This window comes from Brasilonema sp. UFV-L1, assembly GCF_012912105.1.
Lineage (GTDB): Bacteria > Cyanobacteriota > Cyanobacteriia > Cyanobacteriales > Nostocaceae > Brasilonema.
On record NZ_QMEA01000028.1, the window covers coordinates 1 to 55,218 of the forward strand.

The following is a 55,218-nucleotide window of genomic DNA, read 5'->3' on the forward strand; positions in this document are numbered from 1 at the left end:
CCAGAAATTAAGTTACAGCATCAAACCCCTCATAAAACGCCTCAAGCGGTACCAATAAGTAAGTAGCACACTTAATACAAACTACTTCATAGCCACTATGCCCAACAAGTTACATGCCAACCTTAACCCAATAGCAGTATAATTAATATCCTGTCTTTACAAAGTAATACCCCTAGACCAGACATATCTGCCTGAACTAACTTGAAAAATCGTAATATTTCTTACATAATTATCCCGATTTTTCGCTCTAGAACAAATCCATCCTGACCGCTACTATACGGAAACGAAGTTTTTACACTTGTATCTTCTGTAGAAATACAGCCCTTTGCTTTGAAACAAGAGGTCAGAATGTTTACCAGCATACCCAAACTGCCCAGCCGTCAAAATTCGATTGAGAAATTTTCTATGTATATGACTGTGGAGAATAATAAGGGTTACTCAACGATTAAATGGAAAACAGAACCTCAAATGCATTGCAATATTGAGTTATACAAAAGCAGACACTATAAGTTTGCTACAAGTTTGCATTGTTAGGAGCAACTCTCCAGGAATTTCAATCACGAACTTAAGATCACTTGATTCAACTGAAACGATTTACATGCCCAAAAATAAAAACATTCAAAATCCAAGTGACTATCGATAATTTCAGCATTACGGAAGATTTTGTGGTTTAACAACTTGCGCGATTAGAAAAATGAGTAAGTTAGTGATCTTAAATTTGGGAAGGGGTACTCTACAAGATGGCTTTCACTTTGTGACTGTTCAACTACAGTCAGAGAATAATTTCAAAATGAGTCAATTTCAGGGTTGTTTACCAGCAGCCCCAAATCTTCTTGACCTGTATCGTCGTTGGCAATTGCTGTATGATTTAATTTATTCGGCTCGCTCTATAAATATAGGTTTACGTCAACACAAGCTCATTGATGAAGATATTAAAATTGATGAATCTGACATAACTCATGTTTCCGATGCTGAATTTGATAAAGTCTGTCAAAAGTTACAAAAAAGCCTGAATAATTGGCTGGATTATCAGGGTTTTCGTTCCATTGAGTTCCAACTAAGAACAAAATTATCCAAGTCAGATGAAATTCGATTTGTGATTCAAACTGAAGACAGCTATGTCAGAAAACTACCCTGGCATGTTTGGCGCTTTTTTGAAGATTATCGTTTGGCAGAAGTCGCCTTAAGTCCAATTGAGTTTGAGTCAGAAAATCAGGTGATCAATTCGGCTCTTAAAGTCAGAATTTTGGCGATTCTGGGGAATAGCACCGGAATTGATACTGATGCTGACAAAAAGTTTTTGGAAAGCTTGTCATCAGATGCAGAAACGGTATTTTTGGTAGAGCCAACACGCTCAGAATTAAATGAGCAGCTTTGGGATAAGCAGGGATGGGACATTCTCTTTTTTGCAGGGCATAGTTATAGCAAAGATGATGGGGAAACAGGTTATATACATATAAATCCTAGCGAAAGATTAGCAATTTCGCAGTTAAAAAATGCTCTGAAGAAAGCTATAGAACGCGGGTTGCAGTTGGCAATTTTTAACTCTTGTGATGGGTTGGGATTAGCACAACAGCTAGATGATTTACATATTCCCCAAATGATTGTCATGCGAGAACCCGTACCAGATAAAGTGGCGCAAGAGTTTTTGAAGCGCTTTCTCAAGGGGTTTACTGATAATAAATCGTTTTATTTAGCAGTGCGGGAAGCGCGGGAACAGTTGCAGGGTTTAGAAAGTGAATTTCCTGGCGCAAGCTGGTTACCTGTGATTTGTCAGAATCCTGCTGTTGTGTCGCCGACTTGGAAAGAGTTGCAAAACAGAACTAAAGGCGATCGCCAACCCCGAACCCTACCTGTACGCCAACCCAAACTCAATTTCAAAACAGTTTTGATGATGAGTTTTCTAGTCACAAGCTTGTTGATGGGGGTGCGCTGGCTTGGGATACTACAAGCATGGGAGTTACAGGCTTTCGATCATTTCATGCGGCTACGATCTCCTGAAAAACAAGATAAGCGAATTTTGATAGTTACAATCACCGAAGATGATTTGAAATTACCAGAACAAAAGGAAAGAAGAGGATCACTCTCTGATCTCGCACTCGCCCGACTTTTGGAAAAACTTGCACCCCTCCAACCAAAAGCCATTGGCTTAGATATCTATCGTGATGAGTCATCACAACCCAAGCAAGCTTCTTTGGCGACTCAATTCAAAACAGATAACAGGTTGTTTGTGATTTGCAAAGTTAAAGAACGCACAAATAACCGTTCGGGGAATTCACCTCCAAAGGGAGTTCCACCAGAACGCCAAGGATTTAGTGATGTTGTTCAAGACGCAGACGGCGTTTTGCGTCGTCATTTATTAGCAATGCAACCAGCAGATCCAACATCTCCTTGTACCACGCCCTACGCCTTTAACACCCAACTGGCGTTCTACTACTTGGAAAAGGAGGGTATTAATCCCAAGTACACCAAAGCAGGGGATTTGCAGCTAGGTAACGTTGTTTTTAAGCGGTTGCGATCGCACATGGGCGGCTATCAACAAGTAGATACAGGAGGCTATCAAATCTTGCTCAATTACCGCTCTTACCACCATTCTCCTTTAGAAATTGCCCCAACAGTCACGCTAAAAGAAGTTCTCAAGGGTATGCTTAAGCCTGAACAAGTGAAAGACCGAATTGTCCTCATCGGTGTCACCGCTGAAAGTGTCCGTGATTATATTCCTACTCCCTACAGTGCTCAGCAAGAATTTTACCAAAAAATGCCAGGTGTTATTATGCAAGCGCAAATGATCAGTCAAATCATTAGTGCGGTTAAAGATGGGCGACTTTTGTTGTCAGTGTTACCTGTTTGGGGCGAAGTCTTGTGGATTTGCAGTTGGTCTTTTGTTGGAGGTTTTATCGTTTGGCGCTGTCGGTCAGGACGACTAATCATACTGGGGGGTGGAAGCGCAATAGGCATTTTATACTTTTTTTGCTTAATTTTGTTTTGCTCTGGGATTTGGGTTCCCCTCGTCCCGTCAGCCTCAGTTTTAGTCATGACTGGCGGTACTGTGGCGATTTACCTGACTTCACTACAAAGGCAGCGACAACTGATTTTTAAAACTTAAAGCATTATAAACATTATAAAAAAGATGAAATTATTTGTGCAAAAGATTCAACTTTCCTACGCCATCAGTTTTATATTCCTTAGCTGTATACAAGTGCGGGCACAACCTGTTAACTCTCTTCGTGTTGGGCAAAACCCAACATTAGAACCCAAGGGACAATTCAACCAATCATTGATTTTCGCTGCGCCGCCCCCACCACCAGACATCGGGGAACCAGGTAAGCGAACAGAAGCAGGTAGCCGTGGCTGTGGAGGAAACACGAATAAGCCCCTGGCTTCTGTTTCTCGAAAGCGTCTCACAGCTTTAGTACCTGTTTATTCAAAGTCAGAATTGGTGTATGCAGCAACGATTGCTGAGTATCCTAGTTTCTGGTTTTATGTTCCTTATTCGTCGTCGTTGGCTTATGGAGAATTTGTGCTAGAAGATGAAGCACAAAATCAGACTATTTACAAGACTTCTTTGACAGAGACACCAGGAGTCATTAGCCTGAATTTACCATCAAAAGCAGCACCTCTGAAAGTGGGTAAGCGATATCACTGGTATTTCAATATTTACTGTCAGAGGGATAAGCAAATTATTGCGAATGTTGAGGGACATGTAAAACGGGAGCAACTCAACTGGGCTTTGAAAACTCAATTGGAAAAAGCAACACCCAGCCAACGGGTAAACCTTTATGCTGCTAATGGTATTTGGTATGAAGCACTGAGTGCTGCTAATGAACTGCGTCGAAGAAATGGGCAAGAAACTTCTTGGGCTGCGCTGTTGCAAACTGTTGGTTTGAATGATGTTGCAACTGAACCAAAAGTGGAATGCTGCACTTTAGAAAATCAGCAGTGAAGTCCAACGCTAACTTGCTGTGCAATATGCGGAATTATACCAAGAGTTATGGGAAGTGCTAGGATAATTTGCTACGAGGAGGACTTCCCCTTTTGCGTTTACTATCCAACCAGTTGCTTCTACAATCCGTTCTGGTGTATCTGGTGTAGCGGTAATTGTTTTAATGGTAACAACTGGACTTTTGCGATGATCACTGCTGGGATTAAGAGTTATCAAATCTACTTGAACCGCATCAGTGTTCAGGGGTTCACTTGGGTTGGGCGGTAAGCCACCGCGTCCGGTGATCGTAAATTGGCTCTTCGCTAGAGGGCTACCTGCAGTACAGGTTTGGGCTACTTTGGTGTCAACTGGTACTGATGGTAAGTTGACTAAGCCACTGTTGGGATTAATATCAGGTGAATTGATAATCACCTCACCATTCAACTGAGGGTTCTGTAACGAAATAGCGGTGATATCACTCAGCGGAGTTGATTGTTCACGGCGCTCTATCCCGAAGACTCCCTGAGCTGTAATATCGATGAAACCACCTCTACCCTTAGAAGCATTGGCGGTAATGTCGCTATTTTCTACAGGAACAGAGACTAAAAATTTGGTGTTGATATTAATATTGCCACCATCCCCGTTACCGCCTGCTGAAGTGGATATCGTACTACCACGGCGCAACTGCAACAAGTCCGCTACCTCCAGCTTAATATCCCCGCCTTGACCTGATTCGGTTCGAGCTGAAATTTTCCCTTGGTTATCTAGCTTAATGGATCTCGCTTGTACCTCAAGCTTGCCTGCATCCCCTGATCCTTCAGACTGAACAAACAAGCCGCTGGAATTCTTACCATCTGTTCCACTCAGTTCTACGTCAGAAGCGTTAATTGTTAAACTTCCGGCTTTCCCTGTACTGACACTAGAAGCTGATATTACTCCCACATTGCTGGTACTCAATCGTCTGGTGATAATCGTCAAATCTCCGGCATTTCCAGCACCTTCAGTTTGAGTAAATAAGCCACTTCTATCAACCAGTTCCACAGCATCGGAAGCCTTCACAGATAAATTTCCCCCTTGTCCTACTCCATAGGTGGTAGTTGATATGAATGCATGTTGCTGGACACTTAAGCGTCTAGTATCAATTGCCAAATTTCCTGCATTTCCAGAACCTTCAGCTTGAGTAACCAAGGCACTGCTGTCAACCAATTTCACAAACTCTGAGGCACGGATGGTAAGATTTCCTCCCTGTCCCTTCCCTAAGGTACTCGTTCTTACCAATGAATTGTCGCTCTGGATACTTAATTGTCCAGTTTCAATCGTCACGTTTCCCCCACTTTCAGTCCCTGTTTGTGTAACATCGGCTGTTATCCGTGAGCCTTCACTGAGAGTGATCCCCTTAGTTGTATGGATAAGTATGTCTCCACCAGCCTCTGTACCTTGTGTGTCGGCATAAACGCGTGCTTCTTTTGTCATATCCAATTGATTGCCCCGGATTTGAATGTCACCACCACCAGGACCGCTAGCATTGACAAACGCCTTATCTTCAAGCCGGATATCTCTAAAAGTATTAACCTGGTCGTACCCAAGAACCCAACTGTTATTTCTGTAATTCAAGCTAACTTCCCCAACGCCTGCCACACTACCCAGCGCAATCTGTCCTCCAGGCGCTGTCATGACTCCCCCTGGAAGGTTGACCGAACCACCCACCAGTGCCAGGGTTTTGCCGGGAGCAACCTGCAAACCACCAGGCAACGGCACACCTTTATCATCCAAAACTGGATTACCCGTGGTGGGGTCTATTACGAGGACGCGGGATTCATTACGGATTTCTCCCGGAGTTTGCCCAAACTGCAAACCGATAGGAACACTTACCGTTAGCAGAGGTGTGTTTTGGGGAGCCTTTGTACTAAATTCTGTGCCATCAGCAAATTTCAGGCTACTCGCTGTACTTGCTAAGAAAGAACCACCAATGTTCAATTGAGCATTAGGACCAAAAATGATCCCATTCGGATTAATCAAAAACAGGTTAGCAATGCCATTGGCTTTAATCACACCATTGATGTTAGAAACTGACCCACCCGTGACGCGGCTGATGATGTTTTGAATATCTAAAGCGTTGTTGAAGAAAGCGGTAGAACCAGTAGGGACAGAAAACTCCCCAAAGCTATGGAATAAGTTGCTTCCTACTTGGGTTCCACCTTCAATCATAATTCTCGTGTTCCCCTCTAATCTGACGCTGGAATTATTGGGTAGAGTGCTATCGGGTGTTATCTGAGCAAAGGTGCAATCCCAAGAAAAAGCAAATGCACCACTAATTGCTAAAGAACTGGCTAGCCCTAATGATCGGCACCAACCGCCGCAGTTTTGAGCCATCTGGTGAAATTACCTCGATAGAAGAAACAGCGCTTGTCAGTAGTTGCAATCTCTTTCAAGTTAGCGGTGAGCCTTTAAGCTCTAGCATCAAGTAAATGCAACCTTAGTATAAAATAGCTAACTATAAAAGGTCACCGTTAGTTGTGATCTAAACCACTAAGAAGCAGTGTTTGGCTAAGAAGTAAGATGGTGATTTCAAGCAAGGGCAGGTTTGAAATCATGGGAAACGCTCCCTTTGTTATGCAAGATTTTGCGTCCTCTTGTGGATAACGTTAATTAGTTGACGATAGCTAACAAACTCAAATGTAAGTAAGTCGGCACAAATAAACGGAACTATCTAACAGAATGTAAAATGCACAAAATCCTTGCGATTGCTTCGTTTTACTTCGTTCCACTCGCTGCGGACATACCTTGAAATTTTTACGCCGACTTACTTACTTTATTTTCACGAAAGTGTCTAATTACTATTGATTTTTGGAAAGGTGGGCGTTCTAGAAGGATCATCAGAAGTAATAGAATCAGCAGCTACTTCATCAGTATGGAGACTAATAAAATGCGCAAAATTATGATGATCTCCACTCCCACCTACAATATTTTTAGCCTCCTCAAGTGCAAGTTCCTGCTCAACAGATGATATCAAATTTGGTAGCCTTTGAATCATTAAAAAACCGCTGCAAATGCTGAGGGCGCAGAGACAGAGGAAGGATAAATAACTGCGATACAAACAGATTTGAGATGATTCAGTAGGCTTTAAATCAGAAATTTGTACTTTAGAAGGAAGACGCATTGTAAAAACCTCATTGATAAAATTTACTGGCTGTGAACATCACAGGAGTGAAATTTAGTAGATTATCTCCCCCTTAGTAGTCCAAGCAACCTCTAATTATTTTTCTGTCCAAGTAACGAGTTTTACGCAAAACCTAATATTTATTTACAAAACTTCATTAATAGATAACTGCATAAATGCAAAATTCAGTACTAGTACTCACGCCGCTTCGATCTAGAGTGATTCAGACTCGTTCCCATGTAGAGTATCTGTCATTACCCAGATTTTTTCATTCACAGGCGTTAAGCGTAGCTCTCCGTAGGAATCGCCCTAAAAATCAGATGAAAAATCAGATTTTACAAAGATAGGACTTACGCACTCGCGACGAAAAATAAGGCTTTGCGATTGCTTCCCTTTGATCGCAATGACTCCAATTGCGTTATTTTTGCGTAAGTCCTGAAAGACTCATTTTTCCGTTGTCATTTTTAAGGTTGATACAAATAAAAAGCAGAGAGCACCTGAGCAGGGGATAAGTATCTTCTACAAACATATAAAAGACAACAACAGACAATAAATGTGCGGCATTTGATTGCATGCTCAGGCAAGCAATGTCTTGCGATAAGCTGTAGAAACGTCTATGCCTATGGCTTATCCTTAACTGATAGTTGCTTCAGTCCTGTTCAATTTATGTTTTGAATTTATATTTTTAATTGCTTATGCGTCCTCGCCAAGAAATTACGGATATGTTCTCAACCTTCGCGCAGTTGGAAGGAGACAGATTCAGCAAATGGTTGACTGATCATAAACTGTATAAAAACATCCAAAATCACTTGGATCATTCATCAGAAGCACTGAAATCAGAAAACTTTTGGGCGCTTTACTGGCATAAGCACTGGCGCTCTGGCTCAAATAACCTTGCAAAAATGCATTTGTTAGCTTATTTACAAGAGTCATGTTATTGGACGGCTTCAAAAACAGTTGCCAAATTTACTCTTAGGCAACATAGTCTAGCTGATTACTTCCAAATGGCGATCGCTGAAGTCGAAACAATTCTTAAAGACTTCAATCCGGAAAAATGCTCTAGTTTCAAAGCCTACGCCATTATGGCAATTCCCAGTCGGCTGAAAGATATTTTACGCCAACGCAAGGAAGCTGATCTTTGCACCAATTGGGCATTGTTACGTAAAGTGAGCAAAAAGCTGCTTAGTGAAGCTTTGAGTGAAGCTGGTTTATCACAAAGCGCAATTGCTCAATATCGCTTAGCTTGGACTTGTTTCAAACAACTGTACGTCCAAAACCAACCAGGAGGTACCAGTAAGTTACCAGAACCGAATCGTCAACTTTGGGAAGCGATCGCCAACCTCTACAACCACCAACGCCAAAGCCAACTCACTCAACCAACTCTCGCATGCAACGCACAGACAATTGAACAGTGGTTAACCCAGACAGCTCTCTACGTGCGAGCTTATCTGTTTCCACCAGTAAAATCTCTAAATGCTTTCAAGCAAAATGATGACACGACAGTAACGTTTGATTTGCCAGACCCATCCTCATCATCACCAATGGCTGATATCATAGCCCAAGAGGATGTCCAAAATCGACAAAACCAAATATCTCAGATGTCTGCTGTATTGTTAAAAGCTTTACAGAACATGGATGTAAAAACCCAAGAAGTACTGAAACTTTACTACCAACAGGGACTCACTCAGCAGCAGATAATGCAACAGTTGCAGATGAGTCAGCCTACGGTGTCTCGCAGACTGGTTAAAGGTAGAGAATCAATGCTTGCAGCATTAATTAAGTGGAGCCAGGATTTGAATATTTCTGTGAACTCCAACCAAATTAAAGATATGAGTCTTGCTTTGGAAGAATGGTTGAGAAACCAGTATGGTGAGTACAACATGAATCCATAGTTTTCACAAGGTAGTAAAAATGACTTGCGCGTTTGCAGATCCAAGAGAATGGTTGTTAGAAATATCACCAACACTTCAGGCGCAATCCTGGCAGCAAAGTCAGGTTTATGCCACGCCTAGCAGTCGCTGGTGCGCTTACATGAATCAAATTTGTCTTTATGCCTTCTTGGATTGGATTTCAACTGAAGATTTTCCCCAAGCAAGTGTTTGGTACACTTTCCCTGGTACGCCAGCTTTTTGGGAATTTGTCAATGGCACAGCAATTTTGTTAGACAACAGACGAGTCGTATTGATCCCCAGTGAGGCAATTGATGATAGCGAGTTAGAAGTCCCTCAGGAATGGGTGGACATTCCCAATTGGGCAGCAGACTACTATTTAGCAGTCCAAGTCAAACCAGATGACGAGTGGGTACGAATTTGGGCTTACACAACCCATGAAGAACTGAAATCTCTGGCTCACTATGACTCAGTGGATAAAACTTATTGTATAGATGCACGGCATTTGACAAAAGACCTCAATGCTTTCTCTTTGAGCTATAAATTTTGTGGAGAAGAGCAGATGAAAACTGCTATAGCTCCTTTACCACAATTATCCACCCAGCAAGCAGAAAATCTTGTGCAACGGTTAGGCAATTTCTCAGTGACTTTCTCTAGGCTTGCAGTGCCATTTACAACTTGGGGAGCACTACTAGAGAATGAACAGTGGCGGCAACGCTTGTACCAACAACGACAGCAGTCACAATCTTCCCAAGTGCAAGTGAATCTCAGTCGTTGGCTAGAAGGTATATATGATAATGCTTGGGAAGCAATAGAAACATTTTTGCTTTTCGATTCCAGCAGTCTATCTTTTAATTTTAGGAGTAGCTCTGGGTTCGGTGTTGGTAGTATCAAACGAGCCAAGCTGATTGACTTGGGCATGGAAATAGAGTCTCAAAAAGTGGTGCTATTAGTTGCCTTCATACCAGAGGATAGCCAACAAGTTAGTATTCGCGTGCAACTACATCCTGTTAATGGAGAATCTTACTTACCTGTTAATATTAAGTTAGGTTTGCTTTTAGAGTCAGGGGAAATTATTCAACAAGTGCAAGCAAGAGAACAAGATAACTACATACAATTGAAACGCTTTGATGGAGAAGTAGGAGAATGTTTTAGCATCCAAGTTGCTTTTGATAGTTACCAGATAACAGAAAATTTCGTTATTTAGTCATTAGTCATTAGTCATTATATTATATTCGGATGAACACTTATAAAAAACGAAAAACCTCACCCCGCCCTCCGGGCACCCCTCTCCTTAATAAGGAGAGGGGATGGGGGTGAGGTCTTTTTATTGTAAGTAATCAAACGAACTTGATATTAGTTATTGATCAGATCGTTAATGACAAATGGTTGCTGGACAAATGAGCGCTAACAACTCACAATTACCAAACAACAAATGAGTAAGCTAGTCATCTTCAGCTTGTTGGGAGGAGACTTAAATCAAGGATTTCCTGTTGTCACAGTTCAACTTTGGCACAATAACCAATTTTTCAAAATAACAGGGAGTCTGCCAGCAGTACCAGAACTTAGCGAACTCTACAGAAGGTGGCAGTTACTCTACTGTGCTGTCCATCAACGTTTGGGCAGCAATCAACGTATAAAAGTGCATTCACAAGATATTACTAATATTTCTGTGAATGACTTTGATGAAGTGTGTCATCAGCTACAAGCACATATCAATGCTTGGTTAAAATCTGAATCCTTCCAGAATATTGAACGACAGTTAAGAACTCTACTCAGTCGGGATGATGAAATTAGAGTTATTTTTGAAACAAATATAGCTTTACTACATCGGTTACCTTGGCATCTATGGAATTTTTTTGAGGATTACCCGAAAGCTGAATTAGCTTTGAGCAATCATGAGTATGCATCTGTTCAGGTAGTGCGAAATTCTTCCACAGGTAAAGTCAAGATTTTAGCAATTCTAGGTAACAGTTTTGGTATTGATATTGAGAAAGACCGCTGTTTGTTGCAAGGTTTAACAGATGCCCAAACCACGTTTCTTGTTGAACCAACACGCAGAGAACTTGATGAGCAACTGTGGAATCAGGATTGGGATATTCTGTTTTTTGCAGGACATAGCGCTAGTATTGCAGATGGAGAGTTCGGCGAAATTTACATTAATCAAAGCGAGAGTTTAACAATTTCCCAATTTAAGAATGCACTAAAAACAGCAATTGCACGCGGTTTAAAACTGGCAATTTTCAACTCCTGTGATGGAATTGGTTTGGCACGAAATTTAGCTGATTTGAATATTCCCCAAATGATTATGATGCGGGAACCAGTACCAGATTTAGTCGCACAGGAGTTTTTAAAAAACTTTCTTGTCGCTTTTGCGGGTGGGAAGCCATTTTATCTGGCTGTACGAGAAGCGCGGGAAAGACTTCAGGGATTGGAGAATAACTTTCCTTGTGCTAGTTGGTTACCACTCATCTGCCAGAATCCTACTTTTGAGCCGCTGACTTGGCAAGAAATGAAGAATTTTCCCAGTAGACTACCGACTCGACGATGGCGACTTCTCCGAACAGTACCTCTGGGTGTATTAACAACTGCATTGGTGATAATTCTACAGCTGCTAATTCCATCAATATTACCATTTCAGAAAAAATTACCAACAAAACAAGGAATTCCCCCTACCACTCACACAGTACAAGCTGGTGAAATATTATTCGACATCGCTAAAGTATACTATGGTGATGGCAATAAGTGGCAAAAAATTACTGCTGCTAATGGCAATATTAAACCTGAAAGTTTACAAGTAGGTCAAAAACTTACAATTCCTGCTGATACCAATTCTCTATGAAGATACATAGAATCAAGCTTTATGGAATAGAGCTTCGAGGATGAAATCATAAGAGGATGAAATCATAACAAGTCAAAGAGGAGATTAACGAGAGAAGATATTTGAGCTAACTCGTGTTGAAGCCGTTGGCGCAGTTCGTGTAAATTAGAGAAATTCTCACCCTTGAACTAGTTGTGTAAGTCCTAAACAAATGAGTAAGCTAGTCATCTTCAGCTTGTTGGGAGGAGATTTAAATCAAGGATTTCCTGTTGTCACAGCTCAACTTTGGCATCATAACCAATTATTTAAAATAACAGGGAGTCTGCCAGCAGTACCAAAACTCAGCGAACTCTACAGAAGGTGGCATTTACTGTATGAAGCTGTCCATCAACGTTTGGGCAGCGATCAACGTATAAAAGTACATTCACAAGATATTACTAATATTTCTGTGAATGACTTCGATGAAGTGTGTCATCAGTTACAAGCACATATCAATGCTTGGTTGAAATCTGAGTCCTTCCAAAATATTGAGCGACAGTTAAGAACTCTACTCAGTCGAGATGATGAAATTAGAGTTATTTTTGAAACAAATATAGCTTTACTACATCGGTTACCTTGGCATCTATGGAATTTTTTTGAGGATTACCCGAAAGCTGAATTAGCTTTGAGCAATCATGAGTATGCATCTGTTCAGGTAGTGCGAAATTCTTCCACAGGTAAAGTCAAGATTTTAGCAATTCTAGGTAACAGTTTTGGTATTGATATTGAGAAAGACCGCTGTTTGTTGCAAGGTTTAACAGATGCCCAAACCACGTTTCTTGTTGAACCAACACGCAGAGAACTTGATGAGCAACTGTGGAATCAGGATTGGGATATTCTGTTTTTTGCAGGACATAGCGCTAGTATTGCAGATGGAGAGTTCGGCGAAATTTACATTAATCAAAGCGAGAGTTTAACAATTTCCCAATTTAAGAATGCACTAAAAACAGCAATTGCACGCGGTTTAAAACTGGCAATTTTCAACTCCTGTGATGGAATTGGTTTGGCACGAAATTTAGCTGATTTGAATATTCCCCAAATGATTATGATGCGGGAACCAGTACCAGATTTAGTCGCACAGGAGTTTTTAAAAAACTTTCTTGTCGCTTTTGCGGGTGGGAAGCCATTTTATCTGGCTGTACGAGAAGCGCGGGAAAGACTTCAGGGGTTGGAGAATGACTTCCCTTGTGCTAGTTGGTTACCACTCATCTGCCAAAATCCTACAACTGTTTCGATAACTTGGCAAGAACTGCGCGGTGGTTGGAGTGACACCGAGACTCGCGGCGAAGTTTCGACGAAAAGCACAATTTCGACCCCTAAGACGAAAAGCACAATTGCGACTCGAAAGACCAAACTTTGGACTGTACTATTTAGTAGTGTTATTGTGACTCTTTCAACGATAGGTCTAAGGTACTTAGGGGTTTTTGAGAAACTCGAACTGCAAATCTTTGACCAAATGCTACTCCTGCGACCAAAGGAAGAGTTAGATCCAAGGTTGCTCGTTGTTGAAATCACAGAAAAAGATATTCAATCCCGACAAGAGATGACTCAAGGACTGAAATCGATTTCTGATAGTACGTTAGCTAAACTACTCAACAAATTACAAAAGCATCAACCGCGAGTCATTGGATTAGATATTTACAGAGATTTTGCTGACCCCCCAAATAAATCAAAGCCGATACAACTTGCAACTGAACTGAGCAAAGAAAATGTTGTTGTTGTCTGCAAAGGCAGAGATCGTAAACACGATCCTCAAGGTGTTAAACCACCTCTTGGAGTCCCTGTAGAACGTCAGGGTTTTACTGATGCAATCCAAGATCCAGATGGTATCGTCCGTCGTCAAATTTTGATGATGGCACAAGAGCCTTCGTCTGTTTGTACAACGCCTTACTCACTTTCGTTGCAATTGGCTGCTCGTTATTTATCTTACAAAAATATTCAACCTGATTTAAATGAAGATTATGTAAAGTTTGGCTCTAAAGTCTTTAAACGCTTAAAGCCTGGTCGTAGTGGTGGCTATCAACAAGGAGTTAATTTAGGCGGAATTCAAATACTTGTTAATTACCGTAATGCAGATTACCAAAGAGTTTCTTTGGAAGATGTATTGAGTGATAAAGTTAACTCTGATTTGCTCAAAGATAAGGTAGTTCTCATTGGAGTGACAGCTAACACTATCAGCGATACTTGGTCAACTCCCTACTCTGCTGCACAGCAACCTTACGAGGAAACGCCAGGCGTATTTATACAAGCGCAAATGGTCAGCCAAATTCTGAGTGCTGTTTTAGACGAACGTCCAATTCTTCGGGTTTTGCCTTTTTGGTGCGATATTCTCTGGATATGGGGATGGTCGAGTGTGTCTGGTTTGATTGTTTGGCGTGTGCGATCGCACTCAGATAAGGGATGCGCCATATTTGCGATAGTTATCATTTTATATGGAGTTTGTGCGATCGCTCTCTGCGCAGTGCCTTTAGGGGCGATCGCACTTTTAAAACAAGGAGTATGGTTACCATTTATTCCCTCAACTTTTGCTGTGGTTGCAAGCGGCGTTGTTGTGTTGTTTATTCAAAGTCGTCGGGAATTTCCCACTATTTCCCACCCATCAGTTGAATAAAACGACAAGAGCAAACCAATTCATCAGTAGAGAGGTTTACGAGCGGACAAGCAAGGTTGGTAAATTCACATCTTGCATTTGACGGTTAACTTAATATATTTTTACCTAATTCCAACCGCATTATACTTGACAAAAATGCCTACTTTGGATTTATTTGATTGGTTTTTTACAAGTCATACCAGTAGCTAGAAATTTATTGATATCCAAAGCTTGTGCATAAGTTGATTTTGCTAATACCTATATTCTTAATTGAGGATTCAGTCGCTAAATTTCCTTTTTTATAGGAGAGTGCAATGTCTGGGGTATCTAAATATTTGTACTGGTGGCATTTAGGAATTGTGATTGGGAGTGCGATACGCGTTTGCGATAGGCTACGCCTATCGGGGCTAGCGTCAAGCCAGAGGCTTATCGGCGCAGCCGTGTTGCAGACACTCGCCTTATATACAAATAGCGCTATCGCCCAAATTACGCCAGATGGCACTCTGCCAAATAATTCCAATGTGCAATTAGAGGGTAACACCAGAATTATTTCGGGTGGAACGCAAGCCGGAAGAAATCTTTTCCACAGTTTTTCCGAATTTTCTGTCCCTACTAACAGCACGGCTTTGTTTAACAATGCCGCAGATATTCAAAATATTATTAGTCGGGTAACGGGTAATTCTATTTCTAATATTGATGGGTTAATTCGCAGCTTAGGTACGGCGAATCTGTTTTTGATGAATCCTAACGGCATTATATTTGGTCAGAATGCTCGGTTAGATATTGGCGGTTCTTTTTTTGCCACATCTGCTAATAGTATGAAATTTGCCGATGGGTTTGAGTTTAGTGCTACAGCTCCCCAAGCTACACCACTGCTGACTATCAGTGTGCCGACTGGATTGCAATACGGAAATAATGCGGTCTTTCATGGCAGCAAGTATTCTGGGAAAGGGAAATGCGGGCACTATTACGATTAACGCTACAGATTCTATTTCCTTGGATGGACTGAATCGAAAAGGATTTCCGGGTGGAATTTACAGCGAAGTGGCTAGGGGGGGTGTGGGCAAAGGGGGCAACATTAATATTAATACGCGATCGCTTTCCGTTACTAATGGCAATGGGGGTAACATCAATATCTTTACGCGATCGCTCTCTTTAACAAACGGTGCTGCGGTGAGCACCAATACCCTTGGACAGGGAAATGCCGGAAACGTGAAGATTACTGCTACTGATAACATCTTGATTGATGGAGCGAGCAGTAATAGTTTGCCTAGTGCAGTCAAGAGCGTTGTGGAAACTGGATCTGTGGGTAATGGGGGCGAAATAGATATCACATCTAGGTTGCTCCAAGTCACTAACTTTGGTGAAATATCCAGCAGTAGTGAAGGAAATGGAGCCGCAGGCAACATGACATTAAATGCTCGCTCTATCCGTTTAAACAACTTAGGCTTACTCAACGCCAGTACACGCAGCTCCAAAGTTGACCCTACTAGGGAACAGGCGACAATTAACATTAACTCAAAAGATTTGATCATGACTGGCAATAGCAACATCAGAACCGATGCCACAGGAGCAAACGTTATCGGCGGCAACATCAATATTAATGCCGATATCCTGGCTGGCTTTGAAAATAGCGACATCACTGCCAACTCTGCTAACTTTCGTGGTGGTAATGTCACTCGCTAGCCCCTAAGAGGGGCGCTACGCAAACGCTCAAATTCGCTCATTCGCTCATTCAAAATTAAGAACCACCAAAATAAATTTAGGGGCTTGAAACAAGGACGCCGTTTTCCGCACTTCGTGCCGCTCCGCTAACGCGCTATGCGTCTTTTGAAAACATTTTTTACATTCTCCATACCATAAGTTGGGGGCTTGTATCCTTTTCTTTTTCGGTCATAATTAATACCAAAGGTATCTTTGGCATTCAGTTTCGGGATATACCTTCCCCAAACACAAGCGACATTACCGCCACTGGAGCAACTCGCCAGTTGAGCGGTAATGTGCAAATCACTACACCTGATGTTGACCCGACTAGCGGTTTAATCGAACTCCCAATTAATCTCGTTGATGCCTCGCAACAAATTTCCACCGCCTGCACTCCCGGAAGTCCGCAATTCCAGAGTTCCTTTGTGTCAACAGGACGTGGTGGACTACCGATGAGTCCCACTGAACCATTACAAGATACAAGTACTTTATCAGCCTGGGTGAGATTAAAACCAAAACCAGCAAACTCTGCTAAAACAACAATTTCGCCACAACCAACAGCAGTCTCAAATACGACTAAAGTTGCTGCTGCACCTCAAATTGTAGAAGCTACTGGTTGGATAGTTGATAGCAATGGAAATATAGAACTCGTGGCGCAATCTCCTCAAGTCACTTCTCACAGTTCTTGGCAAACACCTGCTTCTTGTCAAAATTCAAAATGATTCATTGCTGTAAAAGCGATTATCAAGGTTACTTGTATAGCAGTCGTAAATCATTCCTAACGACAGCTTGTTGTGATCTAACGACAATTTGTGCGTTAGGAACGCACAAATTGTTGTGGAATAGCGATCTGCCGAAGGCAGCAGCGTTTGCGCAGCGCCCCCTAAGGGGCTAGCTATCGCATCCAAATGCGAGTCCTCTGAAAAATACCTCTTTGTACGAAGTCTTTCTGAGTGCAGCGTCTGTTGCGCACCCATTGGGTAGAGTAGCATTTGTAACATCTGGCACTATTCTTAATAAGCTCAAAGAAACCGGGTTTCTGTACGAAAAATCAAGGTTTTGACTCTAAGCCGTTCTCAAGAAACCCGGTTTCTGACAAGAGTGCAAGATCTAAGATCTCCAAGATTCTGATAGCAAATCTAGACGCCTGCGGTGTATCGCAATCACAAAATGTTTTTGCTACCCCTATAAATGGATGAAAGTGCATAAGTCGATCGCCCTAACATCTATATTCTTAATTGAGGCTTCACTCGCTGAATTTCCTTTTCTACAGGAGAGTCCAATGTCTGGGGTATCTATACGTTTTTACTGGTGGCAAGGTCTAGGAATTGCGATTGGGAGTGCGATAGTCTTATTATATGCAAATAGCTCAGTTGCTCAAATCACTCCAGATGGCACTCTGCCAAATAATTCCAACGTGAAATTAGAGGGTAATACCAGGATTATTTCGGGTGGAACGACAAGAGGCGCTAATCTGTTCCACAGTTTCTCTGAGTTTTCTGTTCCCAGTGGCGAGACAGCTTTCTTCAATAATGCACTCGATATTCAGAACATTCTGACACGGGTAACGGGTAAGTCTATCTCTAATATCGATGGTTTAATCAAATCTAACGGCACAGCCAATCTGTTTCTGATTAATCCAAATGGCATTGTCTTTGGTCAAAATGCACGGTTGGATATTGGTGGTTCGTTTGTTGCTAGTACCGCTAGTAGCTTGAAATTTGGAGATGGCTTTGAGTTTAGTACGACCACTCAATCTACACCCCTGCTGACTATCAATGTACCTATTGGTTTGCAATTTGGATCAAATCCAGGAAAGATTGAGGTAATTGGCGATAGTGAACAGATAAGGGACTTTCAAGACCCTATTACTGATACCATATCTGAGTTACGGGTGCAACCGAATCAAACCTTAGCATTGGTAGGGGGTGATGTTTCCTTAGGCTCTGCAACCCTAAAGACGGCAAACGGAAGGATAGAATTGGGGAGTGTAACAGGGAATAGTCTAGTCAGCCTCACATCTACAAATCCCGGCTGGTTATTGGGTTATCAAGGCATTACCAATTTTCAGAACATTCGTCTGACTGATGGTGCCAATATCGCAGTCAATGGTGACGGCAAAGGAAGTATCGCCATTAACGCTAACAATATTGATATTCACTCTGGTAGCAATATTAAGGCTGGTATCGATACAGGTTTGCAATTTTTGGGTACTCAAGCAGCAGATATTACGCTGAATGCCAGTGGTATTATTTCAGTTGATAACGGGATAATTGCCAATGAGGTAGGAGGAATTGGCAATGGTGGCAATATCAACATTACAGGGCGATCGCTATTTTTAAGCAATGGCGCTGTACTTTCTACAAATAGCTATGCACAAGGAAACGCTGGCAATATCATAATTAATGCAGACAACGCCGTTTCTCTAGATGATGCAGGCAGTACTAGAGGATCCGCTATTTCCGCAAACTTAGTAGGAACAGGCAACGGGGGCAAAATCGCCATCAATGCACCAAAACTATCTTTATCAAATGGTGCTACTGTGGTTGCTCACACTGAGGGGCAAGGAAATGCTGGTAGTATCCAAATGACTGCCACTGAGGACATCTCAATAAATGGGGTAGGCACTGGTGTGGGTAGCCAAGTATTTCCTGGTGCAGTTGGTAATGGTGGCGCAATTACTATGAATGCACCAAAAATATCTTTATCAAATGGTGCTACCATAGTTGCTCACACTACTGGGCAGGGAAATGCTGGCAATATCGAAATGACTGCTGTTGATCGCATCTCAATAAGTGGGATAAACTCTGGCGTGGGAAGTCAAACGTTTGCTGGTGGTGTTGGCAACGGCGGCAAGATCGCCATTAATGCACCAAATGTGTCTGTATTAGACGGTGCTGCCATCATAGCTCACACTCATACCCGAGGAAATGCTGGCAGCATAACGATTAATGCAAATAAAGTTATCTTAGATGGAGTAGCAAGCAATAATGGGGACGCTAGTGGTGTAGGCAGTGCAACCTTTGAGTTTGCGCGTGGGAACGGCGGAGAGATTATCATCAATACTGGCTCGCTAGCTGTTACAAATGGTGCATCAATATTGGTCAGTAGTGTTGGAGAAGGAAATGCAGGAAGCGTGACGATTAATGCTACTGGTGCAGTCTCCTTTGATAGTAGTGCAAATGAACGTTACAGTAATGCTTTCAGCAGCATAGAACAAGGATCTACGGGCAACGGGGGAGAAATCAAGATTACAGCGAATTCATTAAATGTAAATAATGGAGCTATTATCGGTGCTAACACGAGTGGGCAAGGAAATGGTGGGAATATCAAAATAAACGTCAGCACTTTGGAAGTCCGAGATGGCGGACAAATCGTCACAACGAGTAGCGATCGCGGCAATGCAGGTGAAATTTCAGTAAATGCAACTGACAGCATTACCATTAGTGGTAGCGATCCGACTTTTCCTGAGAGATTGGCACTAATTGGTAGACGATTTGTGCGGGGTCAAGGTGCTGTCAGTGGTATATTCGCTAACACAAATGTCAACTCTACAGGTTCTGGCGGTAATATCAATGTCACGACGCAACGCTTGTCTATCAACGAGGGTGCTCTCATAAATGCCACCAGTCAAGGAACTGGAGTGGCGGGCAACATAAACGCTAAAGCTCGCTCTATCCGCTTAGACAACAACGCCACCATCAGTGCTGACACCCGAAGCATCAACACTGACCCCAACAAACCACAAGCAACTATCAACATCCGCTCTAGAGACTTGATATTACTTCACAGCAGCAACATCACCACCGACGCCAAAGGCGAAAATGTCATCGGTGGGGATATCAACATTAACACCAACATCCTTGCAGGATTTGAAGACAGCAATATCACTGCCAACTCTACTAACTCGAGAGGCGGTAATGTCGAAATTAACGCTAAAGGTATCTTTGGCATCCAGTTCCGGGATGTACCTTCTCCGAACACAAGTGACATCACCGCCACAGGGGTAAATCGCCAGTTGAGAGGCAATGTAGAAATCACTACACCTGATATTGACCCCACTAACGGTTTAATCGAACTCCCTACTAATCTCGTTGATGTTTCGCAACAAATTTCCACCGCTTGCACTCCTGGAAGTCGGCAATTCCAGAGTACATTTGTGTCAACAGGACGCGGCGGATTACCCATGAGTCCCACTGAACCATTACAAGATACAAGTACTCTATCAGCCTGGGTGAGATTAAAACCAAAACCAGCAAACTCAGCTAAAACAACAATTTCCCCACAACCAACAGCAGTCTCAAATACGACCAAAGTTGCTGCAGCGACAACTCAAATTGTGGAAGCCACTGGCTGGGTAGTTGATGGTAATGGGAATATAGAACTCGTGGCGCAATCTCCTCAAGTCAACCCTCACAGTTCTTGGCAAACACCTGCTTCTTGTCAAAATTCAAAATGATTCATTGCTGTAAAAGCGATCGCGCCTTGCATCTCGAACTGACTGGGCAGGACATTAAGCGTGTGGTTGAAGGCGATAAACCTCTGGCTTTAGCTTTTGCGTATCGCATCCGAATGCGAGTTCTCTGAAAAATAGTAATCTTATGAGAGCAACTCATACTAGTAGCTAGAAATTTTCTAATATCCAAAGCTTGTGCATAAGTCGATCGCCCTGACATCTATATTCTTAATTGAAGCTTCACTCGCTGAATTTCCTTTTCTACAGGAGAGTGCAATGTCTGGGGTATCTATATGTTTGTACTGGTGGCGAGGCCTAGGAATTGTGATGGGGAGTGTGATAGTCTTGTCTGCAAATAGCTCTGTTGCCCAAATCACGACAGATGGCACTCTCCCAAATAATTCCAATGTGAGATTAGAAGACAACACTAGAATCATTGAGGGTGGAACCGCAAGAGGTGCTAATCTGTTCCACAGCTTCTCTGAGTTCTCTGTCCCTACTAACAGCACAGCTTTCTTCAATAATGCAGCAAATATTCAAAATATCTTGACACGAGTCACAGGTGGGTCGATTTCTAATATTGATGGCATCATCAAAGCTAATGGTACAGCCAACCTTTTTCTGATTAATCCAAATGGCATTATCTTTGGGCAGAATGCAAGGTTAGATATTGGTGGTTCTTTTGTTGCGAGTACCGCTAGTGCAATAAAATTTAAAGATAACTTTGAGTTTAGTGCAAAAAATCCTCAGTCAGCACCCTTGTTGACGATAACCGCGCCTGTGGGATTGGGTTTGGGCAATAATCCAGGAGAAATCAAGGTTAATGGATTGGGGCACGACATTGTATATAACGATATCAAAGAGGAACAACCTCGTCCCCGTGTGACAAGCGGCGTTTCAGGATTGGAGGTTCAAGAGGGTAAAACGTTAGCACTGGTGGGAGGTAAGGTATCCCTTGAAGGTGGTATTCTCAAGTCACCAGAAGGACGTATTGAAATCGGCAGTGTTGGTAGCAATGCGAATGTAAGTCTCGTTTCAGTATCAGAAGGTTGGAAGCTGAGTTATCAAGGCATGACTAATTTTGAAGATATCCAGTTTTCTGGTAAAACGTTTGTCGATACCACAGGAGATGGTGGTGGTTTTATTGCGATCGCTGGCAAAGACATCAATATCACTGGACAATCGATTGTTCTATCTGATACCTATGGTGACCGTAATAGCGGTGAAATCAGCGTTCTCAGTGACAACAATATAACAGTCAATGAGTCAGATCTGAGCACGAACACCTTCGCTTCCGGTAATGCTGGACCAATTCAGCTAGTTGCCAAGAAATCGATTTTTCTAGAAAATAACGGTAGTGCAGGCAATCATACAGAAGGAACGGGAGATGCTGGAGAAATCACCCTCAAAGCAGGTTCTATTGTTGTCAAAAATGACAGTGGACTAGGCAGTAATACTTATAGTGAAGGAAATGCCGGACGTATAAAGGTTGAAGCGAATTCTCTACGGATTACTGAACAATCTGGTTTTAGTACTTTCTCTCAAGGAAAAGGTAATGCTGGGGAAATCAACATTACTGTAGATGGCGAGTTGGTACTGAGTAATGGAGGAGGGTTCGGGAGTCAAGCCTATAAAGCAGGTGATGGTGGAAAAATTAACATCACTGCAAATTCTTTCTTGATTGAAAAGAATTCAGGGTTTAGTACCGACACGGAACCAGGTAGCTCAGGTAACGCTGGAGAAATCAGCGTTAACACAAATTCTTTTGTCATCCGCGAAAGCTCTGGTGTAAGTAGCAACACTTCAGGCACAGGGAACGCTGGAAAAATCAGCGTTAACACAAATTCTTTACTACTAGAAGAAAATGTGGGACTCGATAGCTTTGTAAAAAAAGATAGCAGTGGTAATGGTGGAGAGATAGATATTAAGGCAGGTTCTTTGACCGTTCAAAAAGAATCTCGCATAACAACAAACTCTGAAGAAGGTGGAGGTAATGCTGGAAAAATCAGCATCACAGCACAGTCTTTGCTAGTTCAAGACTTTGCGGGAATCAGTAGTAATACGGAGCAAAGTAGTAAAGGTAATGGCGGAGAAATTAAGGTTGATACAGGCTCCTTAACGATTCAAAGGAACGCAGGTATAAACACTAGCTCTTCAAATACGGGTAACGCAGGAAAAATTAGCATCACAGCACAGTCTTTGCAGATCCAAGACTCTGCAGGAATTGGTAGCAATACACAAAAAAGTAGCACAGGTAATGGTGGAGAAATCACGGTTAATGCAGGCTCCTTATTGATGCGTAATAATGCGACTATAAATAGTGGTACAGAGGCAACGGGAAGTGCAGGAAACTTGACTGTAAGAGCAAATAACTTAGTTCTTGAGAATAATGGCAGATTGCAAGTTGAAAGTACTGGTACTGGGAATGCTGGTACTTTAAATATTACAGCAGATAACATTCGGCTTGATAAACAGAGTCGAATCAGTGGAAGTACTACCTCTGGGAATGGGGGCGACCTCATACTAAACGTTACTGACTTATTGCTACTTCGCCGCAACAGTCAAATATCTGCTACCGCAGGAACTGAAAATCAAGGAGGTGATGGTGGTAACATTACTATCAATGCCCCGAATGGTTTTATTGTTGCTCCTCCCAAAGAAAATAGCGACATTACTGCTAATGCCTTCACAGGCAAAGGTGGTCGAGTTCAGATTAACGCTAAGAGTATCTTCGGAATTCAGCCTCGTTCTCGGTTGACACCGCAAAACGACATTACTGCCAGTTCTGAACGTGGAATTAGTGGTACGGTGGAAATCAACACACCTGATATAGACGCCACTCGCGGCTTCATCGAACTCCCAACAAATCTTGTTGATGTCTCAGGGCAAATTTCCACCGCCTGCACTCCCGGAAGTCGGCAAAGCCAAAGTTCTTTTGTGTCAACAGGGCGCGGCGGGTTACCCATGAGTCCTACTGAACCATTACAAGATACAAGCACTCTATCAGCCTGGGTGAGATTAAGACCAAAACCAGCAAACTCAGCTAAAACAACAATTTCCCCACAACCAACAGCAGTCTCAAATACGACTAAAGTTGCAGCGGCGACTCCAATTGTGGAAGCTACTGGTTGGATAGTTGATAGCAATGGGAATATAGAACTCGTGGCGCAAACTCCTCAAGTCAGCCCTCGCAGCCCTTGGCAAACACCTGCTTCTTGTCCTGTTAAGGACTATCAAAAATTGTAAGGAACTGTTAATGTCTGCCAAAGATATATGATCCCGTTGAAAAGGTAATTGTGCAATGGCAAAAATAGAACAGTATCGGCAATTTATTCAAAGTCTACTTACAAAATATGCTGACAATACATCTAATAGTGATGTTAGTGATGTGGAAGTTCAACTAATATTCGATACAGAGCGAGATCATTATCAATGGATGAATGTAGGCTGGCGTCAGCTTGACCGGATTTATCGCTGCATCATCCATTTTGACATCAAAGATGGCAAGATTTGGATTCAACAGAACTTGACTGAAGTAGATCTCGCTGAGGAACTCGTCCTTATGGGGGTTCCAACAGAAGACATTGTTCTGGGTCTCATCGCTCCCTATAAGCGGCAATATACTGGATTCAGCGTAGCTTGAATGACGAGTGCTTATTCGAGATTCAAGATGACATTGACGAACTATATGCCCCAGTCCTGTTTTTGACTGAGGCTATTTTTTCAAATACCCAAAAATCAGCCCCACAGCCTTTAGCAAACACCTGCTTCTTGTCCTGCATCTCGCTAAGGTATGAAATATGCATCCATTTGCGCTGACCAAGCGACTCGTTAGATTTGCGGTGACTCATGTAGTCCTATTTACCCTTGCTTTTTCCCTAACTATTATCCCCAGCACATTCGCCAAACAACCCCAGATAAATTCAGGAGACAATTTTCACACCCAAACCACCAAACCCTCAACCACTACACCACAGCAACTTGTCTCTCAAGGAGAAGCGCTTTATCAAGCAGGACGCTTTGCTGAAGCTGTAACTGTTTTACAACAAGCTGTCCGCATCTATCAGAAAGAAGGCGAGATCCTCGCACAAGCCGCAGCACAAACAAATCTCTCTCTAGCCTTCCTTGCACTCGGCTCATGGAAAGAAGCGTCAAAAGCCATCAACACCAGCTTAAATCTACTTGGCTGGGATGAGAACAATCAAAAGTTAAATGTCAACAATCCAAAGTCTGAATTATTGGAAGTTCTGGCACAAACTCTAGAGATTCAAGGCGGACTGCAACTGTCACAGGGACAAGCAGATGTATCTCTAAAAACATCACAACAAGCAGAGGAAATTTGGAAGCGCTTAGGTAAACAACACAGTGCTGGAGTGACGCGCAGCCGCATCAACCAAGCACAAGCGTTGCGAGTTTCTGGTTTTTACCGTCGTAGCTTAGACATATTGAATACAGTCTCCCGACAGTTACAAACCCAACCTGACTCACTTGAAAAAGTAACTGCTTTACGCACGCTTGGTAATGCCCAACAACAATTAGGTGATTTAGAACAATCAAAAGAAAATTTACAACAAAGCTTAGAAATTGCTCAACGTCTGCAACTGCCCCAAGAAATTAGTCTGACAGAATTTTCTCTAGGTAATACTGCTAGAGCTAATGGTAACAGAGAAAATGCGATCGCTCATTATGAAAATGCAGCTTTAATTGCACCAAACCCACTCACCAAAGTTCAAGCCCAAATCAATCAACTCAGCTTGCTTGTCGAGAATAAGAATACAACAGATGTAGAACGACGGGATGCAACATCTCAACTAATCTCCACAATCCAATCTCAATTAGCAACTCTACCGACAAATCAAGCTGGTATTTATGCACGTATCAATTTTGCTCGCACCATAACCAAAATTGGTGACAAACGAAACATCGCAGAAATTCTAGCAAGCAGCGTTCAACAAGCCAAAACCATAGGTGACGAGCGTGCCCAATCCTATGCACTAGGTAGTTTAGCAGAAGTCTATGAGCAAAACAAGCAATGGCAAGAAGCGCAGAATTTGATGCAGCAAGCGTTGTTTATCGCACAAAAAATCAATGCTTCAGATATAGCTTATCGTTGGGAGTGGCAGTTGGGACGCTTGCTCAAAGTACAGGGAAATATTTCGGGAGCGATCGCCGCTTATGATAGCGCAGTCGCAACTCTTCAGTCTCTCCGCAGTGACTTAGTAGCAGTTAACCGAGAGGTGCAGTTTAATTTTCGTGATAGTGTAGAACCAATTTATCGCCAGTCAGTAGAACTGCTTTTACAACAGAAAGGACAAGGAAAACCTGATTTAGATAAAGTCCGCAAGCGAATTGAAGCCTTGCAACTAGCAGAACTAGATAATTTTTTCCGAGAAGCTTGCTTGAGTAACCAATTTGTGGTATTGGACAAAGTGGTAGACCGTGATCATCCTAATACTGCTATTTTTTACCCCATTATTCTAGATAACCAGTTAGAAGTTATTTTCAAACTTCCCAACCAACCGTTAATGCGTAAAACTTCTGTGGTGAATCGTCAGGAAGTAGAGCAAGTCATTACACAAATGCGAGAGACGATAGTCGAACCCGATGCTAGTAAGAAATTTCAGGAAGTTTCCCAAAAGCTTTATGATTGGTTAATTAAACCAGTTGAAGGTGACCTCAAAAATAGTAAAGTGAATACTCTAGTTTTTATTCCAGACGGGTCACTACAAAACATCCCAGTATCTGCATTGTATGATGGCGCATTGTATTTAGTCCAGAAGTACGCTGTAGCCATTAGCCCAGGATTGCAACTCTTTACCCCCAAACCTCTAGCACAGGCAAAGTTAAATGCCCTTGCTGGTGGACTATCGCAACCACCCAAGAACGAAAAGTTTCCACCGCTTCCCAACGTTAAAGTTGAACTGAAATCAATTCAGCAATCGGGCGTCTCGACAACGACATTATTGGATGAAAATTTCAAAAGTACAACTTTAGGAAAAAGCATCAACTCCCAACCTTTTAGAGTCGTTCACCTGGCAACTCACGGGAAATTTAGCTCTAAAGCCAAAGACACTTTCATCTTAGCAGCCGATGGACGTATCAATGTGAGTGAATTAGATAGCTTGCTCAAAAGTAGAGAGCAAAAACGAACAGAACCAGTTGAATTACTTGTTCTGAGTGCTTGCGAAACAGCAGCAGGAGATAACCGTGCTGCATTAGGATTAGCAGGAGTTGCTATTCGAGCTGGGGCGCGGAGTACTTTAGCGTCCTTATGGCAAATTGGTGATGACTCTACTGCTTTGTTTATTAGTGAATTCTACCGTCAGTTAACAACTGGTAAAACTACAGCAGAAGCTTTACGCTCTGCTCAATTAAAGCTGCTGTCTGGTACTGAATACACTCGTCCTCTTTACTGGGCACCTTATGTATTAGTTGGCAACTGGTTGTAGAGAAACAGTTATCAGTTATCAGTTATCAGTTATCAAGGAAGCGCAGTATCAGTTTGAAGAAGAATTCAGCAATTGGTGCAATTCTTGATTCACCAAGGAAGAAATAAAAAATTGCGACTTCTGGCTCCTGACTCGGTGACTCCTTCACTGTGTACTGTGTACTGTGTACTGTGTACTGTTTACTGTTATTTCACCAGAGGAGCCGTAGCAATATTATCTAAATTGACCGATCGCAATAAACTTTGCCAATCTTCAGCAACAGATGCATCATTAAAATTCTTCTGGCGCATTTGTGCCAGCATAGTCAGAGAATCAAACCAAATACCATTAGCTGCATAAATTGTAGCCTTTTGCCTTGGATCAACTGCTGCTTCTAACTGCTGCACGACACGAGAATCCAAGTTGACTCTTTGAATGTCTCCTTCTACATAAATAGGAACACTGGCTGTTTGTTGTTGATTGCAACGGACTTTTAAATACCAGCGATATGTTTTCCCGACTTGCAAGGATGCATTGGATGAGAGAGAAACACCTATGATGCCAGGTTTTGGAGGAAGTGCGATCGCATTTCTATAGATATCGTTTCCCGCACTATCCTGTAAAATAAATTCAGCACTAGCTGTTAAATCATTGGTGTAGGGAACATAAAACCAAAACGTTGGTTGTTCAGAGGTGGTTAACCCCTCCACAATCCCCAAAATTGGTTTGTCTGTCTGTTTGCTAACCTTTTGTTCCTCTCGTAACGGTACTAAAGCCGTGAGTGCGGTTGGAACTGTAGGACAATTATCCCGGCTACCCATTCCTGCTCTACGCCCAGATACAGGACTTAACCGAGTGGGTGTCTTTGGGAAAACAAAAACTGGTCGAGAAGTACGTTGTTGAGGTGAAGTCTTATCTTTAGTTGGTTGTACAGGCTGCTTGGTTGTTGCTGGTTGTTGAGTTTGGGCTGTTACCTTTGCTGGACAATAGATGACGCTGCTCAAAATCAGAGCGATTGTTAGCATCCATTTCATAGGGTACGTACGCTTACAGCTATCGTTAGCATAGCATGGTGCGGATTTAACAGTACACAGTACACAGTGACCAGTACACAGTACACAGTAAACAGTACACAGTGAAGAATTCAGGAGCGGAGCCACCAGCCCTATGCCTACGGCACGGCTACGCAAGAGCGGGTTCACAGTCGCCTGTTGTCGGGAAACCCTACCAAGAGCGCTGCTTCACCGCAGAGCCTCCGGTCAGCAATTCTTGATTCAGAATAAAGAAATAAAGAATCCAGCATTTCCTCCTGACTCCTGATTCCTGACTTCTGAGTTCTTTCTGATAACTGATAACTGATAACTGATTCGGTCAAAGCCAATTACCTAGAAGAACATAAGGTGACCAATACATAGGACGTCTATACTTAGGATTATGTAAAAGAGCTAACTGGGCGCGACGAAGTGCCTCGGCTTTCGTGAGTTTTTTGTTTGCTAACTCTTGGTAAAATTTACTCATCAACACGGCGGTAGACTCATCATCCAAGTTCCACAGAGAAGCAATAGTACTACGTGCTCCCGCTCCAAAAGCGATACCAGCAATTCCCAATCCTGCTCGCTCATCTCCAGCAGCTGTTTGACAAGCACTCAGGATAAGTAATTCAATAGCTTCAGGTCTGTTTAATTCTACAGTTTGCACTAGCTTATTCAACTGCTTGACATAAATACGTTCATCCCAAGCAACAATAAATGTCTCTTCAGCTTTGGAGCTAAATTGACCATGAGTTGCAAGATGAACAACTGGGAAAGGTAGAGAATTAAGTTTTTTTTGCAAAGCCGATCTTGTAAATTCTTGATTGAGAAGTATGCTACTGGGTACCTGAGAGCGGATTTCGTTTAATTCACGCTTCACGTTGTCTAGTGCAGAAAATCCGGAACGTGGTTCAGACAATCCTGCAGCTATTGTCTTTAATTCTTTCCGTAATGGTTTAGGTGAAATCAGTTGCAAACTGGGGGTCAGTGCAATGCTATACTTCTCAATCAAATACTGTTTGCCGTCGTAGAGAGCCGCCATTGGGATATTCCGCAACGAACCATCTGGCACAAATGCCAAAGTCGAAATTTTACTATCAGCCAAGACAGCTTTAGCAGGTTTAATCAGCCAGTCATAGACCTTTTGGGATAAGAACTGAACCTGTCGCAGTGTGTGGGGCTTTGTTAAATTTTCCCGTAATTGTTTTAAAGTACTTTGCACTTCTTTTTCACCTACAGCAGTGGTGTAGTGCTGCCAGCCTCTTTGTGGTAACTGGAGGATAACCTCTAATCGGTCTGGCAAAATAAATGGATAGAGAACTGCTGCTGCTGTGATTTTGTCTTCTTTTTGACTTTGAATCTGAGCATTTAAACAGGTGTTGCGAAAAAAGTTGTCAAGTTCTGCGACTTGCAGCTGTTCTATTGTTTCACGAGCTTTTTCGATATTTTTTTGACTTGGTGGAGAATTACCCTCAGGTTGCAAAAGCAACTCTACTAACTCCCGATATACAGGTTCAACTTCATACCGAAAGGAAAATTTCACTTCAGGATTGACAGCAACTAAATCGTTACGTAAGGCTTGGAGGTTGTTAACTGCTTCTGTGTAAGCGGCGGTAGCCCCTTTGATATCTCCCTTAGCTTTCAGCAAACGTCCCAACTGCCATTGCCATTGATAGATAATATCTTTAGCATCAATCGCTTGAGCAATTAGCAAGGCTTGCTGGGTGAGGTTTTGAGCATCAGATTTTTGTTGGGTTTGTTCGTACACTCCTGCTAGAACACCAACAGCATAAGATTCTGTTCGTTTGTCTTGCAAGCTTCTTGCTTCCTGGATAGCAGTTGATAGTAGTTGGGCAATATCCAACCATTCGGGAGTCTGTGCAGTAGTTTTTTTTCTAAATTGCGTTAGACTCTGAGCAAAGTTGATGCGAGCAGAAATTGCTGTGCGACTGGGGGGTAAGTCGTTAAGTTGAGTTAGAATTTGGGATGATAATGTTGGGAAAGTTTGGAATTGATTGGTTTCCAGCAATAGTCTTAGTTGATTGACTTGAGCTTGGATACGCGTAGTAGGTAAAATGCCAGTTTTGGCAGCTTTTTGATAGAAATCTATTGCTTGTTGGGTATGTTGTAGGGCGCGAGCTGTGTTGCCTAGACTTATTAAAATATCACCTATTGCTTGCGTATCTGACAATGAGTCAGCAACTTCTAAACTTTGCTGCAATATCTGCTGAGATGTTTCTAAATCTCCCGTGACTTGCAAGACATTACCGAGACTACGCAGTGCTGTAACTTTAACAGGTGAGTTGGGTTCGCTTTCTAGAGTCTTGATACTTTGAGTTAACGTCTTCTCAGCTTGACGATAAAACCCTAAAGCTTGTAATGCTTGAGCTTGGTTGATGCGGTTACGAATAACTGCGTTTTTGTCTTTGATTTTTTCGTAAATCTCAGCACAGAGTCGCCAAGTCTTTAAGGCATCTTCAGCTTGAGAAAGAGCCAATTGCAGACGACCTTTGATATCTAGGACTTGAGCTAAAATTTGAGAGTGCTCTAAAGTCTTTCTATTTTGTGAGGTTTTTATCAGATGAAGACTTTGGGCGTCAAGCGAAGCGATCGCCTTGCTAATCGCACTTTCTGCATCAGTCCACTGTCCAAGTTGCTGATAAGCTAATGATAGATTCCCCAGTGTTATGGCAAGTCTGAGTTCATCTCCATTCGCTTTGAATGCAGAAGTAGCTTGTTGCCAAATTGCAATTGCTTGGGCAAACCGTTCAGCTTCATAAAGTTTTTTCCCTTGTTCAAGCAGGTTTTGGGCATTGGGCAAGGCTTGAACAGCTGAGATTTGTGCAGTCATATGTGCAAAAGTGGGGGGCAATAATCCCGCGCCCAAGAACATAGCCAATAGCAGCAGTACACTTAAAAAGCGTTTGATTCTGCGGAATCTGGATTTTTTTTTGACCATGTGATTGCAGTTCCTTGCCCTCATTTGCACCACGTCTTTGCTAACTGGAGTTTAGGCGATAGCTAGCCCCTTAGGGGGCCTGCGCTAACGCTGCTGCCAAAGGCAGATCGCTACTTAATAACCTATTGTCCATTTATCCTTGCTTAACGCGCAAAAGCTAAGTCGCGAATGAGTGGGACTCTCGAACCAATATAAGCACTCATGATACTGATTTCTTCATCGTTAAGTCGTTTCCTGTTTTTCAGCAGTCTGATTAACTGCTGGACTAGTTCTGCATCGCTGAAGTTTAGAAGAGTACTGGTTTGAGTTTCTTCAATCACAGACCAGATGTAACGTAACATTGATGAGTTCATAGGATATACCTCTTTTGTAGATACTCGCTCTTAGTGTGAGCACACATTAGTTTTTTTAAGAATCTAAAGAAAATCTTAAAACTAAAATCTTAAGAAAAGATTAAAATTTACATAAATTAATTAGATGAAAATCTAATTACAAATGCATGAACCCCCTTAAGATAAACCAAAAGGGGGCTATTTCGTTCCCAAAGGCAATCTCTTCAAAAGTGCCAGGGCAGTTTTAGGGTTAGTTGCTGTGCTCATCCCCAGAAAGAGTGAGGAAAGATATTTTTCCACACTCTCATACACTCTCTGACTTTCTCACTTCTGTTTTTGGTCAGAGTAGCTTTATAAGAAAGTTAGCACTGTACAAAATCCATTCAGCCTTATCGACGCAAGTTTAATAGTTCTTCAGGAGAAGCCAGCATGTCGATCGCCAAGAAGAAAATTTTGCCTTCGGGATTGATTAAGAAGCGCCATCCGATGTTCATACCAATTTGAACACCGAACCAAGGCGTTTGGACTTTACCTGTAACTTTGAGCTGCTTAGAGCCATCTGGTAGAACCTCAGATATACCTCCAGAAGGCATAATATTGAGTCCCTGTGCTTCTGCACGCATATAAGCACCAATGGCTTCACGACCAACAATCGGCTTTTGGAATGGTGGTTGCAGGGCACCATCAGGAGTAAATAGAGCCAAAGCAGCGTCAAAGTCGTCTTTGTTCAGGGCTTCAATATATTTCAATACTGCAGGTTCTGTGACGCCTTCGATAGTGATCGCAGTAGGAGCAGGCTGCTCGCGTGCGAACAAAGGTTCTGCTTCTGTTGGATACTTACTAGGAGCAACCTCCTCCTCAAATCCCATGTCTACGACAGTGTTACGAAGTACTGTGATTTGCTGACCTGGATCGAGTTTCTGGATTGCTTCTAGCACTACTCTGACGCCACCACTCATTTGATATCCAGGGGGAATAGGAGCGACTAAGCCCTGTTTCATCAACTCTCCTAGCTCGTACCAGAAAGCTAGCTTGGTGTTCACACTGAAGTTTGCATAGGAACGACCGATAGGAGTGTCAACACGGTTAGCAAGATCCCTCATGACTTGCGTTTGCTCGTCATTAGACATCTGCTTAATTTGATTTAGCATTCCTTCTGCAAACTGTAGGCGTGCAGCACCAGGAGCAGCGGGGGTGATGGTACGACCTAGTTCAGCGTAGGCGTACCAGAGTAATGCCAGTTTATCGTCAACGTTGAGTTGATCGAACAGCGCTATGGTGGCTGGAATCGGACTAGGAACTCGAGTGCTAGAAAAAATGGTTTGAGCGGACTCGATAGAATAAGCCATCGTCTGAATCTCCAGGTCTATTTGTATTTAATTGCTCAAAATGTACTTTTTCGGATCTCCACACTAAGACAGGCTTGCAGTCCTTCCCATCAAGCTGTATTCAGTAAGAATGCAGCTTAACTAGAAGTGATGCAATTCTGGTCTTGGCGCTTGTAAAGGTTGAATTTTTTTGTGTTGCAGTGAAGCCAGCCCGTGGGTTTTCTAGCTACTACATCAGTTAATGGTAGTTGGCAGTGATGACCACCTTAGTCATTAATGACGTAACTGTGTGTATTGATGAAAACTTTTTCCACATGGTTAAGCTATCACGTTAAATAATGTAACAAATACTGCGATTTTTGTAAAGTTTTTTAAACAAATATGATAAATTTGTCTATTAACAGAGTCCTATAAGGAACTTTTATATATCCAGTTCAATTGCCTGCTGTCTTTAGAGCCACTCCAAACGCCGACGGGTGATTTCTGAGAGAATATTGTAAAGCTTAACAATACTTGGATATACTTAGTCAAGCTATTGAGTACAGAAAAAATGCTTCTATCCTTTTTGCCTCTTGCACTAATAAGACATCGGGGTTAACTTCTTCAACTACCTCTTTTTGAGCCAAGAAGCGGCAGTCACTCGCTCCGCTCAAATTCAAAGTATGCCTACGGCACGCTGCGCTAACAAAATTCACGCATTCACGCATTAAAGACAATCGGTGGGGGCGGTGAGTACCCACCACCGATTTCAGACCGCTCTCCACTTCGTTTTCAGCGGGAGCCTGTACTCAGAATTATGAAATTTAAACCCCGTCCTTAAGGACGGGGACTTCAATTCAAAAATTTTTCTCTTCTTCATTTTGAACTTTGAATGAGCGAATTTTGAATTCAAAAAAGGTCATCCGTCCCATCAAATCCACCAAACAAGGTGTTGTAACTCAGCACTTTCATACCGATATTCTCCCATACATCAATAGAATGGAGCTGTTCGTAATTTGTGCAAGCCATCTAAGCTTGATTTATCGCTTGAAAAATCTCCTCAGCCAGAGCACAATTAAAACTCCCAACAATAGCCAGAGAACACCAATCGCCCCAGCAGCAATCCAATTTTTTGGTTTACCCTGAGACTTCATTGCTTCTGCTTTCTCCCGACACTCAGCCAAAACATGGGTCGGAATCAGCTTAACCACTATCCAAATTCCCACCGGCACTAGAATCAGATCATCAAGGTACCCCAGGATGGGAATGAAGTCTGGAATTAAATCAATTGGACTAAAAGCATAGGCAACAATCACAACGGCTAGTAGCCTTGCATACCAGGGAGTTCTGCTATCTTTACTCGCTAGATAGACTGCATAACCCTCATTTTTCAGTTTCCTGGCTAGTTGTTTAAGTGAGTGCATTGTTTAGAGTTAAGTTAGAGTAGTGTTTGATTATCCTAAACACTACTCTACAGGTGTCCGCTTTCGACCCAAGCATGCCAACCCTCTTTGAAGCCATAGAAAACAATCACCAATCCAGCAACAGCGTCAGCCCACCACCAGCCCAAGAAGGTCACCACTGACTACATCACAGTTCGTTGCTACCGTAAGTGGAGTTGATTTTACCTTCAATAGAAAATGCGATTGGCAATGTGAAGTGAAACTCACTGCCCTGATTTTTCCCTGCAGATACAGCCCAAATCTCTCCCCCTAGTCTTTGAATGATTTGACGACAAATTGCTAAACCCAATCCAGTACCGCCAATTGTGCGTCGTAGAAAACCTTCTGCTTGATAAAAGCGTTCAAAGATAGCTTCTAGCTGATTTGGCTCAATTCCTCGACCTGTATCTGCAATGATCACTTCTAACATCTTTTTAAGCTGAGGCTGACTCTCGGAAACAAAAGAAGTCACTGAAGTCACTGGCTCAGTTTCAGGATTAAGAGCTTGGGTACGAATTGTCACTGTACCATCTGGATTGGTGAATTTAAAAGCATTATCCAGTAATTTTGTCAAGACTTCTATAAGTCCTTCCCCATCAGCTTGTACCAAAGGTAACTCAGGTGGTAACTCCAGAACAATTTGGGGTGAAGACTGCGCCAAAGAGCGTTCTTTGAGGCTGCCCAGAACTAAATCCAGGCAAGTTTTGAGGGAAATTGACTCCACATGCCAGCGCGTTGAACCTCCTTCTAAACGAGAAAGGGTGATAAAATCCTGTATCAACCGGCGCATCCGCTCAGAATCACCTAATGCCGTTTCTAGCATTGACTGCTGAAACTCTAATGGCATTTCAGGTTCGCTTGCTAAACTCTCCAAACAAACTTGGATGGTAGATAGAGGAGTCCGCAACTCATGTCCCACAATCGCAATCAGGTTGCTTTGTGTACGCTCTAAAGCTGCCAGTTGCTGATTAAGAGTTTCCAGGTTGTGGTAAGCTTGAGCTTGGATGAGGGTAGCTCCGACTTGAGTGGCGATCGCCTCTACCAATGCTCTGTCAGACTGACTCCAAACATAAGCAGAGTCACCACAGTGGTGCAGTTCCAATATTCCTAACCAAGTTTGATGATAGCGGATTGGTACCAGAAGACACGAGCGAATAGAAGCTTGTTGGAATTGAGCACTTAAATCGGGATATGCTTGTATACCCAAATCTTGTGTGGTGTCGGCGATGGCGATACTTCCAGAGAAAGTTACTCCTTGGGCTAAAGCCCGTTCACCAGTCAAAGCAGCTTCAAACAGTGGGTGATTTGCCAAAGACCAAGTTTTTCCCAATAGAGTTGGAAGTCCCAAAGCAACCCATTCATACTCAATAGGTGCTGACACTTCAGAAGGATGATAGCGGTAAAGAAGACAGCGACAAGGGCTAAACAGTTGTCCTAATTCTTTAACTGTAATCTGAAAAATCTCTTCCGGTTTTAAAGAACTACGGATAGCAGCAGTGATCACATTAATAAGGCGCTCGTTGCGCTCCTTTTTAGTTATAGTACGATAGGCTTTGAGCTGCTTGTATTGGCTAGCTTGCAAATATGTTACCAGACAGTCTGTAAACAGTCTGACATCAACTTCTGGTACTCGCTCAGTTTTCACATCAGACAAAGTTTTGCTTTTGAAACCGTAGCGTTTTCGTGCTTGTTTCAGGCTTGCCGCTAGTTCCGGTCGATAAACTAAAATCTTATCCAGTAAAAGTTGGGCTGCAATCATGCTAACCTGACGGTCAAAAGTCCAAATTCCTTTAAACTGTCTGGCTTGGTCTGATGATACCATGTCTACCGGGGAAGCAAATTCAAGAGCAACTATGCAGGCAGCATACTTCTGACCAATGATAATAAGATGCCACTCCTGCGCCAAACTGTCATCAGGGTCAAAAGAAATAGTCGTATAAGGAGTTGAAGCCGCCATAAAATCAGATTCTGGTGCAGCCAAGACATAAACCTGATCTGTGTGTTGGGCAATTCGCTGATAGCGACGACTCTCCTGCCGATAAAAGCGCTCTTGCTGAAAATTTGCTAGAACCAGTGGTTTATCTGTCCCTGCGAGTACAAGGTCTTCCATTGCGTGAGAAAGAGCTGTTAGGGAAGTCTTGAAATAGACTTTAGGATGGAGATGTGGTATTATTTTGAGTAAATCCTGCAATATAGAATCTGAAGTCTTCATAACCGATAAACACTGGATTTCCCTTCATCCGCTCATTTCCAGTCAAAATTGGAGGAGTTCTAAACAGCGTTAGCTCCCCTAAACATAATGTCCTATAATTATAGTTATCATCGCTGTTTATTAACGACTGTTAACTAATGGCTGTAAACAAGCATGTTCTATTTGGGCATCATGTAAATCAACTCCATCCAAGTTGATGTTGCTAAGATCAGCGTCGCGCAGGATGGTTCTAGACAAAATGGCTTTAGCTAAATTGGCGTTGTACAAATCTGCCTGACTCAAGTTTGCACCTGTCAAGTTTGCCTTGCTCAGATTCGCACCTGCTAAGTTGACACCAGTAAGGTCAGCATAACGCAGATCCGCACCCTCCAAATTTGTATAGCTCAGATCAGCGTCGCGCAGATTGGCTAACCGCAAGTCTGCTTTAGTAAGGACAGCCTTGTGTAAATCCACTTGAATGAGGTTTGCCCGAATCAAAGAAGCTTTGGTGAAATTCGCCCAAATCAAAATCGCTTCAGTAAAATTGACTCTCCACAAAGTTGCTTCCATTACAAAAGCTTCACTTAAATTGGCTCCACGCAAAGAAGCACCTGATAGATTTGCCCCACTCAGATCTGCCTGACTTAGGTTGATTCCTGGTAAAGCAAATTCGCTGAGGTTAGATTGCCGCAAGTTCGCTCGCAAAAAATCCCTGTTACCTGCAGCATAGTTTATGAGAAGTTCATCAGTATCCATGATCATATTATTGATTTCACAACCAGAACAGAAGCGGTATGATTGGGAGATAGTGATATCCATCTGCTTCCGCAGGAGACAGCGTTTCCTAGTACCTTCTCAAGAACCTTCTACATCAAAAGCATGTTGTGTTAAAGCCTTCGATTTTCAAATCGTTGAAATTCTACAAAGAACTCAACATTCACTGTTGGGAGTCCAATACTTTCTATGTTAAGCGGAAAGCACAGTTCGGATTGACTCTCAGTATGACTAGAAAAGTTAGGTGAGGCTCAAGCCTCAGAATCTCTCATGACTGAGAAATATGATATCAGACCAGTAATAGAGTAACCGTTTCACCACGGGTTTACCCGCGTAGGTGTTGAGAACGCCTCTGTCATCAGTCGTGTAAAGCATGGTTATGTTTTGATTTGTAAGTTTATATCAACAATTGTAACAAAATGTGACAAAAAAGCAATAATCTAGAAATTATCTGCTAAAAACTTTGGTTTTATCACTCATGAGGATTGCTGAACACCGCATCAGCAAGGGATTCGGTTGAATGAAGTAGCCATCATGAACTGCGTACACTCGTGAGCATGAAAATCCAATACTGTTGCTGTTACTCCCTTTGGTGCGGGGAAGAATACCTATTTTTTAACCCTACCAGGCGCACCAGAACACTAAAGAGTAAATTACTGTAGGTAATTTTAGACCACCGAAGGGGTAAGACATGAGACAGCAGGGGAGAACGAAAGTGTAAACTCCCCTGTGTTGCGAAACTCAATTCATATTCTCAATCAGCAACGCTCGTGTACCCACAGGTTGAACGTCTTTTGCCAAACCAATATGCGCCAACAACAGTGAGGTATTATTGTACTTCATTCCACAATAAGCCCACTGAAGCTCAAGTGTCCCCACCCAAAAGCGTGCCCGGTTGATGACATCTGGTAACATAGGATAGTCACTTTGCATACGCTGTACAATATTTTCTCCGTAATTACCGAGTAGCACGGCAATGTCACAAGCTGGGTCGCCCAAACCAGCAGTGCCAAAATCGATCAATCCACTGATGCTCTCTGAAAAAGGGTCAAAGAGAATGTGATACACTGACAGGTCGCCATCGATAAGTACGGGTGTGTAGCTGAGGTTAAGTTTACCTGTCACCACAGGCGCAAAGAGTTCGTGTATGAAAGTTTGCTGATGACGCCACAGGTGAGGAAAGAGAGTTTCCTGAACTTGCTCGTACAATTCCAACCAATCTTCACGGGAACGCGCAGCACCAGAAGAAGACACCCCAGCATTGACTAAAACTTCGTTTGGAATGCTGTGCAATTGTTGGTGAAATCTAGCTAGTTGGGAGATGATACGGGTTTGTGATGCTTCACTTAGCTTCACCAGGGTGTTACGCGAAAGTGGTTCACCTTTTATAAATCTGTAGCTAACAAAGCCTTCTTCTAGGTGTTCAAAGTATGGAAGCTGTAACTCAACATAATTTCGTACCACTTCCAACACCTTAGCTTCATGGGAAAGAACCTCTTTTCCCCAGTCATCTTTGGCAAAGCGACATACAATCTGATGATTAACAACTACTACATCGTTCACCATGCCATCTTGATTAAAGTCGAGATGCTCAAACGAGATATTAGGGTAAACAGCACGAATTTTTTCGAGATACTCAGAAGGAATATTCACAGTAAGTCTTAACGGTATTACAACAGATAATCAAAATTAGTCGGACATTTAGCCCGATTGCAGCGACTTAACTGATTTGCGTGTTTGTTGTATTAACGTATCACTGTGATTTAATTTTCCAGAGCATCGTCATAGATAAGTGTACCATCATTTTACGGTTGGCAAATATCAATCCCAGCGTCCACTCTCTCCCTATCAAAGATGTCAATTCCTACCCATGACTGAAGACAATGTGACATATGACAAACAAACTGAAGGTGTAGACGTAACTGTAAATTCAACAGAAATAGATGAAATATAATCTCAAAGAAATTTTTCGTGTCATCCTTGCAGTATCTATGCTTGTTGCTGGGATAACACACTTTACATCTGCTGACCAGTATGTCAAAATTGTGCCGCCGCAACTCCCTTACCCTCTGGAAATTGTTTATTTGAGTGGGTTTTATGAAATATTGGGCGGTATCGGGTTATTAGTTCCGCCTGTTAGTCAAGCGACAGCTTGGGGGCTGATTGCTCTTTTTATTGCTGTTTTTCCGGCAAATATCAATATGGCGGTTAATCTGATTCCAATTGACAATATACCTAATTCACCTTGGGTACATGTGATCAGACTTCCTTTTCAACCGGTTTTAATTGCTTGGGCTTGGTTGTACACACAACCTTCAGATTTAGAAAAACAAGCTTCTATTATTCCTAAGTCACTGATTCCCAAGAAACTGCTGAGATTGGAGTAAGCCACTTTTACCAGAGGGAACAGGTTAAAATAACAAGGGCGCAAACGGATTAAATATGACGACATCAAAGACAGTGCAACAACTGCAGGCCCAATGGGTAACGTCAGAAAACTTTCGTCGATACGGACAAGTGATTTTTCCCGATAAAGACGGCAAATCCTTTGATGCAGAAGATGCTCAATTAGTACTTGACAGAGGTACTCCCCGCTTTTATATTATGAGGCTGCACCGCAGAGGGCGCAGATTTCACACCATCACTCGCCATGTGCAATGTACTCAGTGTTTGGGTTCATTGGAAGGGAAGGATTGGTTAATTGCAGTTTGTCCTCCTGAGAATAATATTGATCAACCATCTCTAGAAGACATCGCAGCTTTTCGCATTCCCGGAAATTGCTTCATCAAGTTAGAGGTAGGAACTTGGCACGCTGGACCTTATTTTGAACATGAAGTTGTAGATTTTTACAATTTGGAATTAAATGATACAAATGTGGTAGACCATTTCACTCACAATTTTCTTAACAGTCACAATTTAGAGTTTGAGATTTTGTCATGACTCCTACTACGGGCGCTTTGCCCTTACAAAGGGGCACTCGCGTTCACCAACGCAGTGCCTCCCGTCTTGGCTCTTTAAACACAACTTCCCTTTACACTAGTGCAGGTACTAAATCAATACGATATTGATACAATATTGCAGGTCAGTTTTTCCTTGCTTATAATTAAAGAAAAAGGTGTAAGACAAAAGCACCAAAATCTAAAGAAAACGACAAACAACTAGCTTAAAATTTTTAAAAATTATCGGGTCTCAAAAAACCAAAATTTAACTATGCTTGATGATGCTCAATAATTTGAGCCTTATAACTGTCATGAAAAATTGAGTATCGTTCAAGGATGTTTTTCGTGTAGAAATTTTTGATTTCCAGTTTAAGAGTGCATAAATTGACTGATTTTTTTCATATTGGGTTCGACTATATAGCCAACCCAAACTTTGTCATTTTCAATATGGCTAGTAATGGTCAATATGGGGAGAATAGGAAAATGTTGGAATTACAAATAAAAGATTTTAACTGTCTTAGTAGCTATGCTTTAGAAAATATTTCTTCTATAGATGTCGATAAGCTTAAGCCATTCTTTATCAATCTTCCCGCAGATCCATACCTAGTAGGTGGCTATCGTTTCAGGCGCTTATCTCATTTTACAGTTTCTGGTAGCAGTATAGTCAAGTTGGCACATCGTCTTTTTTATCAACCCAAACAGCATAATCCTTTGTTGGGTGATGTCGTCAGAGAGTATGCAGAACTAGATGATAAACTCATAGAATTGCCAGATTTTCAGAGAATGATTTTAGAATTTTTCGAGTTTTGTAAACTCTGCTCAACTTCTAAAGAAGTTGCAGTTCATCAAATTAGAATCACCGCTTCCCCAAAGCAAATTGGTAAACCTGCTCCTGAAGGAATCCATAGAGATGGAGTAGATGTGATTGCGATCTTCTCTGTGAATAGAGAAAGAATTGAAGGGGGAGAAACTCATTTATACAAATCTAAGAAGGACAGCCCAATTTTCAACAAAATTCTCAACCCTGGAGAAATGTTAGTCTTTGGTGACCGAGAATTTCTCCACTTTACATCTGTTATTAATGCAACTTCTTTAGAATGTGGAGTCAGAGATGTGTTTGTATTAACTTGTCCAGGATTAAGTCCGTCGAACGATAAGTAAAGAACCAAATTTAGTATTCAGATCGCAGCATCACAAATAAAGGAGTTTTTTATGGTTGATCTTGACTTAGGGTGGATACGTAATCAGTTTCCAGCACTTTCACAACAAATCAATGGTCAACCTGTGATATTCTTTGATGGACCTGGTGGAACTCAGGTACCAAACTCAGTTAAGATAGCGATCGCCCAATACCTAGTCACCTCAAACGCCAATGCACACGGGGCTTTCGCCACAAGTCAGCGCACAGATGCGCTCATCACTTCAGCTCGTGCAGCTATGGCTGATTTATTGGGGTGTGCTTGTGATGAAGTGGTTTTTGGTGCCAATATGACTACGCTGACTTATATGTTGAGTCAGGCGATGCTCCAGCAGGGAGCCGCCCAAAGGGCGAACGCTCGCGAACTTCAATCAGGTGATGAAATTATTGTCACCAAGCTAGACCACTATGCTAACGTTTCCCCTTGGTTTGCGCTTTCTGAACGCGGTGTAGTCATTCGTGAAGTCGAGATTAATCTAGAAGACTGCACGCTAGACATGAACCATTTCAAACAGCAGATAAATGAACGGACGCGGTTAGTAGCGGTAGGGTATGCATCCAACGCTGTGGGTACAATTAACGATATTGCAACAATTGTGCAATTAGCTCATGCTGTTGGGGCAATGGTTTTTGTGGATGCGGTTCACTACGTTCCTCACGCTCCCATCGACGTACGTGTCCTTGACTGCGACTTTCTCGCTTGCTCTGCTTATAAATTTTTTGGACCCCATGTTGGGATATTATATGCAAAACGCGAGCATCTTGCTCGATTGCGTCCTTATAAAGTGCAACCAGCCCCAGATGAAATTCCGTCACGTTGGGAAAATGGAACCCAGAACTATGAAGGGCTAGCCGGGGTAGTAGCGACAATTAACTACCTCGCTGAACTAGGTCGCAAAGTCTTACCAGGTGTTCACAACCGCCGAGAAGCCCTACTCGCAGCGATGATAGCAATTAAGCAATATGAAAAAGATTTGTGCCAAAAGTTAGTGAGACAATTGCTAAAAATTCCTGATATAACTTTATATGGCATCACTGATTTAACCCGCTTTGACTGGCGAACACCAACTGTTAGCTTACGGCTTGCGGGGCAGACACCTCACGCTGTTGCTAAAGCGTTAGGTGAGCAGGGTATTTTTACCTGGAACGGTAACTTTTATGCGCTCAGTCTTACCAAAGAATTAGGAGTTGAGTCAAGCGGAGGACTTTTGCGAATTGGGCTGGTACATTACAATACTGTTGAAGAGATTCACCAATTGTTGAAAGCACTTATCAAGATAGTGCAGAGTCATGAGTCCTGAGATAGAGTTATTCTCAGTTGTATCCACCCCCTGGGGCATAGCAATGCTGTGCCCCTCTGTTCCTTGCGCTTACCTTCAAGAGCAAATTTCTTATCTGAACTGTATTGACTGATAACTGATAATTGAATTTCAGGCAGTAGTCCCGGAAATTGATAATTGACAAGGAAATTGGTCAGAGCGTATGTGTCAACAAATAATCCATACGCTTGTCTGTGCAGTTGTTTAACGCTTTTAAAGGTGTAAACATTTATATTCTCGCCATCAATTAGCCTCTCACACAAAAGTGTTAGCACTTGCTGCACAGAAAACATTACGAAATTATGACAAATATTTGCAATTGATAAGTTACCTCCTGTAGAGTTTTCTCAAGTAAGTCTGTTAGCTATGCCAAGAAATTGCAATTAGCTGCACAGTTATCTACTCCAAGGTCAGGTAGTACTACCGATTGTGACGGGCAAAGATGAGAATAAAGCAAAAGCTGAAAGCTCTATTATTGACAAGTTCTGTTTGGATGTTAGTAACAACTCCTGCTTGCGGTCAGATGGTTAAAGTTCAACGAGTACAGTCTAGTAGTTCTGCAACGATTACCTGTGCTGTTCAAAGCAGGGCTGGTTGAACCTATAAAGGAGATTCGGCGATCGCGCAGGCAACCTTGTCAACTCCTACGAGATTCCTAGCTATGTTTGCTTCGATAGTTCAATTTTCTAACGACGGGAGAACAGGCGATTGCAACTGAATTTCCAAAATCTGTTCAATTGTGTTCAATACAGAATATTATCTTGGCTCACCAAACAGTGATCCCCTAGGTGTGATACCTAGCGCACCTTCTAGTGTCATAGGAATGATTTCAGTGCAGTTTTGATTGCAATCACAAGACATTTAATTAGGGCTATCCACCATGAACTCTAAACAAATACGTGATTTTACATTTTACATACACCGCTACCTCGGCTTAGTTGTCGGACTACTGTTAATCATCGTCGGCTTAACTGGCAGTTTACTAGTCTTTCAGCGGGAAATCGACCAATTCCTAGTCAGTCAACAATTTGGGCAAGTCATTCCTCAAGGACAACGCGTCCCTGTGGAGTCCGTAGTCGAAACCGTCAAAACCGCCTACGCCTCGCAACCTGAACTGAAACTATTAAGCATGAACACACTGCCAGATTCCCACCTCCCCTATCGCATCTGGCTGCAATCTCCAGATGAAAAACGGACGCAAGTATTTGTCAATCCCTACACAGGTGCAATTATGGGTTCCCGTCAGTGGGAGCGTACATTGATTGGGTTCACCTTCAAACTCCACTATGAACTTCTTGCTGGCAAAATCGGAACAATCATCGTTGGGATTGTCGCTTTTGTGCTATTGATTCTTAGCATCACAGGGATTATTTTATGGCCCGGTTGGCGCAGATTGATTCCTGGCTTCAAAATCAAGTGGAATGCACATCCCAAACGAACTAACTTTGATATTCACAAGGTGGCAGGTATCATTGCAGCTGTTTTCCTTGGTATGATTGCCTTCACAGGCGTGTGCTGGAATTTTTGGGATTTTTCCCAACCTGTAATCCACGTTGCAACCTTTACTCCCATCCCACCGAAACCAGTTTCTCAACCTATAGAAGGTAAGTCACCTTTGGGACTAGGCGAAATTCTTAAAAAAGCTGATGCTGCTCTACCAGGTGCTGTTACTACCTACATTAGCCTACCGCAAACCCCAGAAGGAGTGTTTAGAGTGGGCAAAAAACAGCCTCAAGAAACGTGGGAGTACGGTCACTCTCAGGTTTATCTCGACCAGTATACAGGCAAAGTTGTCCAACTAAAAAATGGCTTGCAGCCATCACGAGCTGACCAAGTTTTCCACTCGTTTATACCAATGCACTATGGCACCTTTGGTGGTTTACTTACCCGCATTTTCTACATATTTGTCGGACTTGCACCGCTGATTCTATTTATCACTGGCTTTGTGATGTGGTGGTATCGTTACCGAGGAAAATCTCCAAGCCGGAATGATGCTAGAGAACTACAGGTGGAACGTCGAGTTTGAGAAACCCGTTGTAGACGCGTTCCGCAGCGCGTGTCCCAAGGGGACGAAAGTTAGGGGTTTGCATCCTCGAATTGATAATTGATAATTGATAATTGATTAGACATCTCCAGAAATAAAACCTTAGTTCAGATAGAGCAAAGGTTTAAGATTAATTGTCGAAGATGTCTATTTCAAGATTGAAAAGCGTATAATAGAGTTTTTGCAATGATTGCGTTATCAACCTGCAACGACACGTTGTAGCGCATTAGAACCTTTTAGCTCTTTGAGTGTTGCATGACCACTGCATAATAATGCAGTTTCAAGTTCAGCAATCAGAATTTCGACCAACTCATCGACTGCCGCTTCCGATTCTACAGCTGCTTGTAGAAAAGGTCGAGCCAGACCTGCTAGATCTGCTCCTAAGGCGATCGCCTTAGCAATGTCCAATCCATTACGTAGTCCTCCAGAAGCAATTAAGGGAATTGTTGGCGCAACTGCGCGGATGGAGTTCAGACACTCAGCGGTTGGTAACCCCCAATCGGCAAAAGTTTGTCCTAGACGTCGTTGCTTGTTGTCTTGAGCTCGTTCGCTTTCCACTTTCGCCCATGAAGTTCCACCAGCCCCAGCGACATCAATTGCTGTCACTCCTGCATCTATTAACTTTTGTGCCATGACACCAGAAATTCCATTTCCCACTTCTTTAACAACAACGGGAACGGGTAATTGCTGACAAAGCTTAGCAATTTTACTCAACAGTCCCCGGAAATTCGTATCTCCTCGCGATTGCACGCACTCTTGTAAGGGGTTAAGATGCAAAATCAGAGCATCTGCTTCCAGTGAGTGAACAAGATGTAAGCACTCATCAAAACCACATCCATAATTCAACTGAACAGCTCCCAAGTTCGCGAATAGGAGAATGTCAGGAGCAAAAGAACGCACGGCAAAGGTAGAGGCTAAGTGAGGTTGTTCGATCGCAATTCGTTGAGAACCAACTCCCATTGCTAATCGGTAACGTTGAGCAACAGTCGCTAACCGAGTGTTAACTAGCTTTGCCAATTCGGTTCCCCCTGTCATAGAAGAAATGAGAATTGGAGCACCGAGAGTTTTGCCAAGGAAGGTTGTTTGAAGATTGATGTCACTAAGGTTTAGTTCAGGAAGACAGCAATGACTAAAGCGATAGCATTCCAATCCACTTGTCACATGGTGAAATTCTACATCCTCTTCTAGGCAAACACGTAGGTGCTCGGCTTTTCGGTTTTCAATTTCAGTGTTGACTGGCGGTACTGTAGTAGTCATAATAGCATTTTTTGGTGACGGGTTATTGACAACTTAGCGCGGATAGCTTATTGAAACTTGGCTACATCAAACTCAGCGACACTAAATACTCCTATCTTCTCAAACAACCGCGACGAAACGCTGTCTTGACAGACAAGGCTATTGGTAGAAAAATTAACAATTATTTCCATATAAAAAAAGCGTCCTGCCTGGGGTCAAACTAGATTGGAACACAGCAATACTGCAAAAAAATGACTAATTTTGCGCTGGTTGCGAAAGAATAGAGAGATTTTCCTAAAGATTTTCTATTGTGAGCGATTCTGTTTACTGTCAACTTATATACAAAGTAATTTTTGTTCTCAGTAAAGTCCTCAAAAAATCTTGAAATCTTAGGAGCCACAACAAGCGTAGATGATGAAAATCCACAAAACTATTAAAGCTGTGATTATTGCTAGTATAGTTGCTGTCTTGGTCGTTTTCGGAACTCCAGCACTTTCTCATAATCTTGAGCATCGTGAGCATAAGCAAGCATCAAATCAGGTGCTCAGCGATCATTCAAATACCAAGCTGACTGCACTCTATCACGACAGTGCAATTGATGAAATCAAGAGTACTCATTCTGATCTTGTGAGCAAAAAAAAAGCTTATGGAGTTAGAAAGAACGTTGTTGACCTTACCCAAGAAGAGAAACAAGCATTCGTTGATGCTGTGCGCACATTAAAAAATACAGTTCCACAAGGTAGCAGTATCAGTATCTATGACCAGTTCGTTGCAGTACATGTGGAAGCAATGGGGCTGATGTCAAGCCAAGCCCAGGGTCCAGCTGCTGGGCATGATGGTGCTCATGAAAGTTCTCTATTACTACCGTGGCATCGTGAGTTTATACACCGATTTGAAAAAGCTTTGCAATCAGTCAACCCCAATGTCACGCTTCCCTATTGGGATTGGACAGATTCCAAGGCGTTGAAAGTTATCTTTCAAGATGACTTTCTGGGATCAAATGGTCAAGGAGTCACCCTCAGCATTCCGGATTTGGGTGATGTCCAAGGAGGACCTGTTGCATCCGGTCCTTTTTCATCAGCCAATGGATGGATTTTGAACCCAAACTTACATCTCAAACCATCTGGAGAATCATTAGGTGAGGTTCTGTTACGCTTTTTGCAAGTGCCGCCTGTAAATAGTTACCCTACTCCCAAAGAAGACTTGGAGCAAATTCTTGCTGTTGACGACTATGACACACTCCGCCAAGGTCTAGAAGGATTTAACAAATTGGATAGCCAGGGACAACTCACAATTCGTGGAGTCTTTATGCATAACTATATGCATGGCTTAGTCGGTGGGGGTCGTTTTGACTTTACCACAGGTCAGCTCGATCCTCTAGGCACAATGGCTAGTATTATCAGTTCTCCCTACGATCCAGTATTTTGGCTAATTCATTCCAATCTGGATCGCCTTTGGGCCGAATGGCAGGCAAATGGACACGCGGGTCCCAATTATTATCCTGCCACTGGTGGACATTATGGAGAAAATCTTCATGACCGATTGTGGCCTTGGGATGGAGGTGAGTCCATACCAGTAAATCTCGGTCCAGCGGATGTGCTATCCTTACTTCCTCATTTGTCCCCAGATGACATTGTCACACCTGCAGACACTCTGGATTTTAGAAAGTATGGGTATACCTATGACACCCTTAAAGGAGCAATCAGATCAACTCATCAAGTCTTATCTTCATCATAGCGACGGAGAGTATAAACCCAGACGCGACCATCGCACCGTTGAATCGTCCGGGTTTTGCTTGACCCCACAATAATAACTGTCCGCATATCAGCGAGTTCTGGTACTAAATCTTTCAAAGTGCAAACCTGAACAGATTCTCCATCCCTACCAAGGTTACGGGCAAGTACGACTGGGGTATCAGGATGTTTATGACGTAGCAGTATATTTTTTGCCTCTGCCAGTTGCCAAGTGCGTTGCTTTGATACTGGGTTGTACAAGGCAATCACGAAATCTGCGATAGAGGCAGCAGTAATTCGCTGTTCGATAATTGACCAAGGTTTTAAGATGTCAGATAACGAGATGGTACAGAAATCGTGACCTAGGGGCGCGCCAATCTTTGCAGCTGCTGCTTGCATCGCGGAAATACCTGGTGCTACCTGAATTTCGATACCCTGCCATTCCGGCTTTGCTTCTTGTTCAAGCACCTCAAACACTGCTGCGGCCATAGCATAAATACCGGGATCACCAGAAGAAACTACTGCCACAAAGCGTCCTTGTGCTGCTAAATTTAGTGCCATCCTTGCCCGTGCGATTTCTTCCCGATTGTCGGACTCGTGCCACGTTTTACCTTTGCCCAGAGAGCCGACTAATTTTAAGTAAGTGGAATAACCAACCAAATCAGTGGCATTACGTAAAATTGTTTGGACTTCTGGCGACATCCAATGGCTTCCTCCAGGACCAGTGCCAATGACTGCCAATCGACCGCGTGGTCTACCTGTGGTGTTGATATTAACAGGTAAAGGTGAGAGGGCGATCGCACAGCTAAAGTCAGATAACTGACGTTGGATCACCAACTGTCCAGAGGAAGCGGCTAAAGCGAGAGCTTTAGCTACATCTACGGTATTATTTTGTGACATCACAGCAGCAATTTCATCGGTCGTAAAAAACCGAATAGGCACATTGAGCGCATCAGCAATTGCTTGTAAAACTGGATTGGGAGCATCAAGAGTACTGGCGAAGATTCCTGCAACGGATGCAGGCGCTAACTCAGCATCAAGCAGCATTTTCTGCACAAAAGCGATTTCCTCTGAACCACCTCTCGACGAACAATTGAGGGAAGTGATCCCAATCACTACTGTTGCAGGATGATAGACAAGGCGGGTTGATGTAGAAACGACTTGCTTTTCAGTAATTTGTATAATTCTCTGTGCATCCTGGGCAAACGGTAACGAACTCTTCTTCAACCAAGGTGCGTTACCCTCCAACCTCACAGAGTGTCCCGCCAGTAAGTCAGACATAAAAGATTTGGCGTCATCGGGGTTAGCCAAACAGTATCCTGTAGGGGGATCTTCCAGTGCAATGCCAAAACGAATATCACCTGTCGTTGTGATCGCGGGTTTCACACTCAGCACAAGAGCGATTTGGCGTGCAAGCGAATTGACACCATTGAGTCCGCCCAAAAGTGGCACCACTGCACTACCATCCTCAGCAACAGCAAGAACTGGAGGTTCCTGTCGCTTATTCGCAAGCAGTGGCGCGAGAGTTCTGATAAGAATACCCGTAGCACAAATGCCAATGATAGGCACTTCATTACTGAATAACTCTCGCAGTGTCGTTCCAAACTCAGTAAAACTGACATCTACATCACAAGTACGACCTGCCAGCCCGTATAACTGTGCTCCTGGCAAGACACTGATAATTTTTTTAGCTACAGGGATACTGTTGTTACCCAGTATGACAACAGCAGGTGCAATTTTGGTCATAGGAGTGTAGTGGAAGTTAGCAGCTATTGTTTGATGATGCTATCTTTTCAGTATCTATGGCACAAAGTGCCACGCTTACGCTATCACACAAGTCTCAAACAGTTGCAGCAAGATACGGAAAAGGTTCAGAATGTTGTTGTTAGTTTTAATCTGTCACGCAAATAAGCTTGCACATAGTCTATAGATAAGATGCTTGCCAGCACGCTCGTTTATTGTTTTTTGAATTTTGAATTTTGAATTGCTTATGACACCTGTTCCAGTAGGGGAGAAAATTGCCCGTCAAATGAGATTGAATGAAATAGAAATCAGCCAATTTGCTCATTTAGCCGGAGATCCTAATTTACTTCATCACGATGCTGAATATGCTCGCAAAACTCGGTTTGGCAGTATTATCGTCTGTGGTCCACACATTAGTTCTTTGATGATGGGTTTAGCTGCTCAACACTTCTCTCAAAATTATGCAATTGTTGGTTTGGATTTTTCTATCCAATTCCTTAAAGCTATTAAAGCAAGAGAGTTAATTGATATGGAATGGGAGGTTGTTGGAAAACAGTATAAAGACAGTCTCAATGGAGAAATTTTAGACCTTACAGGAAAGATCACAAATGAACAGCGAGTTATTGCTGTCACGAGTTCTAGCAAAGTTCTTGTAACTAAAGAGTTTTAAGTGCTGAAGTCAAATCAGCAACATTTTGAATCATCAAATCGCCCCCCATGCAATGCACTTAAAAGACAAGGCTTGCCTACAAGAACCGTTCGATGATGATCTCGTCTACATACGTTCCGTTGAATTTGGCGTGTCTTTGTGCCGTTCCAACAATCTGAAAGCCACGTCGGAGGTAGCTGGCTAACGCTGTTACGTTATCGGCACGAACGTATGTAAATATTTTTTCATATCCTTTGCGGCGAGCAACTTCAAACGTGGCGTCGAACAGACACGTGCCAATGCCTTGTTGTCGGTATGAGAGATCCACGTATGTTCCGATAACTCCGACGTGATCAAATGCGTGTGTGAAGGTCGCAAATGGTTCCATACTTTGAAAACCAACAACCTTTTCATCTGCACGACATACAGCAACATGGAACACCCCACGCTGGGGAAAGTTTAAAAGGAATATCAGGTCAAGGTTTTGGTATTCGATCCCGAACTGGAGATCATTACACAATGGATAAACTAAACCAGTACCGTCAAAAAATCAAGCAAATTTTGACGCGCTATAGTCAGATCAAGCCTTCCTTTGGTGACATTGAGCGCTATACTGCATTTGATAATGAGCAAGATCACTATCAGGTGATTAACGTTGGTTGGGAAAATCGTCGCCGCGTTTATGGATGCTTAATCCACATTGATATTAAAGGCGACAAAATTTGGATTCAATACGACGGCACGGAAGATGGAATCGCCAATGAGTTAGTGGAGTTAGGCATTCCCAAACATGACATTGTTCTGGCATATAAATCTCTGTTTATGCGTAAATATACTGATTTTGCGGTTGGATAAAATAGAAAAGTTTAGTATTTTCACAAACGTTACTAGATTTCGTAAGAGCTGACGGTGTTAGGCGAATAGCGCCTTGCAAAGTCGTAGAGCTTAGCTAAGATTAAAATTACCACCAAATGGTTTCCTGTAGTATCACCAACTCTTTTGGGAAGATACGCAGACCACCACCCAGCAGATTCATCAAGAATCTACATAATGTAAATATGGAAAGAAATATGGAAAAACAAACAATTCATGTTATCGGAGGTGGACTCGCTGGAACAGAAGCAGCTTGGCAAATAGCCTCTGTTGGAATATCGGTGATTCTTTGGGAAATGCGCCCAAATCGCTTCAGTGGCGCACATCACACGGAACATTTGGCGGAATTGGTGTGTAGCAATTCTTTTGGAGCAATGGCAAGCGATCGCGCTGCTGGTCTTTTGCATGAAGAACTACGCCAACTCAATTCTATTGTCATCTCAAAAGCTGATGAACACGCAGTTCCTGCTGGTGGAGCACTTGCAGTCGATAGAGGACAATTTAGTCAGGACTTGACGCAAACTCTCGCTCAACATCCCTTGATTTCACTGCGTCGAGAAGAATTACGTGTTATCCCTGAAGGTATTGTCGTTTTAGGAACTGGTCCTTTAACAAGTCCCGACTTAGCAGAAGATTTGCGCCGCTTTACGGGGATGGAATACCTCAGCTTTTTTGATGCCGCAAGCCCAATTATTGTGGGAGAATCAATTAACCACAATATTGCTTTTCTTGCCTCTCGCTACGACAAAGGTGAAGCTGCATATCTAAACTGCCCGATGAACAAAGAGCAGTACTTGCGGTTTTGGCAAGAACTGAGTGCAGCCGAACAAGTAGAATTAAAAGATTTTGAACGAGAAACAGCAAAATTTTTTGAAGCTTGTCTACCGATAGAGGAACTCGCACGGCGAGGAGAAGACACAATGCGTTATGGTCCCCTCAAGCCAGTCGGGTTATCCGATAGTCGAACTGGAGAACGTCCGTATGCTGTGATACAGTTGCGGCAAGAAGACAAAGCTGGTCAACTGTGGAATATGGTGGGATTCCAAACTAATCTGCGTTGGGGTGAGCAAAAGCGTGTTTTTCAAATGATTCCTGGTTTGGAAAATGCTGAGTTCGTACGGTTAGGAGTGATGCACCGCAACACTTTTATCAATGCACCTCAGTTGATGCAGCCTAGTTTGCAATTTTTAAACCGTCCGACATTGCTAGGCGCTGGACAGTTAATTGGAACCGAAGGATATACAGCAGCTGCAGCAGGTGGTTGGTTAGCGGGAACGAATGCAGCAAGGCTGGCTTTGGGGAAAGAACCCTTGACTCTACCCAACACAACAATGATGGGGTCACTGTTTGAATTTATCAGTTCCGCTTCGCCTAAACATTTTCAACCCATGCCTCCTAATTTTGGGATCTTACCAGAATTGGGTCAGAAAATCAAAAATAAACAAGAGCGTTATGGACGTTATCGCGATCGCGCTTTAGCTGACTTGAAGGAATTCATCAACACTGCGCAGTTATAAGTGCTGAGTGAGGGAGAAATTCAAAATTTTGAATTTTGAATTTTGAATTTTGAATTTTGAATTGATTTGTCTCCCATCAATACTCAGCACTTCACTACTATTTTGATACTTGTCTGTGGTCTTGATTTGTCTCTTCTTTTGTTGTTGCGATTCCATGTACGCCAATCGCTGCGATCGTTGCACCAATAAAGCCCCACGTTCCATTCGTGAATGCATTCATACGATGAACGAAACTACGATGATAGGCAAGTTCCAACTGTCTATTATTGGTTTTTCCATCCCTGGCTAACTTTTCCACATACCTTTCGGTTCTTCCTAGCGCTGTGTAGTCAATGTTGAACGAGTAAAGCGATGAACCCGCTACCAATAAACCCGGAATAACCAAGGCAATAAAAAGAATTGCTCTGCCTATGCTCATACAACCTCGTTAGGCAATATATTTGAGTTAATGCTGACATGGTGAGCATTTGCTGATAGTATCTGGCGAACAAATTAGAAAAGTCCTGCACCCTAGGGTGAAACTAGATTTTGGGAATAATACTCATGATGTTTGTAGCCATATCTTGGCGAAATCTAACAGCATGAGAACTCTACTTCAAAAAAATAAAGGAAATTTTAGCAGTTTCATTCTTGTCTTTTTCTACACTTTATGCATTAACTTAACATTAACTTCAATATCGCCAGTTTACGCAGTAGTCTCAGGCAAATCAAATTCTCTGAAAGTATTACGTCAAAAACAGTGGGTGATTAACCAAAAGCGTCAAGACATAGCGCAAAAACACCACCGCTTATCTAATTTGCAACAAGCAGCACAACAGCGCTTCAACAGCATAAAAAGAAACTTAAACACTACAGATACTCAAATTCAAGATAGCCAGACGCAACTACAGCTTGCGACTCAACGGCAAAAGCAGTTGCAAGCAAATGTTGCAGCATCAGAGGTTTCCTACCAGCAGCGTCAACAGGGGACAATTGCAAGACTGCGTTTTCTACAGCGATCGCGTCTGAGTCAAGGATGGACGATTTTGTTACAAAGCCAAGATTTGACCGATTTTCTTGACCGTCGTCATCAGCTGAAGTTAGTTTATCAAGCTGATCAGCAGATTTTGGAACAACTCGCGACACAAGTTAAGTACATAAATCAACAAAAAACGGCTATTGAGTACCAGAAAAACGAAATTGACTTGATTCTTTCGCAATTGCTGGCACAAAAAGCTGATTATCAAGCGCAGGCGGAGTTACAAGCAAAAATCATCCAACGGCTTGGGAGCGATCGCCGTGCGCTACAAGCATCGTTAACTCAACAACAGAAAGATTCAAAAGCTTTGCAAGTGTTAATTCAACAAAAGGTTGCAAAAGTTGAAGCACCACAAAAGATGCAAATCAAAGCCTTCAGCAGTAACAGCATTATCCTGCGTGGAACTCATCTTTTTGCATATCCTAGCAATGCTTCTACTAGCAGTACTTTTGGTTGGCGGATGCACCCAATTGTTGGGGAACGTCGTTTTCATGCAGGTTTGGATTTTGCCGCTGATTATGGCAGTACAATTCGTGCAGCAGGTACTGGAACAATTATTTTTGCCGGGTGGTATGGTGGTTATGGCAAAGCTGTGATTATCCACCACGGTAATGGGATGACGACCTTATATGGTCATACTAGCGAGTTGTATGTTTCGGAAGGTCAACAAGTGAAACGAGGACAGCCAGTTGCTGCTGTCGGTTCGACTGGTTTATCCACAGGTCCCCATCTCCACTTTGAAGTGCGTCGCAATGGGACACCTGTAGACCCGATGAATTATCTATGAAGTACATCTGTGAAGTACCCCAACCTGCTTCGCCTCGGTTGGGGCTTTTAAGAAACTTCCAACAACAACTCAATGAGCGTGATGGTTTTATTCGTGGTGATACGGCTATCAGGTAAAATAAGAATGTTGACAGTCTATCCCGCATGAGCGAAACCGTCTACATTGAAACCAGTTTGGTTGGCTACCTGACAGCTAGACCCAGCAACAACTTGATCCTTATGGCAAACCTGGAGATCACGCGAAGGTGGTGGGAAAATCGTCGTAGTCAGTTCACCCTCTACATTTCGCAAGTTGTTTTAGATGAGGCAGCACACGGTGATCCAGAGATGGCACTCAAGCGGCTTGAAATATTGCAAAATCTCTCTGTACTTGAATTAACTGAAGCTGTGCAAGATTTGGGCGAACAATTCCTAACAAGAAGCAACCTTCCCTCAAAGGCATCTGATGATGCAATCCATATTGCTGCGGCTACAGTTCATGCACTGGATTACCTGCTAACGTGGAACTGTAAACATATTGCTAACGCCCAAATTCAGAGGAAGCTTGCAGAGATCTGCCTTGATTGTGGATATAAGTTACCGACTATTTGTACACCGTATGAACTGATGGGAGAGTAGAGTATGTGGGAAGACGAGATTTTAGAAGAACTGCACCGAATCCGTGAAGAACACGCTAAGTCTTTTAATTATGATTTCAAAGCGATATTTGCTGATTGGCAGAACAGACAAGCTGCAAGCGGAAGAAAGTTGGTGTCTTTGCAACCCAAGCAGCAGTCTAACAATGCGGTACAGCGGATAGAATAAAAATCTTGGTGGAAAATATGCTATGATTGATTAAAGTGGCGGACTTTAGTGTTTGCTACCTTAAGGGCGCGTGGCTCAGTGGATAGAGCAACAGGTTCCGGTCCTGTGGGTCGGGGGTTCAAATCCCTCCGCGCTCGTTTTTTGGAGATTGATAAATAATTTGACTGCGTTGACAAATTATTGTCTGCGATACGCCTCTCTTGTCTGCCCTTTGGGCGGCTCTACTTTGTTTTAACCCCACCCCCGTTTTGTCTAACGCCAAAACCTCCCTGCCCCTAATCCCCAAAGGGGTTGGGCTAATAAAGCGCGAAAAA

Annotated in this window: 40 protein-coding genes and 1 tRNA gene; 27 read left to right on the plus strand and 14 right to left on the minus strand. The window is 42.6% G+C overall.

What is annotated here, in order from left to right:
- Window positions 1–790 precede the first annotated feature (790 nt).
- Both DP117_RS11115 and DP117_RS11120 read left to right on the plus strand, forming a co-directional pair.
- Window positions 791–3,106: a CHASE2 domain-containing protein gene (locus DP117_RS11115; RefSeq protein ID WP_348982997.1), complete on the plus strand. Its 2,316-nt coding sequence runs from the start codon at window positions 791–793 to the stop codon at window positions 3,104–3,106.
- Between the two features lie 36 nt (window positions 3,107–3,142).
- Window positions 3,143–3,943 (plus strand): DUF928 domain-containing protein, encoded by an 801-nt coding sequence (locus DP117_RS11120; protein ID WP_169218370.1) that lies wholly within the window; start codon window positions 3,143–3,145, stop codon window positions 3,941–3,943.
- A 9-nt stretch (window positions 3,944–3,952) separates the two neighbouring features.
- On the opposite strand, the gene DP117_RS11125 is transcribed toward DP117_RS11120, so the two are convergent.
- Together DP117_RS11125 and DP117_RS11130 are read right to left on the minus strand one after the other, a co-directional pair.
- Window positions 3,953–6,295 (minus strand): filamentous hemagglutinin N-terminal domain-containing protein, encoded by a 2,343-nt coding sequence (locus DP117_RS11125; protein ID WP_169218371.1) that lies wholly within the window; start codon window positions 6,293–6,295, stop codon window positions 3,953–3,955.
- Between the two features lie 457 nt (window positions 6,296–6,752).
- On the minus strand, window positions 6,753–7,082 hold the full coding sequence (locus DP117_RS11130; protein WP_169218372.1) for a hypothetical protein: 330 nt from the start codon (window positions 7,080–7,082) through the stop codon (window positions 6,753–6,755).
- 722 nt (window positions 7,083–7,804) lie between these two features.
- Between DP117_RS11130 and DP117_RS11135 the strand changes: the two genes are divergently transcribed.
- From DP117_RS11135 to DP117_RS11185, 12 genes are all read left to right on the plus strand, one after another.
- Window positions 7,805–8,974: a sigma-70 family RNA polymerase sigma factor gene (locus tag DP117_RS11135; RefSeq protein WP_348982998.1), complete on the plus strand. Its 1,170-nt coding sequence runs from the start codon at window positions 7,805–7,807 to the stop codon at window positions 8,972–8,974.
- 19 nt (window positions 8,975–8,993) lie between these two features.
- Complete coding sequence (locus DP117_RS11140; protein WP_169218374.1) at window positions 8,994–10,178, plus strand: DUF1822 family protein; 1,185 nt, start codon at window positions 8,994–8,996, stop codon at window positions 10,176–10,178.
- Between the two features lie 228 nt (window positions 10,179–10,406).
- Window positions 10,407–11,813, plus strand: a complete 1,407-nt coding sequence (locus tag DP117_RS11145; RefSeq protein ID WP_211176045.1) for a CHAT domain-containing protein — start codon at window positions 10,407–10,409, stop codon at window positions 11,811–11,813.
- A gap of 190 nt (window positions 11,814–12,003) precedes the next feature.
- The gene (locus DP117_RS11150; protein WP_169218375.1) at window positions 12,004–14,442 is read left to right on the plus strand and encodes a CHASE2 domain-containing protein; all 2,439 of its coding nucleotides are present in this window, start codon (window positions 12,004–12,006) and stop codon (window positions 14,440–14,442) included.
- Window positions 14,443–14,735: 293 nt separating this feature from the next.
- Window positions 14,736–15,398 (plus strand): filamentous hemagglutinin N-terminal domain-containing protein, encoded by a 663-nt coding sequence (locus tag DP117_RS11155; protein WP_169218376.1) that lies wholly within the window; start codon window positions 14,736–14,738, stop codon window positions 15,396–15,398.
- Window positions 15,349–16,107, plus strand: a complete 759-nt coding sequence (locus tag DP117_RS11160; protein ID WP_169218377.1) for a hypothetical protein — start codon at window positions 15,349–15,351, stop codon at window positions 16,105–16,107. The genes DP117_RS11155 and DP117_RS11160 overlap by 50 nt, the downstream gene beginning before the upstream one ends.
- Before the next feature lie 314 nt (window positions 16,108–16,421).
- Window positions 16,422–16,847, plus strand: coding sequence for an S-layer family protein (locus tag DP117_RS11165; RefSeq protein ID WP_169218378.1), 426 nt, complete (start codon window positions 16,422–16,424; stop codon window positions 16,845–16,847).
- Window positions 16,848–17,407: 560 nt separating this feature from the next.
- Complete coding sequence (locus DP117_RS11170) at window positions 17,408–20,584, plus strand: S-layer family protein (protein WP_169218379.1); 3,177 nt, start codon at window positions 17,408–17,410, stop codon at window positions 20,582–20,584.
- Complete coding sequence (locus DP117_RS36945; protein WP_282440272.1) at window positions 20,581–20,712, plus strand: hypothetical protein; 132 nt, start codon at window positions 20,581–20,583, stop codon at window positions 20,710–20,712. The genes DP117_RS11170 and DP117_RS36945 overlap by 4 nt, the downstream gene beginning before the upstream one ends.
- Window positions 20,713–20,857: 145 nt before the next feature.
- Window positions 20,858–23,827: an S-layer family protein gene (locus DP117_RS11175; protein ID WP_169218380.1), complete on the plus strand. Its 2,970-nt coding sequence runs from the start codon at window positions 20,858–20,860 to the stop codon at window positions 23,825–23,827.
- A gap of 55 nt (window positions 23,828–23,882) precedes the next feature.
- Window positions 23,883–24,224, plus strand: coding sequence for a XisI protein (locus tag DP117_RS11180; RefSeq protein WP_169218381.1), 342 nt, complete (start codon window positions 23,883–23,885; stop codon window positions 24,222–24,224).
- Between the two features lie 157 nt (window positions 24,225–24,381).
- Window positions 24,382–27,030 (plus strand): CHAT domain-containing protein, encoded by a 2,649-nt coding sequence (locus DP117_RS11185; RefSeq protein ID WP_169218382.1) that lies wholly within the window; start codon window positions 24,382–24,384, stop codon window positions 27,028–27,030.
- 185 nt (window positions 27,031–27,215) lie between these two features.
- On the opposite strand, the gene DP117_RS11190 is transcribed toward DP117_RS11185, so the two are convergent.
- The 8 genes from DP117_RS11190 to DP117_RS11225 all read right to left on the minus strand — a co-directional run bounded on the left by DP117_RS11190 (window position 27,216) and on the right by DP117_RS11225 (window position 38,698).
- Window positions 27,216–28,034, minus strand: a complete 819-nt coding sequence (locus DP117_RS11190; protein ID WP_248277621.1) for a DUF928 domain-containing protein — start codon at window positions 28,032–28,034, stop codon at window positions 27,216–27,218.
- A gap of 346 nt (window positions 28,035–28,380) precedes the next feature.
- Complete coding sequence (locus DP117_RS11195; RefSeq protein ID WP_348982999.1) at window positions 28,381–30,891, minus strand: CHAT domain-containing protein; 2,511 nt, start codon at window positions 30,889–30,891, stop codon at window positions 28,381–28,383.
- A gap of 251 nt (window positions 30,892–31,142) precedes the next feature.
- Window positions 31,143–31,352, minus strand: a complete 210-nt coding sequence (locus tag DP117_RS11200) for a hypothetical protein (protein ID WP_169218385.1) — start codon at window positions 31,350–31,352, stop codon at window positions 31,143–31,145.
- A 368-nt stretch (window positions 31,353–31,720) separates the two neighbouring features.
- Complete coding sequence (locus DP117_RS11205) at window positions 31,721–32,680, minus strand: orange carotenoid protein N-terminal domain-containing protein (protein ID WP_169218386.1); 960 nt, start codon at window positions 32,678–32,680, stop codon at window positions 31,721–31,723.
- Window positions 32,681–33,678: 998 nt separating this feature from the next.
- Window positions 33,679–34,062 (minus strand): YkvA family protein, encoded by a 384-nt coding sequence (locus tag DP117_RS11210; RefSeq protein ID WP_169218387.1) that lies wholly within the window; start codon window positions 34,060–34,062, stop codon window positions 33,679–33,681.
- A 166-nt stretch (window positions 34,063–34,228) separates the two neighbouring features.
- Window positions 34,229–36,292: a DICT sensory domain-containing protein gene (locus DP117_RS11215; protein WP_169218388.1), complete on the minus strand. Its 2,064-nt coding sequence runs from the start codon at window positions 36,290–36,292 to the stop codon at window positions 34,229–34,231.
- Window positions 36,293–36,412: 120 nt separating this feature from the next.
- Entirely contained in the window at window positions 36,413–37,027 is a 615-nt protein-coding gene (locus DP117_RS11220; RefSeq protein WP_169218404.1) for a pentapeptide repeat-containing protein, read from the minus strand.
- A 759-nt stretch (window positions 37,028–37,786) separates the two neighbouring features.
- Window positions 37,787–38,698 (minus strand): phosphotransferase, encoded by a 912-nt coding sequence (locus DP117_RS11225; RefSeq protein WP_339381173.1) that lies wholly within the window; start codon window positions 38,696–38,698, stop codon window positions 37,787–37,789.
- A 290-nt stretch (window positions 38,699–38,988) separates the two neighbouring features.
- Between DP117_RS11225 and DP117_RS11230 the strand changes: the two genes are divergently transcribed.
- From DP117_RS11230 to DP117_RS11250, 5 genes are all read left to right on the plus strand, one after another.
- Window positions 38,989–39,432 (plus strand): DoxX family protein, encoded by a 444-nt coding sequence (locus DP117_RS11230; protein ID WP_169218389.1) that lies wholly within the window; start codon window positions 38,989–38,991, stop codon window positions 39,430–39,432.
- A 55-nt stretch (window positions 39,433–39,487) separates the two neighbouring features.
- Window positions 39,488–39,985: an ureidoglycolate lyase gene (locus DP117_RS11235; protein ID WP_169218390.1), complete on the plus strand. Its 498-nt coding sequence runs from the start codon at window positions 39,488–39,490 to the stop codon at window positions 39,983–39,985.
- A 482-nt stretch (window positions 39,986–40,467) separates the two neighbouring features.
- The gene (locus DP117_RS11240; RefSeq protein WP_169218391.1) at window positions 40,468–41,145 is read left to right on the plus strand and encodes a 2OG-Fe dioxygenase family protein; all 678 of its coding nucleotides are present in this window, start codon (window positions 40,468–40,470) and stop codon (window positions 41,143–41,145) included.
- A 51-nt stretch (window positions 41,146–41,196) separates the two neighbouring features.
- Complete coding sequence (locus DP117_RS11245) at window positions 41,197–42,483, plus strand: cysteine desulfurase-like protein (RefSeq protein ID WP_169218392.1); 1,287 nt, start codon at window positions 41,197–41,199, stop codon at window positions 42,481–42,483.
- Between the two features lie 898 nt (window positions 42,484–43,381).
- A complete protein-coding gene (locus tag DP117_RS11250) occupies window positions 43,382–44,527 on the plus strand; it encodes a PepSY-associated TM helix domain-containing protein (protein ID WP_169218393.1) in 1,146 nt (381 codons plus the stop codon).
- Window positions 44,528–44,743: 216 nt separating this feature from the next.
- Here the strand turns inward: DP117_RS11250 and fni are convergent, their stop codons facing one another.
- Window positions 44,744–45,802, minus strand: coding sequence for a type 2 isopentenyl-diphosphate Delta-isomerase (gene fni, locus DP117_RS11255; protein WP_169218394.1), 1,059 nt, complete (start codon window positions 45,800–45,802; stop codon window positions 44,744–44,746).
- A gap of 390 nt (window positions 45,803–46,192) precedes the next feature.
- Here fni and DP117_RS11265 point away from each other — a divergent pair, with 390 nt between their 5' ends.
- Complete coding sequence (locus DP117_RS11265; protein WP_169218395.1) at window positions 46,193–47,518, plus strand: tyrosinase family protein; 1,326 nt, start codon at window positions 46,193–46,195, stop codon at window positions 47,516–47,518.
- Here the strand turns inward: DP117_RS11265 and cobJ are convergent.
- Window positions 47,497–49,260: a precorrin-3B C(17)-methyltransferase gene (gene cobJ / locus DP117_RS11270; protein WP_169218396.1), complete on the minus strand. Its 1,764-nt coding sequence runs from the start codon at window positions 49,258–49,260 to the stop codon at window positions 47,497–47,499. The genes DP117_RS11265 and cobJ overlap by 22 nt on opposite strands.
- 244 nt (window positions 49,261–49,504) lie before the next feature.
- On the opposite strand from cobJ, the gene DP117_RS11275 reads away from it, so the two are divergent.
- On the plus strand, window positions 49,505–49,927 hold the full coding sequence (locus DP117_RS11275; protein WP_169218397.1) for a MaoC family dehydratase: 423 nt from the start codon (window positions 49,505–49,507) through the stop codon (window positions 49,925–49,927).
- Between the two features lie 76 nt (window positions 49,928–50,003).
- Here DP117_RS11275 and DP117_RS11280 read toward each other — a convergent pair whose 3' ends face one another.
- Window positions 50,004–50,348: a GNAT family N-acetyltransferase gene (locus DP117_RS11280; RefSeq protein WP_339381175.1), complete on the minus strand. Its 345-nt coding sequence runs from the start codon at window positions 50,346–50,348 to the stop codon at window positions 50,004–50,006.
- Window positions 50,349–50,425: 77 nt separating this feature from the next.
- On the opposite strand from DP117_RS11280, the gene DP117_RS11285 reads away from it, so the two are divergent.
- Both DP117_RS11285 and trmFO read left to right on the plus strand, forming a co-directional pair.
- Window positions 50,426–50,761, plus strand: coding sequence for a XisI protein (locus DP117_RS11285; protein ID WP_169218398.1), 336 nt, complete (start codon window positions 50,426–50,428; stop codon window positions 50,759–50,761).
- 215 nt (window positions 50,762–50,976) lie between these two features.
- Window positions 50,977–52,296: an FADH(2)-oxidizing methylenetetrahydrofolate--tRNA-(uracil(54)-C(5))-methyltransferase TrmFO gene (gene trmFO, locus DP117_RS11290; protein ID WP_169218399.1), complete on the plus strand. Its 1,320-nt coding sequence runs from the start codon at window positions 50,977–50,979 to the stop codon at window positions 52,294–52,296.
- Between the two features lie 97 nt (window positions 52,297–52,393).
- On the opposite strand, the gene DP117_RS11295 is transcribed toward trmFO, so the two are convergent.
- Window positions 52,394–52,714, minus strand: a complete 321-nt coding sequence (locus tag DP117_RS11295) for a hypothetical protein (RefSeq protein ID WP_169218400.1) — start codon at window positions 52,712–52,714, stop codon at window positions 52,394–52,396.
- A gap of 163 nt (window positions 52,715–52,877) precedes the next feature.
- Here DP117_RS11295 and DP117_RS11300 point away from each other — a divergent pair, with 163 nt between their 5' ends.
- From DP117_RS11300 to DP117_RS11315, 4 genes are all read left to right on the plus strand, one after another.
- Window positions 52,878–54,101 carry a peptidoglycan DD-metalloendopeptidase family protein gene (locus DP117_RS11300; protein ID WP_169218401.1) on the plus strand — a complete coding sequence of 408 codons (1,224 nt, stop codon included), beginning with the start codon at window positions 52,878–52,880 and terminating at the stop codon, window positions 54,099–54,101.
- 143 nt (window positions 54,102–54,244) lie between these two features.
- Window positions 54,245–54,718: a type II toxin-antitoxin system VapC family toxin gene (locus DP117_RS11305; RefSeq protein WP_169218402.1), complete on the plus strand. Its 474-nt coding sequence runs from the start codon at window positions 54,245–54,247 to the stop codon at window positions 54,716–54,718.
- Window positions 54,719–54,721: 3 nt separating this feature from the next.
- The gene (locus DP117_RS11310) at window positions 54,722–54,904 is read left to right on the plus strand and encodes a hypothetical protein (RefSeq protein ID WP_169218403.1); all 183 of its coding nucleotides are present in this window, start codon (window positions 54,722–54,724) and stop codon (window positions 54,902–54,904) included.
- A gap of 64 nt (window positions 54,905–54,968) precedes the next feature.
- Window positions 54,969–55,041, plus strand: a tRNA-Arg gene (locus DP117_RS11315).
- The last annotated feature ends 177 nt before the right edge of the window (window positions 55,042–55,218 follow it).

Excerpts from the sequence above, each read along its gene's own strand:
- DP117_RS11115 (WP_348982997.1), top strand. The coding sequence starts at position 791 with ATGAGTCAATTTCAGGGTTGTTTACCAGCAGCCCCAAATCTTCTTGAC.
- DP117_RS11125 (WP_169218371.1), bottom strand. The coding sequence starts at position 6,295 with ATGGCTCAAAACTGCGGCGGTTGGTGCCGATCATTAGGGCTAGCCAGT.
- DP117_RS11130 (WP_169218372.1), bottom strand. The coding sequence starts at position 7,082 with ATGCGTCTTCCTTCTAAAGTACAAATTTCTGATTTAAAGCCTACTGAA.
- DP117_RS11135 (WP_348982998.1), top strand. The coding sequence starts at position 7,805 with ATGTTCTCAACCTTCGCGCAGTTGGAAGGAGACAGATTCAGCAAATGG.
- DP117_RS11140 (WP_169218374.1), top strand. The coding sequence starts at position 8,994 with ATGACTTGCGCGTTTGCAGATCCAAGAGAATGGTTGTTAGAAATATCA.
- DP117_RS11145 (WP_211176045.1), top strand. The coding sequence starts at position 10,407 with ATGAGTAAGCTAGTCATCTTCAGCTTGTTGGGAGGAGACTTAAATCAA.
- DP117_RS11150 (WP_169218375.1), top strand. The coding sequence starts at position 12,004 with ATGAGTAAGCTAGTCATCTTCAGCTTGTTGGGAGGAGATTTAAATCAA.
- DP117_RS11155 (WP_169218376.1), top strand. The coding sequence starts at position 14,736 with ATGTCTGGGGTATCTAAATATTTGTACTGGTGGCATTTAGGAATTGTG.
- DP117_RS11160 (WP_169218377.1), top strand. The coding sequence starts at position 15,349 with ATGGCAGCAAGTATTCTGGGAAAGGGAAATGCGGGCACTATTACGATT.
- DP117_RS11170 (WP_169218379.1), top strand. The coding sequence starts at position 17,408 with ATGTCTGGGGTATCTATACGTTTTTACTGGTGGCAAGGTCTAGGAATT.
- DP117_RS36945 (WP_282440272.1), top strand. The coding sequence starts at position 20,581 with ATGATTCATTGCTGTAAAAGCGATCGCGCCTTGCATCTCGAACTGACT.
- DP117_RS11175 (WP_169218380.1), top strand. The coding sequence starts at position 20,858 with ATGTCTGGGGTATCTATATGTTTGTACTGGTGGCGAGGCCTAGGAATT.
- DP117_RS11180 (WP_169218381.1), top strand. The coding sequence starts at position 23,883 with ATGGCAAAAATAGAACAGTATCGGCAATTTATTCAAAGTCTACTTACA.
- DP117_RS11185 (WP_169218382.1), top strand. The coding sequence starts at position 24,382 with ATGCATCCATTTGCGCTGACCAAGCGACTCGTTAGATTTGCGGTGACT.
- DP117_RS11190 (WP_248277621.1), bottom strand. The coding sequence starts at position 28,034 with ATGCTAACAATCGCTCTGATTTTGAGCAGCGTCATCTATTGTCCAGCA.
- DP117_RS11195 (WP_348982999.1), bottom strand. The coding sequence starts at position 30,891 with ATGACTGCACAAATCTCAGCTGTTCAAGCCTTGCCCAATGCCCAAAAC.
- DP117_RS11200 (WP_169218385.1), bottom strand. The coding sequence starts at position 31,352 with ATGAACTCATCAATGTTACGTTACATCTGGTCTGTGATTGAAGAAACT.
- DP117_RS11205 (WP_169218386.1), bottom strand. The coding sequence starts at position 32,680 with ATGGCTTATTCTATCGAGTCCGCTCAAACCATTTTTTCTAGCACTCGA.
- DP117_RS11210 (WP_169218387.1), bottom strand. The coding sequence starts at position 34,062 with ATGCACTCACTTAAACAACTAGCCAGGAAACTGAAAAATGAGGGTTAT.
- DP117_RS11215 (WP_169218388.1), bottom strand. The coding sequence starts at position 36,292 with ATGAAGACTTCAGATTCTATATTGCAGGATTTACTCAAAATAATACCA.
- DP117_RS11220 (WP_169218404.1), bottom strand. The coding sequence starts at position 37,027 with ATGGATACTGATGAACTTCTCATAAACTATGCTGCAGGTAACAGGGAT.
- DP117_RS11230 (WP_169218389.1), top strand. The coding sequence starts at position 38,989 with ATGAAATATAATCTCAAAGAAATTTTTCGTGTCATCCTTGCAGTATCT.
- DP117_RS11235 (WP_169218390.1), top strand. The coding sequence starts at position 39,488 with ATGACGACATCAAAGACAGTGCAACAACTGCAGGCCCAATGGGTAACG.
- DP117_RS11240 (WP_169218391.1), top strand. The coding sequence starts at position 40,468 with ATGTTGGAATTACAAATAAAAGATTTTAACTGTCTTAGTAGCTATGCT.
- DP117_RS11245 (WP_169218392.1), top strand. The coding sequence starts at position 41,197 with ATGGTTGATCTTGACTTAGGGTGGATACGTAATCAGTTTCCAGCACTT.
- DP117_RS11250 (WP_169218393.1), top strand. The coding sequence starts at position 43,382 with ATGAACTCTAAACAAATACGTGATTTTACATTTTACATACACCGCTAC.
- fni (WP_169218394.1), bottom strand. The coding sequence starts at position 45,802 with ATGACTACTACAGTACCGCCAGTCAACACTGAAATTGAAAACCGAAAA.
- DP117_RS11265 (WP_169218395.1), top strand. The coding sequence starts at position 46,193 with ATGATGAAAATCCACAAAACTATTAAAGCTGTGATTATTGCTAGTATA.
- cobJ (WP_169218396.1), bottom strand. The coding sequence starts at position 49,260 with ATGACCAAAATTGCACCTGCTGTTGTCATACTGGGTAACAACAGTATC.
- DP117_RS11275 (WP_169218397.1), top strand. The coding sequence starts at position 49,505 with ATGACACCTGTTCCAGTAGGGGAGAAAATTGCCCGTCAAATGAGATTG.
- DP117_RS11285 (WP_169218398.1), top strand. The coding sequence starts at position 50,426 with ATGGATAAACTAAACCAGTACCGTCAAAAAATCAAGCAAATTTTGACG.
- trmFO (WP_169218399.1), top strand. The coding sequence starts at position 50,977 with ATGGAAAAACAAACAATTCATGTTATCGGAGGTGGACTCGCTGGAACA.
- DP117_RS11295 (WP_169218400.1), bottom strand. The coding sequence starts at position 52,714 with ATGAGCATAGGCAGAGCAATTCTTTTTATTGCCTTGGTTATTCCGGGT.
- DP117_RS11300 (WP_169218401.1), top strand. The coding sequence starts at position 52,878 with ATGAGAACTCTACTTCAAAAAAATAAAGGAAATTTTAGCAGTTTCATT.
- DP117_RS11305 (WP_169218402.1), top strand. The coding sequence starts at position 54,245 with ATGAGCGAAACCGTCTACATTGAAACCAGTTTGGTTGGCTACCTGACA.
- DP117_RS11310 (WP_169218403.1), top strand. The coding sequence starts at position 54,722 with ATGTGGGAAGACGAGATTTTAGAAGAACTGCACCGAATCCGTGAAGAA.